The following is a 57671-nucleotide window of genomic DNA, read 5'->3' as shown; positions in this document are numbered from 1 at the left end:
ATATGCGGGTCACATCATCGCTGCCTCACATCGCCATGGTGGAGACCGACCCCGCATCGACACGCAGCCCCGCGCCGGTGATGAAGCTGGCGCGCTCCGAACACAGGAAGGCGACGGCCGCCGCCACCTCGTCCGGCCGGCCGCGCCGGCTCAGGACCATGCCCGGCCGCTCCTCCTTCAGGAAGCTCTCGATCGCCTCGTCGAAGCTTTCGCCGCGCTCCTCGGCGCGCTTGTGCATCATCGCATCGGTCATCGGCGTCGCGACGAAGGCGGGCGAGACGGTGTTCACCAGCACATTGTCGCATCCATAGGCCTTGGACAGACCCTTGGCGAGGCTGAGGATACCCGCCTTGGACGCGCAATAGGCCAGCTCGTCGACATAGGGCTGCACCGCATCCTCAGATGCGAACAGCACGATCCGACCCCATTTCTTGGCACGCATCGCCGGGATCGCCTCGCGGCACATCCGCACCGCGCCCATCAGGTTGATGTCCAGCGTCTCCTGCCAGCCGGCATCGTCCACCTCCAGAAAATCGCCGGTCGCCCCGGTCACGCCAGCTGCATTGACATAGATGTCCGGCTCGCCCAGCCGCTCGCGCACCTCGGCCCAGAGGGCGCGGACGTCGTCGGACTTGGTCACGTCGCCGGTGACCGCGATGATCTCGCCCAGCGGTTGCAGCTCGGCCAGGCTGTCGTCCAGCGTACCGCCCGCCTTGTCGGTGATCGCGACGCGCACGCCCGCCTCCAGCAGGAAGCGCGCCGTCTCCTTGCCCATGCCGGAATCCGCGCCGCTGATGAGGGCGATGCGCTTGGTGATGCCGAGGTCCATAACTGCTCCTTACTGGTGGGGGTCGGGGGAACAACGCGCCGCATGGTCGCGGATCAGCGCGGCCAGTGCCTCGGGCTGTTCATAGGGAATGAGGTGCGCCGCCCCCGCCACGATCTGGAGGACGGCATCCGGATAATGCGGCAGGTTCAGGCGGCGTTGCGCCTCCGCGCCCAGGTCGCCATCCTCCTGTCCGGCGAGGATCAGCGCGGGACAGGCGATCCGGCCGACCCGGTCGCCCCAGTCCTCGCGGCTGCCCTGCTCCAGCCAGCCCCGCCACGCCGCGGGTCGGGAGCGCCGCACATCCGCGATCGCCTGCCCGCGCCACGGTTCGGGCAAAGGCGATGCCGTGTTGGCGTCGACAAAGGCGGCTGCGTCGGCCTCGGTCGGGGCGCCATCGGCGAACCAGCCGATCATCCGCTCGCGGCGGGCCTCGTCCATCGGTTCGGGGGAGGGCGGCGAGGCGGCGACCAGCACCACGCCCCGGATCGCCAGTCCCGAAGCGCCGGCCTGGGCGCGGGCGGCGATCAGCGTCGCGATCTTGCCGCCCATGCTGTGGCCGACCAGCAGCGCATCGGTCACGCCCCGCTCGTGCAGCGTCGCGACGACCTGCGCGACCATCGTCTCGCACCGCCCGTCGCCCGTCGCCTCCGCCGCGCCGAAGCCCGGCAGGTCGAGCGCGATGCCGTCGTGACCGGCTAGCCGATCCCGCACCGGCTGCCAGGACCGGGCACTGGCGCCGAGGGCGTGGAGGAAGATGAGGGTCGGTCGGGTCATGCCGCCTCAGGACGCCGGACCGCGTCGTCCGTTCCGAGCCCTCGCGACAAATTGTTGATAGCGATCAACTTTCCGTGCGTAATCGGCCCTGGGAGTCGCGCAGCATCCAGAAGCGCGACCAGCCCCGCACGCGCGGCAGGATCAGCCAGGACAAGGCCCCGGTCAGCAGGATCGAGGACAGGATTTGCTGCACCGGCCGGGGGGCGTGCGGCAGCAGCCAGCCGACGATCCCGCTCACCAGCAACAGGGTCGGTACCACCCCGACCCAGGTCACCAGCGCCGTCTTCCACTTGCGCGCGGCCGCCTCGCTAGGCAGCATGACATGCGCAATTGGGCCTTGGACGACCTGCCGCAATCCGGTCGAGAAACCGTCCGCCGCGCGCCCATGATCCCCCTGCCCCGCCCAAGCGTCGAGCGCGGCGCGATCCGCGAACTGCACCAGCAGATGATGCATCGCCCCCGCCTGATCGAGCCGCAGCGCCCCCTGGAAATCCGGCCGGGTCGCCGCGTCCGCGATCACCTGCGCAGCCCAGCCGTCATAGCGATCCTCGCGCCCCGGTCGCATCACGCGGCTGAGGACGAGCGTGGCGGGATGGCTGTGCGTCTGGGGCATGGAGTGCGGGACATTCGGGCGAACCGTTGGTTCCACGCGGCAGCCCCGCCGGGCGATCCTATCCCCCGCGCCGCGTCAGCAACCGCGCACGCGTGACCGGCGGGTCCTCGTACAGGTCGCGGATGGCGCGGTGCCGGAAGAGGTTCCACCAGCGTTGCCAGCGATGCTCGGCCGCGTCGTGCAGCATGTGGCACCGCTGGCAGAGCGCCATCAGATTGGCCGGCGCATTGTTGCCGGGATCATGGTCGAGATGCGCGCAGGCGAGCACGACATAGGTCGTGCGCACCCGCGCCAACACAAAGCCGCCGCGCAGCCGGATCGCCCGCCCCCGGCCCGATCGCCAATGGCCCGCCTCGGCATCCCACCAGCGGCCATCGCCCAGATGCGCGACATGGCGACGATGCGGCCGCTTGCACGTCTCGCACCGCGCCCCCGCCCGGTCGAAGCGGATCGCGTCCGACACCTGCCGCCAGTCGATCGGATAGAGCCAGCGATTTTCCGGGCGGATCGGCATGGTTCGGTCATGAATCACCCGGGACCGGAACGAAAGGGAAATCGTCCCCGCGATGTTTCCCGCGGGAAACATTCGATGGACGGGGCTTCGACACGCTCCCCCTGCCCTCCCTGCATCCTCACCCCTTCGCGCATTCGATCGAGGCAGGCGACGATGTTTCCCGCGGGAAACATTCCCCAGCGGGAGCAACACCCCTGCCCTTGCCAAGTTGAATGCAATCCGCCTATTCGTCTCTCGAAAAGCTTCAAAGGGGCAGGTTCGTGGCGGAAGATCATGCAGTGCTGACCCAGATCGGCGATCTGGCGGATGCCGGCGAGCGGATGATCGAACGTCTGCGGCGCAAGGCCTTCCTGCCGGAAAGCCGCAAGGGCCTCCATGTCCGTTTCGGCATCGCCGAGGCGGCGCAGCTGCTCGGCTGTTCGACCAACCGCATCCGCATGGCCGAGGAGGATGGCCGCCTGCCCCCCGCCCCCGCCACGGAAAATGGCCGGCGCGTCGGCTATAGCGTCGAACAGCTACTGCGGATGCGCGAAGTGCTGGGTGCCTCCCCGGCCCGCGCGCCGCTCGACCTGCCGGCGATCATAGCGGTGCAGAATTTCAAGGGCGGCGTCGGCAAGTCGACCGTGACCACGCATCTGGCGCATTATTTCGCGGTGCAGGGTTACCGGGTGCTGGTGGTCGATTGCGACAGCCAGGCGACGACGACAACGCTGTTCGGCTTCAACCCGCATTTCAACATCACGCGCAACGAGACGCTCTATCCGTATCTGTCGATCGATCCGACCCAGGCGGATCTCGGCTATGCGGTGCGGGCGACGCCCTGGCCCAATGTCGACCTGATCCCGTCCAATCTGGAGCTGTTCGACGTCGAATATGAGCTGGCGGCGGCCGGCAGCGATGGCGGGTCGGTGCTGGCGGCGCGGTTCCGCAAGCTGAAGCGCGGCCTGTCCGACCTGGCGCGCGATTATGACGTGGTGCTGCTCGACCCGCCGCCCGCGCTCGGCACGATCAGCCTGGCGGTGATGCAGGCGGCGAACGCGCTGCTGGTGCCGCTGGCGGCCACCACGCCCGATTTCTGCTCGACCGTCCAGTTCCTGTCGATGATGGACCAGGTGCTGCACCAGCTGACCGGCGCGGGGATCGCGGTCGACTATCAGTTCGTGCGGCTGATCTGCTCCAAGTTCGACGGCAATGATCCCAGCCATGCGATGGTGCGAGCGATCATGGAGCAGAGCTTCGGCCCCGCACTGCTGCCCGTGCCGATCCTGGAATCGGCGGAGATCAGCCATGCCGCGATGCGGATGATGACCGTTTACGAACTCGACAAGCCGATCGGCACGCCTAAGACGCACAAGCGCTGCCGCGCCAATCTGGACGAGGCGATGCGCCAGGTCGAACAGCTGGTCCGCCAGAGCTGGGGCCGGGTCGAACCGCTCAGCGAGGAGGCGCTGGTCGATGCCGCAGCCTAGTCTTTCCTACATGATCATGTTCGCTGTATGTTCTGCCAAGGAGGCGAATCATGGCGCGTAAGCAATCCGATTATCTGGCCGCCCTGCTGGCGGAGGACGGCCCGGGCCCCAAGGATAGCGGGCTGATCCGGCTCAACCCCCATGCCGGTCGGGAGGAGGGCCCGGACCGAGCGCAGGAGCGCGTGCAGGACCGGGTGCGCGGCACGACGCTGCTCGGCCGCGAATCCGCCCTGGCCCGGGTCGCCAGCGGCGAGGTGCGGCAGGTCACGCAATTGCTGCTCGACCCGGCGCGGGTGAAGGTGTGGGAGGGCAATGCCCGCAGCTATCGCCACCTGTCGGAGGAAAGCTGTCGCGAGCTGATCGACTCGATCCTGGCGGAGGGCGGGCAGAAGGTGCCGGCCGTGGTCCGCCGGATCGAGGGCGATCCCGACCATGATTATGAGGTGATAGCGGGCACGCGGCGACACTGGTCGATCAGCTGGCTGCGCGCCAATCACTATCCGGACATGCAGTTCCTGGCGCAGGTCGCGCAGCTGGACGACGAGGCGGCGTTCCGGCTCGCCGATCTGGAGAATCGCGCGCGCACCGATGTGTCCGACCTGGAGCGGGCGCGCAATTACCGGGTGGCGCTGGCCAGCCATTACGGCAACCACCAGACGCGGATGGCCGAACGGCTGAAGCTGTCCAAGGGCTGGCTGTCGAAGATGCTCAAGATCGCGACGCTGCCCGACCAGTTGGTCGACGCCTTCGCCTCGCCCGCCGATCTGGCGCTGAAGTCGGCCTATCTGCTGGCGCAGCTGCTCGACGATCCGGACGCGGAGCCGGCGATCCTGGCCACCGCCGAGCGGCTGGCCGGCGAGCAGCAGGCGCTGCGCGGCGATCATCGGCCGCTCATCCCGGCGAGCGAGGTGCTGCGCCGGTTGCAGGAGGCGCCCCGGCTGGCGGCGGGCCTGGTGGCCGCCGAACCGCTTTGCCGGCTGTCGCATCATGGCCGCCCCATCGTGTCGGTCCGCTCCGCCAACCGCCAGGGGGTGACGCTGCGCCTCCATGCCGGGTCCGGCGCGGACATGGACGATATGGTGCGGGCGGTGCGGCAGACGCTGGAGGAGCTGGAAGCGCTGGGCAAGGGGATCAAGCGCTGATGTTTCCCGCGGGAAACATCGTGGCAGATAGACCCGACCGGCCGCGCGGTGGCATGTTTCCCGCGGGAAACATGGGACTCGCGCGGGCGAAGGGCCGCGTCGCATGACCAAGCCGGCGACCAAGGGCACGACCGAGCAGATCGACCTGTTCCTGCCCTATCTGTCCGACCTGCCGCTCCGCGATCAGCGCGAGATGATGGAGCGGCCGTTCTTCAGCCTCGCCAAGTCGAAGCGGGTCAAGCCGATCGATTACCGCTCGCCTGACGGCAAGCTGTGGGTCCATGTCTCCGCCAGTTCGGATTACGGCATGGCGACGATCTGGGACGCGGACATCCTGATCTATTGCGCGTCGATGCTCGCCGACATGGCGCGGCGCGGGATCAACGACGTGCCGCGCACGCTCCACCTGATGCCCTATGACCTGCTGCGCGCGATCGGGCGGCAGCCGACGGGGCGCGCCTATGAACTGCTCGGGCAGGCGCTCGACCGGCTGGTGGCGACCACGGTCAAGACCAATATCCGCGCCGATGCCGGCCTGCCCGCCGGCGGGCGCGGGCGGCGCGAGGCGACGTTCAGCTGGCTCGACGGCTGGACCCAGATGGTCGACGAGAAGACCGAGCGGTCGCGCGGCATGACCATCCAGCTGTCCGCCTGGTTCTGGGAAGGCGTGATGATGACCGGCGGGGTGCTGTCGATCGACCGCGCCTATTTCGACATCACCGGCGGGCGCGAGCGCTGGCTGTACAAGGTCGCGCGCAAACATGCGGGCGGGGCGGGCGAGGCGGGCTTCGCCATCGCGCTGCCGACCCTGTTCGAGAAGTCGGGCGCGGAGGGGCAATATCGCCGCTTCAAGTTCGAGATCGCGCGCATCGTCGAACGCGACGAACTGCCCGGCTATCGGCTGGCGCTGGAGACGGTCGAGGGCCAGCGCGAACCGATGCTGCGGATGCGACGCCGGCCGGGCGGGGAGGGGGCGGCGGTGCCAGCAGCCGCTGCGCCGTCGCCGGCCGCGGTCGCGGTCGCGGCCGCGCCCGACGCGCCGGTGGCCGTGGATGTCGGGGCGCTGGTCCGGCGCAGCGTCACCAGCCTGTCGACCCGCGCCCAGGCCGGCGACCTCACCGATGCGACGCTGGCGACGCTGCGCGCCGAATGTCCCGGCTGGGACTATCAGACGCTCCATGCCGAGTTCCGCACCTGGGTGGAGGGCGATCCGGCACGCACGCCGGTCAGCTACCAGAATGCGTTCATCGGCTATGTCCGGCGCTATCACGCGCGCAACCGGCACCTGCTACGCGGCTGATCCAAGCCTCGGCACGGGCCGGAGGCGGCCTGTCCGTTCCTGATGTATCGGCTGTTCGGATCGGGGCGGCCATGTCCGTGATGCGCGTTCGCGCGATTGAACCTTCCCGTCGCCTGCACGCGCCGAACTGATTCAAACCGTCCGGCGATCGGACCCGATGATCCGGACCATCGACACTTCGGGAACGCCGATTGGCGGGCCGTCGATATATCGGGAACGATGGCACGAACTATCGGGAACGTCGGCATCGATATATCGGGAACGTTTCCACGATATTCCGGGAACGCGGGGGGTCGGGAAAATGGCCGATTCCCAATGAGTCGCGCGGCGGTTCGAGGCCCTTAACCTTCTAACCCTCTATTTAACCCTCTAACCCGGCGAGATATTGGATCTTTGGGAGGACAGAGGAGGAAGAAGTGGCGCATCGCAGAGCTTCTGGCTGATCCAGGTCGCAGCAAACGATAGCGAGCCGCCACGGACGGTGACAGGCCGACGCCCGCCGGCTAGGTCGGGCCGGTGCAGGCCGTCCGCCATCTTCTTGCGCAACGCCAGGTCGCACTGTGGCTGTGCGCGGCGACGCTGATCCTGCGGCTGCTGGTGCCGACCGGCTATATGGTCGGCAGCGACCATGGCCATGTCGGGATCATCGCCTGCCCGGGTGTGACGGCGCCGGTCCAGGCCGCCGCCATGCCGATGATGCATCACGCGGCGGAGAGCCGGCCGACCGAGCATCACCCGTCCGACCATGGCCCGAGCGACGGGCCTTGCGCCTTTGCCGGGCTGTCGGCGGCGATGCTGGGGGCGGTCGATCCGGTGCTGCTCGCCGGGCTGGTCGCCTACATCCTGCGGCTGGGCTTCGTCGCGACCCGCGTTGCGGTCCCGACCGCATTCCGCCATGCGCGGCCGCCCTTGCGCGGACCACCCGCGCTGGCCTGATCGCTGTCGGCGTGTCCAGTAACCGGACGCGCTCGTGATCCCACCGCCGGCCGCGATGCCGGCCGGTCGAAAGCCGTTTCGCATGAATCGTTACTGCCTGCTGGCCGGCGCTGCTGCGTCGTGCCTGTTCCTGCCCGCGCGGGGAAGCGCGCAAGGGGCCGCGCCGCCCCAGGCCGCCGCCACCATCATCGTCACCGGCCAGCGCGATGCCGCGGCCGATACCGGCAGCCGGCTGGGCCTCACAGAGGCCGAAACGCCGGCGACGCTCGAACGGCTGACCCAGGCCGATCTCCAGCAGCGCGGCCTGCGCACCGCGCGCGAGGCGTTCGACGGCGTGGTCGGCGCGATCGCCGGCAATGTGCCGGGCAATCCGGCGGTGCTGTCGCTGCGCGGCTTCGCCGGCAATGCCGTGTCGATCCTGCGCGACGGCGTCCGCGTCTCGACCTCGACCGTCGTGCAGCGCGACACCAACACCTGGCATTACGACCGGATCGAGGTGCTGAAAGGCCCCGCCTCGGTCCTGTACGGGGAGGGGGCGCTGGGCGGCGTCGTCAATCTGGTGACGCGCAAGCCCGTGATCGGCGAACGCCGGCTCGACCTGCTCGCCTCGACCGGCAGCTTCGACACCGTCTATGCGGCAGGGGGCGTCAACATCGCCGCGGCGGCCGACCTCGCGATCCGCGCCGATGCCAGCTATCAACGCTCGGACAGCCTGTACGATGTCGACCGCAATGCCAGCCATTCGGCCGGGCTGACCGCCAGCGCCCTGTGGCGGCCCGATCCGCGCTGGTCGCTGCTGATCGGCGTCGAGCATTTCGAGGATCGCTATGACGCGACCTATCAGGGCCTGCCACTGATCCCCGGCCGCTATGCGCTGGAGCCGAGCCGGGCGGTACGCTCGACCGGGGGGCTGGTCGCCGACCGGGCGCTGCGGCGGGTGAACTATAATCCTTTGGGCGCTTATTCCGGGGCGGATGAGACGACGGTGCGCGCGCGGCTGGACGGGGCGATCGGGGGCGGGTGGCGCGTCGCCATCGACCTGACCGGCTATGCCGCCAAGCGGGCCTTCCTGCTGGCGGATACGCAGGTCTTCACCGCGCCGAGCGCGGCCTTCCCGCGAGGCGGCATCCGGCAGAGCTATCAGGATTTCCGCCACGACCATCGCTTTGGGAACGCGCGCGGGCTGGTCGTGAACGAGGGGCGGGTGCGGGGCCTGCGCAACCGGTTCAGCCTGGGCGTGGAGGGGAATGGCACGCGCTTCCGAAGCCCGCGCCGGCAGGCACCGGTGACGGCGCTGCCGCAGGTCGATCTGCGCGACCCGGCGATCATCGCCATCCCGAACGGGCCGGGCGTGTTCACCACCGGCGACGTCACCTTCGATTCCCGGCTGCACCAGCTGTCGCTGTTCGCCGAGGATGCGCTCAACCTGACGTCGCGCTGGCTGGTGCTGGGCGGCGCGCGCTGGGACCATATCGCGCTGACCCGGACGACGATCCAGAATGCGAGCGGCGCGGCCGAGCGCAATGCGCCGCGCTTCGATCCCGTCTCGTGGCGGCTGGGCACGACCTGGACGGCGCGGCCGGGCGTGACCCTCTATGCGCAATATACGACGGCGGTGTCGCCGGTCTCGTCGATCCTGCTCGCCTCGATCGCCAACAGCCGCTTCCGCCTGACCAGCGGCGCGGCCTGGGAAGCGGGTGCGAAGGCGAGCGGTTGGGGTGGGCGGGGCAGCCTCACCGCCTCGGTCTATCGGATCGAACAGCGCGACATCCTGACCCGCGATCCCGATAATCCCGCGCTGAGCGTGCAGGGCGGTCGCCAGTCGTCGCGCGGGGCCGAACTGTCGGCCAGCGTCCAGCCGGCCGCGCCGCTGCGCCTGTCGGCGGGCCTCGCCTATACCGATGCGCGCTATGACCGCCTGTCGGAGCTGGTCGGCGGGGTGCGGGTCGATCGCAGCGGCAAGCGGCCGATCAACGTGCCGGCGACCACGGTCAATGGATCGGCGCTCTATACGATCGGGCGGGTGACGCTGGGCGGGTTCCTGCGCGGGGCGGGAGCCTTCTACACCGACACGGCGAACAGCATCCGCGTCGCCGGCCACCGGCTGGTCGATGCCAGCCTGTCGGTGCCGGTCGGCGACCATGCGACGCTGACCCTGCGCGGGCGCAACCTGACCGACCGCTTCTATGGCGAATATAGCGGCTATCCGACCACCAACGTCTATATCGGCGCGCCGCGATCGGTCGAAGTCGCACTGGCGGGGACGTGGTGAGGGCCGTGGGGGTAAAGGGCGGGGGGGCGATGCGGCGCTGGGTGCGCCGGCTGCATCTCTGGCTGGGGCTCGGCCTGGGGCTGCTCTTCGCGATGATCGGCCTGACGGGATCGGCTTTGGTCTTCTATACGGGCATCGACGCCGTGCTGCATCCCGAGGTGCGGGCGGGGCAGGGCGGTGCCGCGCCCGGCTGGGACTCGCCCGTCTGGGACCGGGCGCTGGCGACGGGCCGCGCGGGGCGCAACGATCCGACGGGGCGATGGACCTTCGAGGCCACGGGCGAGGGCGGGGCGATCCCGGCGCGCTATTATGCCAGGCCCAACCATCATGGCGATCGCGCGATGCTGTGGTTCTCGCGCGACGGCCGTCGCATCCTGCGCGTCGCGCCCTGGGGCGGCTATGCGATGAGCTGGATCTACGAGCTGCACATGCAGCTGCTGGCGGGCGAGACCGGGCAACAGATCGTCGGCTGGTCGGGCGTGGCGATGCTGGTGCTGCTGGTCAGCGGGCTGGCGGCGTGGTGGCCCAAGGGGACATGGCGCAAGGCGCTGGCCTTCAAGCGCAAGGCCGCGCCGCTGCGCCGGGTGCGCGACTGGCACAAGCTGACCGGGCTGGGCAGCGGGATGCTGTTGCTGGTGCTGGTGGCGACGGGGGTGCTGCTGTCGCTGCCGGTCGTCGTACAGGCGCTGTTCGCGCCCGCGCCGCTGCCCGCGCCGACGTCCGAGCCGGGACCGCCGGTCCGCATCGCGCAGGCGCTGAAGGCGGCGCACCGGGCGCTGCCGGACGGGCGGCTGGTCTTTGTCGATGTGCCCAATGCCCCGGACGGGGCGATCCGGGTGCGGATGCAGGTGCCGGGCGATCCGCAGACGCGCTTCACCGCCAGCTATGTCTGGGTGGACCGGCATTCGGGCCGGGTGCTGGCGGTGCGCGATCTGCGCCGGTCGGGCGCGGGGGCGTGGTGGATGGCCTGGGTGAGGCCGCTGCACGACGGGACGGTCGGCGGGCTGTCGACGCGCATCCTGGCGGTGCTGGTCGGGCTGGCCCCGGCGGTGCTGTTCGCGACCGGGCTGCTCCACTGGCTGCGACGCCGGCGCGCTTCTCGCGCGTCCTAGCCGGGAGGGTTGGAGCGGCCCGGCCGACTGGATCGCGGGATTCGACCATCGGACCGGCGACAGGCGCGGATGGTTGCGCTAACCCATTGTCCAGCCTGATCATCGGGCGGGAGGATGTGCTTGATGTGGCTCGGGAAATTCCTGGTTGGCGCGGCGCTGTCGATGGCCGGGCCGGCGCTGGCGCAGTCTCCAGCGATGCCGGCGGGGGCGAGCGTTTCGGCCGGCACGGCGGAGACGGGTCCGGCCTGGGCGACGGCCAAGCGCCTGCGGCGCGGCGTCAACATCATCGGCTATGACCCCTTGTGGCGCGACCCGGCCAAGGCGCGGTTCCAGCCGCGCCATTTCCGCATCATCCGCGAGGGCGGCTTCGACTTCGTGCGCGTCGTGCTCCAGTCCTTCGCGCATATGGACGCGCGCAACCGGCTCGACCCGCAATGGCTGAAGACGCTGGACGGGGTGGTGAAGGGGGCCACCGATGCGGGGCTGGGCGTCATCCTCGACGAGCATGACTTCAATCTCTGTTCCGAAGCGCCGGACGCCTGCGAGCCGAAGCTGATCGCCTTTTGGGAGCAGATCGGCGCGCGCTATCGCGGTGCGCCGGACACGGTGCTGTTCGAGCTGCTCAACGAACCCCATGCGCCGCTCGACGGGCCGCGCTGGAACGCGATGCTGGCGCGGCTGATCCCGGTGGTGCGCGCGACCAATCCGGAGCGGACGCTGGTGATCGGCCCGACCCGCTGGAACAATCTGGAGGAGCTGCCGGGCCTAAACCTGCCCAAGGCGGACCGCAACATCCTGGTCACCTTCCATTCCTATGAGCCGTTCCGCTTCACCCATCAGGGTGCGCCCTGGGCGGAGGACATGAAAGGTTTGAAGAACGTGCCCTTCACCGCGGCGGACGAGGCGCGTATCCGGGCCGATTACGATAAAGTCGCGGCCTGGTCGAAGGCGAACGACCGGCCCGTGCTGATGGGCGAGTTCGGCGCCTATGAGAAGAGCGGCACGCCGGTCGCGGCGCGGGCGCGCTATACCGCGACGGTGCGGCGCGAGGCGGAGGCGCATGGCTTCCCCTGGGCCTATTGGCAGTTCGACAGCGACTTCATCCTCTATGACATCGACCGGGACCGGTGGGTGGAGCCGATCCGCCAGGCGCTGATCCCGCCGGCGCAGCGACCGACCGGACAGTGACCAAGCGGGCGATGCTGGCGCTGGCCGCGCTGCTGGCCCCGGCGCTGCCGGCGGTCGCGGCGCCGGCGTCGGTGCCCGCCGTGCAGGGAACGTCGCGGTTGCAGGGGCCGTTCGAACTGCGGACGCGCGTCTATCCCGGCATCGTGCGCCGCTACTGGGTCTATGTGCCGGCGGGCTATGATCCGGCGCGGCCGCCCAATCTGCTGCTGTTCCAGGACGGGCAGCGGGCGATCAACCCCGATGGGTCGCTCCGCATCCCGGCGGTGCTGGACGACCTGATCGGCCGGGGCGCGATCCCGCCGACCCTGGGCGTCTTCGTCACGCCCGGCCACCGCGCGGCGCATTATCCGGCCAGCCTGGGGCTGGACAATCCCGACCACCGCGTCGCCGAATATGATGCGCTGTCCGACGATTATGCCCGGCTGACGCTGACCGAGCTGCTGCCGGCGGTGGCCCGGCGCTGGCGGTTCGCGGCGGACCCGCGACGCCGGGCGATCGGCGGCACGTCGAGCGGGGCGATCGCCGCCTGGACCGTGGCGTGGCGGCATCCGGAGGCGTTCGGCAACGTCATCAGCTTCATCGGCAGCTATACGTCGATCGGCCTGCGGCTGGGCGCGGACGGCCGGCCGGTGGCCTATGGCGGCGATGTCTATCCGGGGCTGATCCGCAAGTCGCCGATCCGGCCGCTGCGCGTCTTCCTGCAGGACGGGCGCAACGACCTGGACAATGCGCATGGCAACTGGTTCCTCGCCAACCAGCAGATGCTGAAGGCGCTGCAATGGGCCAATGCGCAGGCGGACGCGACGGGGCGGGGCGGTCCGCGCTACGATGTCGATCATGTCTGGACGGAGGGCGGCCATTCGGATGCGGATGGCGGCGCGGTGCTGCCAGGCGTGCTGCGCTGGCTGTGGCGGGACCAGCCGGCGGGACGTTAGAGCCCGATGATATGATCTTGACCTGTAAACGTCATTGCGAGCGTAGCGAAGCAATCCAGGGCGTCACGCGCGGGGCGGTGGATTGCTTCGCTGCGCTCGCAATGACGGCTGGGTCAGTTCGATGTCATCCTGCTCTAAGCCGCGACTGCCGGGGGGCGGGTGGGACCGTCGATCATCCGGGTCCGGCGGGGGGCGGGGGGTCGAGCAGCGTGGCGATCTCGTCGAGACAGTCGAGGATCCGTGCCAGCGCCGTCTCCGCCGCCAGCCGGGCCGCGCCCTCCGCATAGTCGGCCGGCGACAGCCGGTGCGCCGAGGAGCGCACCATCAGCGCCGCCATGCGCATCGTCTCCGGACAGGGTAGCGGTTGCTCCTGCGGCATAGCCATGCTCACTCTTTCCGGCAGCCCGGCTGCCTGGTGGATCGTGCAACATGATGCGAAAAAGCCGCCGGCATCGCTGCCGGCGGCCTTCCTAGCCCCTGCGGGCGGCAGAGATCAGGCGTAGGTGAAGGAGGTGTTGCGACGACGATAGCGCGACGCGGCGCCGACCATCGCGAAACCGACCAGCATCATCGCCCAGGTCGCCGGCTCCGGCACCGCCGCGACGCTGAAATTGGCGACTTCGAACGCGTCGGTGGCCGGCACGTTGGTGAAGGTGACGCTGTTGATCAGCTCACCGCCCGAGGTCGCGAACTGGACATATTGCGAGAAGGCCTGGTTGCCGTTCGTCACCGCGAAGTTCAGGTCCATCGCCGTGTAGGTGTAGCTGTTCTGATTGGTGGTCAGGATCAGCCGGTTCCAGGTGTCGGGCGAACCCCAGAGGAAGCTGAGATAGCTGGTCGGCGCGGTGAAGGTCAGCGTGGCCGGCTGGCCGGCGAGTGGCCCGGCCGCCAGGAAGTTGCCACCGAACACGGTGCCGGCCGGAATGTCGGCAAAGGGACGATCCGCCGTATAGACCTGGCCGCCGCTCAGCGTGGCGACCGTGCCGCCTTCCAGGCCGGCATTGCTGAGCGTGAGGAAATCCGAGGTGTTGCCGCCGAGGCTGGGCGTGACGGCGGCATGGGCGAGGCTGGGAGCGGCGAGCGTGGCGACGCAAAGTGCGACCTTGAACGATTTCATGAGCAAACCCCTGTAGGTCATTAGATTGATTGACCGTGCGATCGGTCCGCCCATCCAAATCAATCAGCGCGATGTTTGTTCATTTCTTGTTAAGCACCTAAGTCCCGAATTGGTACAAGCTGCCCTGGTGCTTGCTCATGACTTGGGCCGAATGAAGTTAGTGGCCTGCCTCGACCGGTGCCGGGGCCGAGGCCGCCACGTCAGGGTCGCGTGGGTTCATCGTCGATGAGACGGGCGCGTAGGAAGATCACGCCGTCGCTTCCAGCCGGACCGGCGCGCCCGTGAAATCATCGGCGAGGACCTGCTCGATCGGCCGCGCGATCCCGCGGGTCAGTCGCGTCGGCACGTCGACCGTGAAACCCCGCGCGACCAGGCCGTCGATCGCCCAGCGCACGCAATAGTCCGATGCCACGCCGACCACTGTCACCTCGGTCACGCCGCGCGCCTTGAGCGTCGCGAAGAAGGCGTCCCGTGCGATCGTCTCACCCGTGGCGACCGACGTCACCTGGCCATCGGGTTCGGCCCACATGTCGAACACCCCCTTTTCGAGGTGATAGACCGGCAGGGCGGGATCGATCGCGGCTCGATCGAGGACATTTTCCCATCCCGGCGTGCCCGTCTCGCAATGGAGGGGAAAGAGTTCGGCCTCCGCCGAGGACGCATAGATGGCAGCCACATGCGTGTCCGCGGTGAAGAGCACGCCGTCCACGTCTTCGGGACGCAGGCCGGCAAGCCAGGTGTTCATGGGCGGGACGATCGCTTCCGCTCCAGCCACCGGCAGCGCCCCGTCGGCCGCCACGAAATCCCGCTGCATGTCCACCACGATCACGAAACGCTTCATGCCTCATCTCCCCGGCAGTGTTGATCACGGTGTCGATGCGCCGGTGACGATCACGACCTTAGTGCCGTCCCCCGGACCTGTCAGGCATCGACCGCGCCGATCTGCTTGAGCAGGTTGAGATTGTCCATCAGCGCCCAATGCTCGACCAGCCGGTCGTCCTCGACGCGGAACAGGTCCATGACCTCGATATCGGTGCGCGTGCCCGTCGCCGGCCTGCCCTCATATTCCCCCGAATGGGTCGCGACCTGACGCAGGTGGACGAGCACCCGGTCCTCCTGCGCCACGACGTTGAGGATCGGATAGGCGATGTCCGAAAAGCCGCCATGCAGCACCTCGGCCAGCTTCCTGATCCCCGCCGGTCCCTCGACCGCGAAGTCCAGCCCGGGATCGTGGCGGACGAAACCGGGTGCGATATGCGCATCCCACCATTGCGTATCGCGGTCGCGAAAGGCGGGGAAATAGGCAAGCGCCAGGGCGGTGTTGGATTCGATCGACATGGATGGTTCCCGAGGCCTTGGGGGAGGGGGGCGGACATGCGGGCCCGCCCCGCGATCGTCACGACAGCGGCGGTTGCCCGTTCGACGCGGTCAGCCCGCCATCGACCGGCAGGTTCACGCCCGTCACGAAATGGGCGTCGTCGCTGGCCAGGAACGCGATCGCGCCGGCGATATCGGCAGGCTCGGCACCGCGCCCCAGCGGAATACGCTCCTCGAACTTGGCGATGAGGTCGGGCTGCTCCTTCATCCCGGCGGTCAGCGCGGTATAGGTAAGCGAGGGATTGACCGCGTTGACGCGGACGCCGTTGCGGGCCTCGTCCATCGCCAAGGCGCGGGTGAAATTGCTCACCGCGCCCTTCGCCGCGCAATAGAAGCTGTGGTTCCAGTCGCCACCCAGTCCCGACACCGACGAAATATTGACGATGCAGCCCTTCGACTGCCGCAGATGGGCGATCGCCGCGCGGCTCATATGGACGACACCGTAGAGGTCGGTCTCGATCACCTTGGTGAATTCGGCGAAGTCGCCCTCGTCGACCTTGCCAAGATGATCGACGCCGGCGTTGTTGACCAGCACGTCGATCCGCCCGAAACGGTCGACCGCCGCCTGGACCAGGGCCTCGCAGGCCGCCCGGTCGGACACGTCGGTTTCGCGACATTCGACCATGCCACCCAGTTCGCCCGCCAAGCTGTCGAGCGCCCCCTTGTCGATGTCGCCCAGGACCAGCGTCGCGCCTTCCTCGGCGAAGCGGCGCGCGGCGCCCTCACCGATGCCGGAGGCGGCACCGGTGATGACGACGACCTTCTCGGAGAAGCGCGCCATCATGCCATCCCCGCCTGGCCGCCGACTTCCTCGACCGCCGCCTTGGGCCGGGCGAATTCGGATTCCTCGGTGCCGCGCGGGGCGATCAGGATGGCGATGGTCTTGCCTTCGAACTTCATGATTGTCCTCTCAAGATCAATGGCATGGGTGTTGGGGGTCAGGCCGGAATGTCCTGGATGCGGGCGGTGTTGGCCGCGGCGATGCCGGTCTCGCGGTGGCGGAAGTCGCTGAGCGCCCGGTAGACCTGCATGCGGGCGCGCATCACGCCGCCAAGCGGGCGATGCGCCTCCAGGCTGTGGGCCGGGCGGAACGTCATCACCTCGTCGAAATAATGGACGCGGTCGGGACCATAGGCGGCCTGTCGCGGCAATCGGATCGTCGCGATGGTGCGATACGGGCTTTCGCTGGTCGGCCAGTCGACGGAGGTGTCCTCGATGGGCTGTGTCCCGGCATCGGTCCACAATTGCGCCCGAAGCTCGAACACCGCATCGTCACCGGCGAAATATTCGACCGTGGCATGGCGGAAGCCATCCTCGTCCTGATGCGGATCGAGCTGCCAGTCGGCGAGCGCCTTTTGCGCGGGCGCCACGGGAAAGGCCCCGATCTTGGCGACATGGTCGCCGAAGCGGACCGGGCACTGGCTGAAATACTCCTCGACCAGCGGGTGGCTGAAGGGATGACCGTAAAAGTCGAGCGTCGGGCTCGGACCCGCGCCAACGGCGTTCAGCACTTTGTTGATGTTCCGGGCGACGGACGCGGCTGCGCTCTTCACCCCCTCGGGCATGGGAACCGTCAGGCCGATCTTCTTGGCTTGCGAGAGGAAGCCGGAGGCGGTCCCGGCCGGGAAGGTCGTGCCGCTGGCGAGGACGAAGTCCTGGGTCGGCGCGTCATGGCCCGGCAGCTTGGCGCCCTCGACGCCGAAGATCTTGATCGACATGCCGCGATGGGTCGAGACCCGGTCACCGAGCTTCTCACCCGGTCCCTGCGCGAAGCGGACCGCGACATCGAACGTGCCCGGCACCGCGAACAGTCCCTGGGCCAGTTCGGGCGGCAGGTCAGGCGCGACGGTCAGCTGGCCGATCACGCAGGCCGTGCTCTTGGCGTGGCTGGCCCGGACCGCGTGCCCGTCGCGCTTCTCGACCGTCTGGCTTTCCTGGGTCATGCCCTGGATGATGCCGTCGATGCTCTGCTGTTCATCGGGCTCGGGGGTTTCAATGTCGTCGCGATAACGTAGATACGCCACGGGAGCTCTCCTATTCGTCTGGAAGCGAAGCGGGAGGGCGATGGTCGCCCTCCCGGTCGGTCAGCGCGCCAGCGCCGTCTTCAGGCGCGCGACGGCAAGGTCGTTCGCCTGCTTCGCGCCGTTCACGACCTTGGCCATGCCGAAGAACTCATGGGTCACGCCGGGAAAGGTCTTCTGCTCGACCTTGTCGCCGGCCGCGCGCATCGCCGTTGCCAGCGTCTCGCCATCCGAGCGCAGCGGATCGATCTGCGCGTTGATGATCGTCGTGGGGGGCAGGCCGCGCAGGTTCGCCGCGACCAGGTTCAGCCGAGGGTCCTGCGCATCCGCCTTGCTGGTCTGGTAATAGTAACCGAACCAGGGCAGCATCGCGGTGTTGAGCGGCTTGGCATTGGCCGAGTCCCGGCGCGACGGCAGCGTCATGCTGCTGTTGGCGATCGGATAGACCGAGACGATGTGGCGCGGCAGCGTCAGGCCGTTGTCGCGGGCATAGATGGCGGTCGCGACCGCGAGGTTGCCGCCGGCGCTTTCCCCGACCGTGGCGATCCGCGCCGGGTCGCCGCCCCAGCTCGCCGCATTCTGCAGCGTCCAGCGATAGGCCGCGGCCGCATCGTCATGCTGGGCCGGGAACTTGAACTCGGGGGCATGGCGATATTCCACCGAGACGACGATGGCGTTCAGCGCCTTGGCCATCGCGCGCGGCGCCGCGTCATAGGTCGCGACATCGGCGATCACCCAGCCGCCGCCATGATAATAGACGATGACCGGCATCGGCTTGCCGCCGGCGGGTGCGTTCGCCGGCTTGTAGATGCGGGCGAACTGCTTGGGATCGGCGCCGTAGGGCATGTCCCGGGTGGCCACCGCGGCGTCCGGTTCCGTGGGCAGGCCCTGCTTGGCCATCGCCGCCTTCGCGCCATCGGCGGCCGAGGGCTGCATCCGCGCCTCGGCCGGGGTCAGCGTCTCGATCGGCTTGCCGCCGAGCGATGCGAGCGCGTCGAGCACCGCCTGCATGTCGGGTGCGGCCTTGGCGGGCTGTACGGCGGTCGCGGGCGGCGAAGGCGGGGGCGGCGCGGTGACGGAGCGCGGCGACTGCGCGACGGCGGGGGAGGCGGCGACGATGAGGGCGGCCGCGAGCGGGCCGAAGCGATAGATGCTGCGCAAGTTACTCTCCTGTTGAGTCATGGAGGCAACCCACCAGCGGCAACGACTGTTTCGGTACGGAACTAGACGGAGCGGACGGGGGTGACAGATGTCCCGTCCCGATCATAGGTTGACCAAATGGACGCCCAGCTCTTCCACCTATCGGACCAGAACGCGTCGCTTTACGAACAGCGGGAAGAGAATGGGCTGCTGCGCCTGCTGTCCGGCCGGGAACGGGCGGTGCTGGAGCCGCATCTCGAACGCGTTTCCTTCCGCAACGGCGACATCATCGCGCGTGCCGGCGACCCTGCCGAGACCATCTGCTTTCCCCTGACCGGCATTGCGGCCGTGCTTGACTCGCTGGAAGACGATCGACGCTATGCGGTCGCCCTGGTGGGGAGCGAGGGCTTTATCGGCTGGCCGGTGCTGCTCGGCAACGACCGCTGGCCGCATGATGTCGTCATGCGCGCCGAGAACGGCGTCGCGATGCGGTTGCGGACCGAGCATCTGCAGGCGGCGATCGACGCCCAGCCGAATATCCGCACGCTCCTGTTGCGCTTCACCGGGATCCTGATGAGCCAGATGGCGCGAACGATCGTGTCGTCGCTCGCCCATTCGATCGAACGGCGGATGGCGCGCTGGATCCTCCTCTACCACGACCGCGTCCGGGCGGACGAGATCTGCATGACGCATGAGGAGTTCCGGTTGATGCTCGGTGTCCGCCGCAGCAGCGTCACCGATGCGCTGCACAGGCTGGAGGAAAGCCAGGCGATCCGCTCCACCAGGGGGCGTCTGGTCGTCCGCGATCGCGATGCGCTGCTGGCGCTGGCCGGCGATACCTATGGCTATGCCGAAGAAGAGTATCGGCGCATCCTCTCTTCCCCCGGTGCGGCTTGACCGCCGCGCCGGGGCTATGCCCGTGTTCCGCAACCGTGCCGCCCATGCGCATCGGTAGAAGCGGGATAATCTATAAGATGATGTCAGGACGAGGTGATCGATGCCGCCTATGACGGACTTTTCCGAGACGTTCGCACGACTGGCCGGCACGGGCGGGAACGAAGAGACCGTGACGCTGGGCGGGATGAACATCCGAATGGTGCGGGTGCCCGGCGGGGGACCGGGGAGATGGGATAGCCACAGCCATACGGCCGAGACCGTCATCGTCTGGAGCGGCGATTTCCTGGTCGAGTTCCGGGACCATAATGTCTCGCTGACATCGGGCCAATGCTGCGTCGTGCCGGTCGGTGCCGAGCATCGGGGCACATCGCGGGGTGGGGCGAACGTCGTTCTGATCACGCACGTTCATTAACAAGCCCGAGGCTGGGCGACGATCCGGGCGCTCGCGGGTCCCGACAGGAGGAGGGCGAGGGCTGCGGAGGTTCGTAGCCGCCTCGGTGCATCATTCCATTGCCGCCAGGATAGGGCAATCCGCTTATCCGGCTCGCATCCTTCGGCTTTCCTCCCGATCGGGGGGATTTTTGCGGCAAGGAACGGGCCGTATGGCGGGGTAATGACCGACCCGATCCTCTACAGCTTTCGTCGTTGTCCCTTCGCGATGCGCGCGCGGTTGGCGCTGGACGTCAGCGGTGTGCGCCACGCGCTTCGGGAGGTCAGGCTGTCCGACAAGCCTGCCGCCCTGCTCGCCGCGTCGCCCAAGGCCACGGTGCCGGTGCTCGTGACGGCGGAGGGCGGGGTGATCGAGGAAAGCCTCGCGATCATGCGGTGGGCGCTGCGCATCCGCGACCCGGAAGACTGGCTCGCGCGCGACGATCCCGCGCTGATCGCGGCAAACGACGATGTGTTCAAACACCATCTCGACCGCTATAAATATCCCGATCGCCACGGTTCGGACCCCGTCCGGCATCGCGATTGCGGCTTCGCGTTCCTCAAGGATCTGGAGACGCGGATCGAGGGGGGCGGTCAGCTCTGCGGCGCGAAGGCGGGACTGACGGATGCCGCGCTCATGCCGTTCGTCCGGCAGTTCGCCCAGGTCGATCGGGGGTGGTTCGACGCCTTGCCCCTGCCACGGCTGCAATCATGGCTGGCGAGCCATCTTGCCTCGGATCGCTTCGCGCGGATCATGCACAAGGTTTCGCCCTGGTCTCCGGGGGAGATGGCGATCGTCGTCGACGGGCTGACGCACGTGGATCGGCGATGCGATCCCGGCTGATCAATGCGAACTTGCGGCCGGAAGCAACGGAGCGAGGCCCCTCGCACGCTGTCACGGCTTGCAGTCCAATAGATAGCCATCTATCTAAATGGCGTGAACGATCTTCCGGCTCTCCAGCGTCAGTTCTCCGCCTGCCTCGTGCCGATGGCGCGGGGATATCGGCGGCATCTCAATCGCGGGCTTGCGGGCCTGTCGCTGTCGCATACCGCCGCGCTGGCAGTGATGCTGGTCGGACGGGCGGGGCAGGGGATGCGCCAGGGTGGGTTGGCGGACCGGCTCGGGGTGGAGGCGCCATCGGTGGTGCCGCTGCTCGACCAGCTCGAACGGAGCGGGCTGGTCGAACGCCGCGTGGACGTCACCGACAAGCGCGTGCGCCTGCTCCATCTGACCGATGACGGCCGGGCCGTCGCGGCGCAGGTCGAGGAACGGACCGCCGCGATCCGCGCGGAGCTGTTCGCCGGCATCGACGCGGACGACCTGATCGCCGCGACCCGCGTGCTCGACCGGCTGCACGCCGCGTTCGACGCGGTCGGCGAGGCCGAGTGACCGCCATGCCCCGGATCGGCCTGCGCGAGACGATCTTCTCCGTCAATTGCTTCGCAGCGGCGATGCTTGCCTTGTTCGTCTCCTTCTCGCTGGGGCTGGAGCGGCCCTTCTGGGCGATGGCGACCGTCTACATCACCAGCCAGCCGATGAGCGGCGCGGTGCGGTCGAAGGCGGTGTTCCGGCTGGCCGGCACCGCGATCGGCGGGCTGGTCACGGTGCTGCTGGTGCCGACCTTGGTCAACGCGCCGGTGCTGCTGAGCCTCGCCCTCGCTTCATGGGTGGCGGGGTGCCAGTTCGTGTCGCTGCTCGACCGGACGCCGCGTTCCTATCTGTTCATGCTGGCCGGCTATACGGCCGCGCTGATCGGCTTCCCCTCGGTGACCCATCCGGAGGCCATCTTCGACACTGCGGTGCTGCGGGTGCAGGAGATCGGCATCGGCGTGCTGTGCGCGGCGGTGATCCATTCGGTGATCTTTCCGCGCAGCGTCGTCGGCGTGTACGGCACGCGCGCCAAGGCCGTACTGGCGACCGCGGAACATTGGATCGCCGATATCCTTGCCGAGGAACCTGCCACCCGGACCGCGCCGGAGCGGCGCCGGCTGGCGGCGGACGTCACCGATCTGCATGTGACCGCCACGCACATCCCGTTCGACACGGCCCGTATTCGCCCGACCCGGGCGTTGCTGACCGGCTTGCAGGACCGGCTCGTCCAGCTCATCCCCCTGGTCTCCGCGGTCGAGGATCGCTTGCGCGGCCTGGCCGCGATCGGTCCGCTGCCGCCGGAGGTTTCGCAAGCGGTGGCGCAGGTACGCGGCTGGGTGGTCGATCCGACAGCGTCGCCGGGTGCGGATGGCATCGTTCAGGAGGGGCGTGTCTCCGACCAGCCGGATGCGGGCAAGCCGGATATCGCCCCGCCGACACAGGCGCGGGACTGGCCCGGGCTGCTGGCGCTCAACCTGATCGCGCGGTTGGGCGAGCTGGTCGACGCGCTGGCCGAGACGCGCGCGCTGGTCGCTGCCGTGGCCGATCCCGAGGCGCCGCGTGCGCCCGTCGCCGGGGTGACCGCGCGGCCGCTCCACCGCGACTACGGCCTTGCCCTGCTGTCGGCGACGGCGACGCTGCTGACGGTGCTGGGCTGCTGCCTGTTCTGGGTCGTCACCGGCTGGCCCGAAGGCGCGGTCGCGGCGATGATCGCGGCGGTGGTCTGCTGCTTCTTTGCGACGCTCGACGATCCGGTGCCCGCGCAGCGTGGCTTCCTGATCTGGACGGTCGCGTCGCTGCCGCTCGCTGCCGTGTATCTGTTCGCGATCCTGCCGATGATCGACGGCTTCGCGATGCTGTGCCTGGCGCTGGCCCCGGCGCTGCTCGCCCTTGGCGCGGTGATGGCGATCCCGAGCTGGTACGGGCGGATGATACCGATGCTGATCGGCTTTGCCGGCGGACTGGCGCTGACCAACGTCTATACCGTCGATGCGGCCGGCTTCTTCAACAGCAGCGTCGCGCAGGTGATCGGCGTCGCCGCGGCGATGACGATGACGCGGCTGGTGCGCAGTATCGGCGCGGGCACCGCGATCCGCCGCCTGCGCCGGGCCGGCTGGCGGGATCTCGCCCTGCTCGCCGAGCGGCCATCGCGATTGCCGACCTGGCGCAGCCGGATGCTCGACCGTGTCGGCCTGCTCGCCGGCCGGATCGGCGAGGTGGAGGACGAGGAGCGCGATGCCGCCGCAACGGCGCTGCGCGAGTTGCGCATGGGCCTCAGCCTCGCGCAGATCGCGCCCGATCCGCAACATGCGGCGCTGCGGAGCGCGCTCGGCGCCTGGTTCGGGCAATTGGCGAACGGTCGCGAACCGGCCCCGCCGCCCGCCCTGCTCGACGATATCGACCGCGCGATCGCGAGCGATCTGGCTCGGGATGCCGATCCGCAACGGCTGGCGGCCCTGGTCGGGTTACGCCGCAATGTCTTTCCGGCCGCGCCGGCCTGGATCGAACGGGGGATGGCCGCATGACCGGCGATATCGATCTGGGCGGCGTGTTCGTCCATCCGTTGCTTATCGCGGCCTTCCTCGCCTTCGTCGCCGCGGAGCTGATCGGCTGGGCGCTGGCCAAGGCGCGGCTCTACCGCTTCGTCTGGCATCGCGGCCTGTTCGACGTGGCGCTCACCATCATCCTGTGGGCCGGAATCGCCGGCCTGATCACCGGCGGCAATCCCGCCGCGGCATTCTTCGGCTAAAAGGCTTATGACCCTGCAACCCTCCCTTCGCCTGGCGACGCGCATCGTCGTGACGCTGATCGTCGTGGCCCTGGCGCTGTTCGCCGCCCGCCGCCTCTGGGCGCATTACGAGACGGACCCCTGGACCCGCGACGGCCGCGTGCGCGCCGATATCGTCCAGGTCGCACCCGACGTCTCGGGCCTGGTTACGCAGGTGTTCGTCCACGACAACCAGACGGTCGTCGTCGGCACGCCGCTGTTCCGCGTCGACACGCCGCGCTATCGGCTGGCGGTGTCGCAGGCGGCCGCGACGGTCGCGTCGCAGATGGCCCAGCTGGCGCAGGCGCGGCGCGAGGCGCAGCGCAACCGCGCGCTGGGCGACCTCGTCGCGGGGGAGGTGCGCGAACAGGGGGATGCCAAGGTCGCGCAACTCGTCGCCCTGCTGGATCAGGCGCGCGTCGCACTCGCCACGGCCCGGCTCAATCTCGCGCGGACCGAGGTGCGGGCGAGCGTCGCCGGTACGGTCAGCAACTTCGAGCTGCGCCCCGGCGACTATGCCACCGCAGGCCATCCGGAGTTCGCGATCATCGACCGGGGATCGCTGCACATCATCGGCTATTTCGAGGAAACGAAGCTGCCCCGCATCCATGTCGGCGATCCCGTCCAGGTGCGGTTGATGGGGGAAGACCGCGTCATCGCCGGTCACGTCCAGAGCATCGCCGGGGGGATCGAGGATCGCGATCGCAGCGCCGGCGCGAACCTGCTCGCCAACGTCAATCCGACATTCAGCTGGGTCCGCCTGGCGCAACGCATCCCGGTGCGGATCGCGATCGACCATATGCCCGCCGGCGAGACACTGGTCGTCGGTCGCACCGCCACGGTCGAGGTACTTCCGCGCGCCACGGGAGCACACGCATGACCCTGCGTCGTTCCGCCGCTCTGATCGGCACCAGTCTGCTCGCGGCCTGTTCGACGGTCGGCCCGGACTATCACCGCCCCGCAACGGCGGTGATCGACCGGCCGAGCGCCACCGCGCCCTTCGCCGGGGGCAACGAGGCGGCCTTCGCCGCGCTTCAGCCCGTCCCGGACCGATGGTGGCGGCTGTATCAGGATCCGACGCTCGACCGTCTGGTGACGCAGGCGCTCGCGGCCAACACCGATCTGCGCGTGGCTGCCGCCAATATCGCGCGGGCGCAGGCATCGGTGGATATTGCGGAGGAAGGACGCCGCCCGCAGGCGACCCTGCAGGCCGCCCCCGGCTATGGTCAGCGATCGACGGAGGAGGAACTGCTTCCCGGTGCCCCGCTGCCGCGCAACTTCGTCTATTCGGCAACCGCCGGCATTGCCTATCAGGTCGATCTCGTCGGCCAGGTCCGCCGCGCGATCGAGGCGGCGGATGCCGACCTCGCCGCGACTCGGGCCGCCTATGACGGCGTCCGCGTCACCGTCGCGGCCGACACGACCCGCGCCTATCTCGATGCCTGTTCGGCAGGGCGGGAGATCGGCGTGGCGCAGCGCGCGCTGACGCTGCAATCGCGGACGACGGCGTTGACCCGGCGGCTCGTCCGTGGCGGTCGCGGCATCTCGCTCGACGCCACGCGATCGGCGACGCAGGAGGCGCAGGTGCGGGCGACGATGCCGGGCCTGCGGGCGGCGCGGCAACTCGCCCTCTATCGGCTGGCGACGCTCACCGGTCGCCCGCCGGCCGAGTTCGACCGCGATGTCGCCGCCTGTGCCGCCGAGCCGCGGCTTACGCGACCGATCCCGATCGGCGATGGCGCGTCGCTCCTACGCCGTCGTCCCGATGTGCGCCGCGCCGAACTGGAACTGCGCGCCGCGACGGCGCGGATCGGGGTCGCCACCGGCGATCTCTATCCTCATGTCTCGCTGGGCGCATCGCTCGGATCGGTGGGCCTCGCCGAGCGGGCGCTGTCGGGCGATACGTATAAATTCTCGCTGGGGCCGCTGATCAGCTGGCAATTCCCCAATCGTGGGCGGGTTCGCGCGCGGATCGCGGCCGCGAATGCGGAAAGCGATGCCGCGTTCGCGCGGTTCGATGGGACGGTGTTGAACGCTCTGCGCGAGACGGAAAGCGCGCTGACCGTCTATGCCCGCGACCTCGACCGTACGGCCGCGCTGCGCGACGCGGATGCCCAGGCCGCCAAGGCGGCGCGCGACGCGGAGACCTTGTTCCGCGCCGGGCGGACCGGTTTCCTCCCGGTCCTCGACGCGCAACGCACGGCGATCACCGCTGAACAGGCGCTTGCCGCTGCGGAGAGCCGGCTATCGGCTGACCAGGTGCAGCTATTCCTCGCGCTGGGTGGCGGCTGGCAGGTCTGAGATCGGTCGCGACGCGCCGGCCTTGCCCTCGCCGTCTGCGACGAAGCGAGGGTCTGATCATTCCCTGGTTTGACGGCCACCGATGACAGGCTCTGCGTAGCCAGGAGGTGTTCTGATGGCGAGCACAACGAAGCGTCGTTTCACGGACGAGTTCAAGCGCGAGGCCGTGTCGCTGAATTTGAGATAGAGTAGGAGATTGACGGTCGATGCGGCGTGTGAAACGCATCGGCAAATAGCGCTCGATAAGAAATGTTATGTTAAGGTATAACCCATTTTTTTGGATATCCGATGCGGTGCTTCGATAAGGCGGTCGAGCCGACCTACTTCCAGTCGAGGCATCGCCGTTTCGTTCAGCCCGGTCGCATCAGCGCTGGGGCATCGGCGCGCTGTCCGTCGGACTTGCACGCTCACGCTTCCCGTCAGCCGGTGCGGGCGCGGACCTAGGCCTGCGGGATCGTCGCTTGTCCACCGCCGTCCGGCTGCTCCCATGGCCGGACGCAGGTGCGGATCGTCTCGGCGAGGCGGCGATAGGTCGCCTCTCGCGGTGACGAGGTCCGCCAGACCATCGTCAAGTCGCGCACGGGCGCCCGCGTGGCCAGGGGCCGCGCCACGATCAGCGTCTCGCGCAACACGTCCGACCGGACATAGAGGGCGGGGAGAAGCGATAATCCCATGCCGGTCGTGACCATGAGACGCAGCGTGTCGAGCGTCGTCCCCGCGAAATCATCCGCCTCGATCGCGCCGAATTCGGCGCATAGCGAGGTTATCTGATCGTGCAGCCGAGGCGTGCGGTCCATCAGCAGGATCGTTTCCCCGGCCAAGGCCTCGGGCGGAACGATGTCATGGACGGCGAGCGGATGCTCGCGGGGCATGACCAGGTGCAGCGGCTCCCGGATCAGCAGCGCAGAGCTGAAATCGGGCTGGTTCGGGGCATGGGGTAGCAACAGCACGTCATGGGTGCCGTCGGACAATCTGCCCGGCAGATGCTCCAGCCGATCCTCCCGCACGACGATGCGGAGCTGCGGGAACGCCTCGCGCAATGCCGGCATCGCCAGCGACAGCACATAGCCGCCGATCGTCTGGAGAACGCCCATCTGCAAGGTGCCCTGGAGCGCATCGGGATCGTCCCGGCGGGCGATTTCCCGAATATCCTCGATCTCCGCCAGGATGAAACGGGCGCGGCGCGCGATCTCGGCCCCGACCGGCGTCAGCACCACGCGCGCGCGGGTCCGCTCCACCAATTGCGTGTTCAGCCGGCCTTCCAGTTCCTTCAGCTGCATGCTGAGGGTGGGCTGGGTCACGCGGCACTGATCCGCGGCACGACTGAAGCTGAGCGTGTCCGCGACCGCCACGAGATAGCGGAGTTGCTGGAGGCGAGGCATCCGCAAGCTTATAGCGGCCATCTATAAGCGGCAATGCATCTTCCGATTGTCCTCGCGCTACCGTGGCCGCTAAGACAGTGGACCGACGTACCCCGCGATGCCGGCCGGCCCGGCCGTCATGCTCGATCACGTTCCTCCATCAACCTGCATGGCACGCTCGACGGCGTGAAAGCGAAAGGCGGGGCTTTGCATGGCCGACCAGACCCATGACGATGCCGCCAAGGCTCGCTTCGCCGTCCTGCGCAGCGAGGCGGCCGGTGGCTTGCTTCTCATGGGAGCGGCGCTCTTCGCGATGATCGCGGCCAACCTGCCCGGCCCGCATCTGTATCATGACCTGCTGCACAGGGCGGTCGGCCCGACGCTGTCGGATCGGCTGGGGCCGATGACGCCGCATCTCTGGATCAACGACGGCCTCATGGCCCTGTTCTTCCTGCTGGTCGGCCTGGAGCTGAAGCGCGAGTTTCTGGAAGGTCGGCTTTCGCGCTGGTCCGAGCGGACCCTGCCTACGGTCGCGGCTGCGGCCGGCATGGCGGCTCCGGCCCTGGTCTATCTGCTGGTGGCCGGGTCCGACCCGATGCTGCGCGGCGGATGGGCGATCCCGGCCGCGACCGATATCGCCTTTGCGCTCGGCGTCCTGGCGCTGCTCGGCGACCGGGTGCCGCCATCGCTGAAGCTGTTCCTGATGTCCGTCGCGATCGTCGACGACCTCGGCGCGGTCGCGATCATCGCCCTGTTCTACACCGCGTCGATCGACCTCCCGGCGATCCTGGCGGCAATGGGCCTGTTCGGGGCGATGCACCTCCTGCGTCGGCGCGGGGTCGACAGGCTGGCCCCCTATCTCCTTCTCGCGGTGCTGCTCTGGTATGCCGTGCTGCTGTCCGGGGTTCATGCGACGATTGCCGGTGTCCTCGCCGCGACCGCCATCCCCCTGCGGTCCCGCGGTGCCGGCGCCAGCGCCCCACTGCACCGTCTGGAACATGCGTTGGCCCCGCTGGTCGGGCTGTTGATCGTACCGTTGTTCGGCTTCGCCAATGCCGGCGTGTCGCTGACCGGGATCGGAGTGTCGGCGGTTATCGCCCCGCTGCCGCTCGGCGTCGCGGCCGGGCTGTTCCTCGGCAAACAGCTCGGCATTTTCGGCGCGCTTCGATTGGGCACGCGATGGCAGCTCTTTGCGAGCCCGGCGGGGGCCAGTCCCATGCAGACCTATGGTGTCATCCTGCTTTGCGGGATCGGTTTCACCATGAGCCTGTTCATCGGGGCCCTCGCCTTCCCGGCCGCGCCCCGGCTCGTCGAGGATGCGAAGATCGGCATCCTGTTGGGTTCGACGCTGTCGGCCCTGACCGGCTATGCCGTCCTGCGCCTCGCCCCGCCTGGTCCGGCCGGTGCAGATCGCTAGACGAGCCTGTGCCGGCCATGCCAGGATCGGGGCTCGTCATGATCGAGGCCGGGTTCCTTTGATGATTCAAGCAAGGCTGACGAGCCAAGTCTCCGTCTACCCAGATATGCTTGCCATCGACATCCGTCTCGACAACCAGCGTCCGGGTGCCGGCTGCATCCATCTCGCAGGGCGTCGACTCGCCTGTCGATCGGACCGACCAATCCCGCATGGCGAAGAAGCATCTTTCTTTACCGGCGCTCACCCTATTATGAGGCTGAATCGGCCACAATGGATGACGCGTCAGGACATGCCGCCCAGCGGATTGGAACTCGTCTACCTGGAAAACCGTGACCGCCTCGTCCGATTTCTGCGGGCGCGCGGTGCGGGGGATGCCGCCGAAGATCTGGTCCATGACCTGTGGGTGACCATCTCCACCCGTTCCGATGGCCCGATCGCCAATCCGGTCGCCTATCTCCACCGCGCCGCGGACCGCCTGATGATCGACCGCTACCGCTCGCTTAGTCAGGCCGAGAAACGCGAGCAGGCCTGGGAGGCGGATCGGCACGACGAGAATGTCGTGATGCCGACGCCAGAGCGCGAAGTCGGCGCACGCCAGGAGGCGGCACGGGTCGTTGCAGCTTTGGACGCATTGGGTGAGCGCAAGGCGGGGGTCTTCCGCCGGGTTCGCATCGACGGCGTCGAGCAGCGCGCCGTGGCGGTGGAATTCGGCGTCAGCCTCAGTACCGTCGAAGCCGACCTGCGCGAGGCCGCCCGTGCGCTCACCACGCTGAAGGATGCCATTCGATGAGCGCATCCGGCGGGAACGGCGCTTACGAGCCGATCGATGCCGAGGCGCTCGACTGGGCGCTGCGCATGGCCGAACCGACGGCGGATTGGGATGAATTTCTGGCATGGCTGGAGGCGGACCCGAGACGGTCGACCCGCTATGACCATGCGGTCTCCTCGCTGGAGGCCGCGACCGAGATGGTACGCAGACAGGCGCCACCCCCCGCTACCACTTACGAAACGTCTTCGTCGCGACCGACGCGACGTCACTGGATAGGCGGTGCCATGGCGGCTGCGCTGATCGGTGTGATCGGTCTTGGCGTCTGGCATGAGCGCGACCGCAGCTACATGGTCGCCACGACGGCAGGCGAGCAGCGCGTCATCCGCCTCGCCGACGGCAGCAATATCGTGATGGCGGGCGGGTCGCGGGTCCAACTCGACCCTGCCCACCCGCGCAGCGCCACGGTTCTTACTGGCCAGGCGCTGTTCCGCGTCCGCCACGATGCGGCCGATCCATTCCGCGTACGGGCCGGCGACCTTGACCTCACCGACCTCGGCACCGTGTTCGACGTGCGTCTGCTCGGCGATCAAACGCATGTCGTGGTGGCGGAGGGCGCGGTATTGGTCGACCCGCAGGGCGCCAAGCTGCGGCTCGAACCGGGTCAGTCGGTGACCGAGGTCGACGGGCAGTTGCGGCGCGGCCGGCAGGATGCGACGGAGGTCGGTGCCTGGCGCGAAGGCCATCTTGCCTATGACGATGCGGCGTTACGCGACGTGGCGGCCGACCTGTCGCGGCAGCTTGGCCTGCGGATCACCACCACCCCGGCGGTCGCCGCGCGCACCTTCAACGGCACGCTGGAGATGCGGGGGCTTCGCGACGATCCCGTCGCTCTGGGTGTCCTGCTGGGTGTCGAGGTGCGGCGCAACGGTAGCGATTGGATATTGGACGAGCGCCGTTGAGCATCATCCCGCGAAGGCTCTCCACGGTTGCAGCGTTCGCCATAACCCCGGCAGCAGCGGCGCAGACCTTGCCCGTCGACCTGCCGGCCGGCACGGTCGGCCAGCAGGTGACCGCGCTCGGCCGTCAGGCACGGACCAGCATCGTCGTACCCGATGCCGGCTTGTGGGCCCGACCCCTCCCCGCCCTGCATGGCCGGATGACGGTGGAGGCGGCGCTGGGACGCATCGCCGCCCGTGCTCGCGCGACCGTCCAGCCCGTAGGCGGGGTCGGTTGGCGGCTGAACGCTGCCGCAACCCCGCCCCGGCGGCCGCGACGCCAGCCGGTGCGCATCGCCCCGTCGCCGGCAGAGACGGCCCCTGGTCCCGACATCCTCGTCGTCGCCAGCAAACGCGACACCAGCCGCGACCAGTTCGCCGGCCAGGTCGCGCGTGTGCCGGGCATCGAACTGGAACGCGGTGGTACTGGCGGCACGGAGCGGCTCGTCCAGCGGCTTACCAGCGTCACCTCCACCTATCTCGGCGCCGGCCGCAACAAGCTGTTCATCCGCGGCATCGCCGATTCCAGCTTCACCGGTCCGACCCAGGCGACCGTCGGCCAATATTATGGCGACCTGCGCCTCAGCTACAATGCGCCGGACCCGGACCTGCGGCTCGCCGATCTTGCCGCTGTAGAGGTGCTGGAGGGACCGCAGGGCACGCTCTATGGCGCCGGCTCGCTTGGCGGCATCATCCGCCTGGTGCCTAACCCGGTCGACCTTTCCGTCACCAGCGGCTCGGTGGCCGTAGGAAGCTCGGCGACCGAGCACGGTCAGCCGGGCCTGGATACGCAAGCCGTGCTCAACGCGCCCATCGTCACGGATCGGCTCGCCGTGCGACTGGTCGCCAATGCGGCCTCGGAGGGAGGCTATATCGACAAGCCGTTGCTCGGTCGCACCGATGTCAACCAGACCCGCATCTGGGGCGGGCGAGCGACCGCGCATCTTGCACTGGGACCGGACTGGAATGCCGAGCTCGTCGGCATCGGCCAGCGTATCCGCGGCGCGGACAGCCAATATGCCGACCGTAGCGGTCCGCCGCTCTCCCGCCTCGCCGCGGTGACCGAGGGTTTCCGCTCGGATTACGGCCAGGTGCAGGCCATTCTCTCCGGCACGATCGGTGACGTCCATCTGCGCTCCACCAGCGGCATCACCTCGCATGATCTGCTGGAGCGCTATGATGCGACCCGGGCCGGCGGCCCCCGGCGGGTGTTCGTGCAGATCAACCAGACGCGCATGGAGGCGAATGAAACGCGCATCTGGCGGAGTGGGGCAGACGGCTCGGGCTGGCTGGGCGGGATCAGCTACCTCCACAATCGCACCTTGCTGCGCCGCCTGATCGGCGCCCCCGATCGGCCCCTGCCGGCGACCGGGGTGATCAACGGCGTGACCGAATGGACCGCCTATGGCGAGGGCAGTATCCGCCTCCTTCCCGGCCTGCTCGCCACGGCCGGATTGCGTGCCACCCGGTCCACGCTGAAGGGGCGCGGCGCGGACGTGTCCCCGATCGTCGCTGCGGAGCGCGACGACGCGACCGCGCGCCGGTCGCAGACGATCGTTCTTCCCGCGGCCTCGCTGCTCGTCGACCTCGCGACCGGGTCGAAGCTGTTCGTGCGCTACCAGCAGGGGTTTCGGCCCGGTGGCCTCGCGATCGAATCCGACTTCGTTCGCGAGTTCCGCAACGACCGGGTCGCCACGATCGAGGCGGGCATCCGCCACAGCGCGCGCCGCATCGAACTGAGCGCAACGATCGCGCGGGCGGCATGGCGCGACATCCAGGCGGATTTCATCGATGGCTCCGGTCTGCCCAGCACTGCCAATATCGGCAATGGCCGCCTCTGGACGGTCGAGCTGGCGGGCGGCGTTCGGCCGCTGCCGGGGCTGCGGATCGAGGGCGGCGCGACCTATAATGATGGTCAGATCGAAGAGCCCTCCAAGGCGTTGATCGCGCTGGCCTTGCCACCCCATCCCCCGCCGGGCGTCAGCGCTCGCGCCCTAGCGCTCGCGCGTCTCGAACAGATTCCGAACATCGCGCGCTTCACTGGCCGGATCGGCGCGATCTATACCCGCAGTCTCGGCGACGCCGAGCTGACCCTGGATGGCTGGGCGCGCTATATCGGCTCGTCGCGCCTGGGCGTGGGGCCAGTGCTCGGCCAGCGCCAGGGCGACTATCTCGATACCGAAATCACCGCACGGCTGGATTTCACCCGCTTCGGCGTCAGCACCGGCGTGAGCAACCTTACCAACACCCGCGGCAACCGCTTCGCGCTCGGCACCCCCTTCGCCACCGGCCGCGACCAGGTCACTCCGCTGCGCCCGCGTACGATCCGGATCGGATTGAATACGCGGTTCTGACATGCCGTTCCACAGGGGTGGAAACCCAAGTGCGCTAACCTCACGATCCCAGCGTCGTCGCCATAAGACACTGACGACCGCTTCATTATTCTCCCTGAAATCGACGCATCCCGCCAAGGCTGGGCCGCCACGCCTCCGTCTGAGGAAGGATGCACGGCCACTGCCCCCCTTTCGCCGATCCGAATGCCGCCCCCGTCCTGCTCGACGTGACGCGCTTGATCGAATTGCGCTGGACCGGCCGGCAGCCGAACGGGATCGACCGGGTCTGCCTTGCCTATGTGCGGCATTTCGCCGGCATCGCCCGCGCCGTGGTGCAGCATCGCGGCGTCATCCGGGTCATCGGGGCCGGTGCGTCGCGACACCTGTTCAATCTCCTCGTCCAGGGCGGACCCTCCACCCGCCCGCGCATCGCCGCGCACCTGGCCGCCGCCCTGGCGGCCCCCTTGCGCCCGCAGCCGGGCAGCCTCTACCTCAATGTCACCCATACCGATTTCGACCTTCCCGCCCATGGGGAGTGGATCGCACGGCATGGATTGCGCCCGATCTATCTGGTGCACGACCTCATCCCCGTCCTGCATCCCGAACACTGCCGCCCCCATGCCGTCGCCCGGCATACCGGCCGCGTGACGGCGGCCCTGACGCAGGGATCGGGGATCGTCGTCGGCAGTCACGCAGTGGCGCGCGACCTGCACGATCACGCCGCCCGCCATCGTCTCCCCGTACCGCCGGTCGTGGTGGCTCCGCTGGCCGGAGCGGATCTGAAGCCGGACAGCGCCCAGGCGACCGGCGGTGACGACTATTTCCTCTGCGTCGGCACGATCGAGAGTCGCAAGAACCACCGGCTGCTGCTGCGCGTCTGGCAGCAGCTTCATGCCCGTCTGGGAGCGGCGACCCCGCGCCTGGTGATCGTCGGTCGCTGGGGATGGGGATCAGAGGATTTCCGCTCTGCACTGGACGCATCGGGCATGACGGACGGCCTCATCCGCATCCTCGACGATTGCGACGATGCGACACTCGCGTCGCTGATGGCCGGTGCCCGCACGATGCTGATGCCCTCGCTGGCGGAAGGCTTCGGGTTGCCGATGGCCGAGGCACTGACGCTCGGCATACCGGTGATCGCCAGCGACCTGCCCTGTTTTCGCGAAGTCGGCCAGGGTATCCCCTGCCTGCTCGATCCCCATGATGCCGATGCCTGGGCAGATCGCATCGAAGCGTTCGATCCCGCCAGGGGCCAGAGGCAGCGGCGCATCGATGCGCTGCACGGCTATTGCCCGCCGCGCTGGGAGGAGCATTTCGCCACGATCACGCCTTGGTTGGCGGCAATCAGCGGCACGCCGCCCATCGATTCGGCGCGCCGTCGCCGCAGCCTCAACGTGGAAGTCTGATCCGTGTCGTTCCGCCTACCGCGCCCCTCGCCCCTGTTCCTCACGCTGGTCATCGTCCCGACCTTCGTCGCATTCCTCTATTTCGCCTTCTTCGCCAGCAACGTGTACGTGTCGGAGGCGCGCTTCGTGGTGCGTAGCCCGAGCAGGGCGGCGCCCACCTCGCTCGGCCAGGTGCTCAGCGGCAGCGGCCTCGCCGGCGCCAGCGAAGAGAGCAATGCCGTCGTCGAATATCTCGAGTCGCGCAGCGCCCTGGCGGATGCCGATCGGAACGGCCTTCTGACCCGCGCCTACACGGCGGGCTCGGTCTTCGTGTTTGACCGGTTCGGCGGTCTCCTGCCCCGCAATCGCGAGCGGTTTTTCGACTATTATCTCGGCAAGGTCGAGGTGGAGCCCGATCCGACGACGCAGGTCCTTCATCTGAGCGTCAGCGCCTTCGATCCGGTTCAGGCGCGCGCGATCAACGAGCGGCTGCTTCAGCAGTCGGAAGCGCTGGTCAATCGCCTCTCCAGCCGCGCACGCACCGACGCGGTCGCGGTCGCCGAGGATGACGCACGCACCGCGCAGCGCCGTGCCCGGGATGCGGCGGTCGCGCTCGCCAGCTATCGCAACCGCGCCGGCATCGTCGACCCCGAGAAGGAGGCCGAGTCCCGTCTCCAGGGCATCGCCAAGCTGGAAGACGACCTCGTCACCGTCCGCACCCAGCTCCAGCAGATGGAACAGTTCACGCCGGCCGCGCCGCAAATCCCCTATCTGCGGAGCCAGGTCGCGACCCTGCAGCGCGAGATCGCAGGCCGCCGATCGGGGGTCGCCGGCGGGCGCAATTCGCTGTCGGCAGCGGGCGCGCGCTATCAGGTGCTCCTGCTCGACAGCGAGCTTGCCGGCAAGCAACTCGCCGCGGCGCTGATGTCGTTGCAGGATGCGCATGCCGAGGCGCGGCGCAAGCGCGCCTATGTCGAGCGGATCTCGTCACCCAGCCTGCCCGATTATCCCATCCGCCCGCGTCGCCTGGGCGGCGTGCTGGCGGTGCTGGTGCTCGGGCTGCTCGCCTGGGGCATCGCCTCCGTGCTGTTCGCCGGCATCCGCGAGCATCGCGAGGGATGACCACTTCCGCCGGCCCGTCGCTCCGCCACAGCCTGCGGGTGCAGGGGCGCGTCCTCTGGGCGCTGCTGCTGCGTGAGATGCTGACCCGCTACGGGCGCCACAATATCGGCTTCCTCTGGCTGTTCGTCGAACCGATGCTGTTCACGCTCGGCGTCGCGGCCCTGTGGACGGCGGCCAAGGCCTATCATGGCAGCAACCTGCCGATCGTGGCCTTTGCGCTGACCGGCTATTCCAGCGTGCTCTTGTGGCGCAACATGCCGGGCCGCTGCATCGGCGCGCTGTGGAGCAACCTGTCGCTGCTCTACCACCGCAACATCCGCGTGCTCGACATCTATGTCGCGCGCGTAGCGCTGGAATTCGGCGGTGCTACCATGTCGTTCGCCGGATTGAGCGTGCTGTTCATCACGCTCGGCTGGATCGACCCGCCGCGCAACATCCTGGAAGTGGTCGGCGGCTGGCTGCTGATCGCCTGGTTCGGCTCGGTGCTGGCGATCACCCTCGGCGCGCTCAGCCACCAGAGCGAACTGGTCGACAAGCTGTGGCACCCGGCCTCGTACCTGATCTTCCCGCTGTCGGGATCGGCCTTTCTGGTCGACGCGCTGCCGGCCGCCGCGCAGAAATACGTGCTCTACATCCCGATGGTCCACGGCACCGAGATCGTGCGCGAGGGCTATTTCGGCAATCGCATCCATGCCCATTACGATCTGGGCTACGTCATTCCCTTCTGCCTCGTGCTGACCTTTATCGCCCTGGGCACCACGCAATGGGTCGCGCGGCGGGTGGTGCCGGAATGATCCGGCTGAACAACGTCCGCAAGGTCTACCACACCCGTTCGGGCGACAATGTCGTGCTCGACGGGGTCGGCTTCGACCTGCATCGGGGCGAGCATCTCGGCGTGCTGGGCCGGAACGGTGCGGGCAAGTCGACGATGGTCCGCCTGATCAGCGGTGCCGAGCGGCCGACCTCGGGCACGGTCGAGCGGCACATGTCGGTGTCCTGGCCGCTGGCCTTTGGCGGGGCGTTCCAGCCGACGCTGTCGGGTATCGACAATATCCGCTTCATCAGCCGGATCTATGCGCAGGATTTCCAGCGCAACCTCGCCTTCGTGGCGGACTTCTCCGAACTCGGCACCTATCTGCGCGAGCCGGTGCGCAGCTATTCGTCGGGCATGCGGGCGCGGCTCGCCTTCGCGATTTCGATGATCATCGAATTCGACTGTTTCCTGATCGACGAGATCGGCGCGGTCGGCGACGCGCGCTTCCACGATCGTTGCAATCACGAACTCTTTGGCAAGCGCGGCGACCGGGCGATGGTGCTCATTTCGCATGATCCGGGATATCTGCGCGACCATTGCAACCGCTTCGCCCTGCTCCACGGCGGCAAGCTGTCGCTGTTCGACGATTTCGACCTCGCCTATGACCGGTTTCGTGAGGTGATCGGCCTTTCCGCGCCGCCCGCCATCGACCGCACCGCCGCCCCGGATCGCGCCGCGCTGGTGGAAGTCGCGCAGCATCGCGCGCTGGGTGACGAACGTTTCCGCATGGCGGTGCGCGAGGGCGACTGGAGCCGCGACGCCGGCCATTGGGCCGTCGCGGAGGAACGCTACACCGCCGCGCTCGCGCTCCATCCCTATCAGCGGTCCTATTGGGTGCAGCTCGGCCATGTCGCCAAGGAAGGCGGCCATTTCGCACGCGCCGAACTCGCCTATCGCACCGCCTGCGCGATGGGTGAGCCGGCCGCCGATGTCGTCGAGCATCTTCGCTTCGTGATCGCGCAGGCCGGCGACGATCCCGACCGCTGGCCGATCCATCCCTATCGGAAAGGCGATGCGGCCATCCAGACGCCGGGCCGCCCCGATGTGGAGGCGCTGGCGTGGCTGCTCTGGCACGGTGTGATGCCCGACGACGCGGAGGCGCTGGCGCTGCTCCGGCGCCATGGCAGCTGCGATGCGCTGGCCGCCGCGATGATCGCCGACCCTCGCTTCCATATGCCGCAGGACGAGGTCGTCGCATCGACCGACCATTCGCATGGTGAGGCGATCGGTGTCCTTGCCTTCGCGCATCTCCCGCCCGCCGAAGCGGCCGACATGGTCGCCCGCATGGCCGACGAGCCGGCCTGGCCGCTGGCGCGCGCCGCTGGCGCCTTTGGCGACTGGCCCCAAACCCGAGAAGCGTTGCACCAATGAAGCATGTCCTGATCGACGGATATAATCTGGGGCTGGAGAAGGGGACGGGCGTCGCCACCTATGCCCGCAATCTCAGCCATGAGGTCGGGCAACTCGGCCATCGCACGTCCGTACTCTACGGCGACCGCCTTCCGTCGCCGCGCAATCCGCTGCTACGCGAGATCGCCTTCTTCGACGGTGATGGCGGTTCGCGTCGCCGCCCGCTGCGCGATATCGCCGGCATCGTCTCGCCCCGCCCCTCGCTGGCGGAGGAGATTGAGGTCAGCGGACGGGTCATCACACGCCAGTTCGCCGCGCGTTTGCCCCATCATGATACGCTCTACAATGCGCCCAACCTGTTCCGTCGCGCCAATGGCCGCTTCAACACCTGGGGGCTGAGCACGCCGGTCCGCCTGCCGGCCGCGCCGGACCTGGCGCACTGGACCTATCCGCTTCCCCTGCATGTCCCCGGCGCGGCGAACCTCTACACGCTGCACGACCTGGTGCCGCTGCGGCTGCCCTACACCACGCTCGACAACAAGCGGCGCTATCTCGGCCTGATCCGGCGGCTGGTGAAGACCGCCGACCATATCGTCACCGTCTCCGAATGTTCGCGCCGCGACATCATCGACCTGACCGGCATCGCACCCGACCGCGTCACCAACACCTATCAGTCGGTCGACATTCCGGTCCGGCTCCGCGACCTTCCCGAAGAACAGGTCGCCCGGGAGGTGGAGGGCGCGATCGGCGCGGCGTACAAGGGCTATTTCCTGTTCTGGGGCTCCATCGAGCCCAAGAAGAATGTCGGTCGCATCGTCGAGGCCTATCTGGCCAGCGGGCTCACCACCCCGCTCGTCATCGTCGGCGCCCGTGCATGGCGGGCGGAGAACGAACTGCGCCTGCTCGACGCCTTCACCAACGGCAAGCCCGCAAAGGGCGATGTTCGGCGCGGCCGGATCATCGTCCTGCCCTATGCCCCCTTCAGCCTGCTCGTCAGCTTGATCCGCGGCGCCAAGGCGGCCGTCTTCCCGTCGCTCTATGAGGGGTTCGGCCTGCCGGTGCTGGAGGCGATGATGCTCGGTACGCCGGTCCTCTGCTCCAACACCTCCTCGCTGCCCGAGGTCGCCGGCGACGCCGCGATCGCGGTCGACCCCTATGACACCGCGACGATCACCGCGGGCCTGCGTGCGCTCGATGCGGATGCGGGACTGCGGGACGACCTCAGCCGCCGTGGCCTGGCGCAGGCCGCGCTCTTTTCCCCCGACCGTTACCGTGCCCGGCTCGCCGCGCTTTATCAAAGGTTCCTGTGATGCCTGCCCCGTCGCTGCGGCTTGCCGCCCTTCTGTCCACCGCGCTGCTCGCCGGCTGCTCCACGATGAGCGCCTCGGGGCCCAGCGTCGGCGCGATCAAGCGCGCGGACCGCGCCCCCGCTGCCGAACGCGGCATAACGGTCCTGCCGCTGGACGAAGCCGCAGGCCACCGCACCGCCAGCTATGCCCGGTCGCAGCGCTTCGCCGATATCTTCGGCATGGCCCCTGCCGCCGGTACCCTGATCGGGACGGGCGACGTACTCGACATCGCGATCTGGGAAGCGCCGCCAGCGGTGCTGTTCGGCGCCACGGCCCCCGGCGCCAGCATCGGCAATTCCCTCGCGCAGAGTGCCGGCATACCGCAGCAGGTGGTCGGCGAGGACGGCACCGTCACCATCCCCTTTGTCGGGACCGTCATGGTCCGTGGCCGCACCCCGCAGGATGTCGGCCGCATGATCGTCGCCCGGCTCGCCGGCCGCGCCCACAGCCCACAGGCGATCGTCCGCCTCGCGCAGAACGACAGCCGGGCGATGACCGTGATGGGCGAGGTCGGCGCAACCCGCCGCCTGCCGCTCACGCCGCGCGGCGAACGGCTGCTCGATGTCCTCGCCGCAGCCGGCGGATCACGCCAGCCGGTCGCCAAGACCACCATCCAGCTCACGCGCGGCACCCGCACGGCCGCCATGCCGCTCGACGCCATCGTCCGCGACCCCGCGCAGAACGTCACCGTCCAACCCGGCGACATCGTCACCGCGATCTTCCAACCCTATAGCTTCATCGCCCTGGGGGCGGTCGGCCAGAATGCGGAGGTCCCGTTCGAGGGCGGCGGCATTTCTCTGGCCCAGGCTCTCGGCCGTGTCGGCGGCCTGCGCGACGACCGTGCCAATGTTCGCGGGGTCTTCGTCTTCCGCCTCGAACATCCCGAAGCGCTGCCGCAGGACGTCGCCACCACGGCGCGCCGCACCGCCGATGGACTGGTCCCCGTGGTCTACCGCCTCGACCTGGGCCAGGCGACCTCGTTGTTCGCCGCGCAGGACTTCGCGATCCGCGACAAGGATGTGCTCTACGTCTCGAACGCGCCGATCGCGGACCTTCAGAAGTTCCTCAGCATCGTCTCCAGCGCCGCCTTCTCGGTGACCGGCATCAACAACGCCTTGCCATGATCGCGCGCGGCCGTTCCACGCCCACGATCTGCATCGACTGCCGCTATATCGGACCACGCCCCAGCGGCATCGCGGAGGTGGTGCGGCGGCTGATCGACCATCTGCCGGCGCTCGCACCGGATTGGCGGTTCCTGCTGCTGCGTCATCCGGCGCATGGCGGGCCGTTGAGCGATGCCGCCAACGTCATCGAACAGGTGGTGCGGCAGGCCGCCAACGGACCGGCGACGCTGTGGTGGTTGCCCGAGGTCGCCGATCTCTCTCGCGTGGACCTGTTTCACGCAACCTTCAACATCATGCCCGCCGGGCTGACGATGCCGTGCGTCGTGACCATCCACGACATCATGCGCCTGACCCGGCCGTCCTGGTGCCGCACCGGCCTGCGCGGGGTGGTGGAGCGCCACTTCTATGGTCACGGCTTGAAGCGCGCGATCCGCCACGCCGATGCCATCGCGGCGATCAGCGCCGCCACCGCGAGAGAGATCGCGCACTATCATCCGCCCGCCGCGGCGCGGACGAGCGTCACCGCGTCCGGCGTGGCGCCGCACTTCCGCCCCCTGCCGCCCGATCCCGCCGTCCTGGCCGGCCTGGGCCTGACGCCCGGCAAGCCCTTTGTCCTGACGATCGGACAGGATGCGCCGTACAAGAATCATGAAGGCGCGCTGCGTGGCTTTGCCGCCGCCTTCCCCGGCGATGCCCCGATCGAGCTGGTCTTCGTGCAACGCCAGGGGGCGGGCCGGGCCAAGCTGAACGTGCTGGCCAAGGCGCTGGGCGTGGCGGATCGGATCCGCTTTCTGCCGACCGTGGACGACGCGCAATTGATAACGCTTTACGGTGCAGCGCAGGTCCTGCTCCACCCGTCCCTTTGCGAAGGGTTCGGCAATCCCGTGGCGGAGGCGATGGCCTGTGGCTGCCCGGTCGTCACCAGCAATGTTTCTTCCATGCCCGAAGTGGCCGGGGGCGCGGCCGTGCTCGCCGATCCATGCGACATCGCTTCGATCGCCAGCGGATTGCTGGCGGTCGTACAATCGCCCGCCCGGGCGGCGGTCATGCGCAACGCCGGTCTGGCCCGCGCAGCCGAACTCGACTGGCGGGACTTCGCACTGGCCAATCTCGCCATCTATCGCCGATTGCTCGTCGATCGGTCTTTCTGACCAAGGTTTTCGACGCTTCGCTCCGTCAACGGAGCAATGCATCTGGCGGGAACGATTACCTTGTCTCACATTTTCCTGGTTTTCGAGAACGCAGCGACGGTCGAATGCAATGTCGCGGGGCTCCCCGCCGGTGCACGCGCCGTACATGCCCTCACCGCGCTGGCGCGGGAGGACGGGATTGATGGCTGCACGCTGGTTGCGGATCGGGGATGGACGGCAAGCGGCGACCTGATCCTGGAATGCGAACGACTGGCCCCTGGTCTGCCGGTCCGGTTCGCGCAGACGCCACCCGCCAGCGATGCGATGGCGATCAGCGGCGAAGCGTTCGTGGCGGCCCTCGCCCGGCGCCATGGCGCGGCTTCGCGCGACGACGTGCTGTTCGCCCTGGTCGATGCCCGCCTTCGGCCGGCAAGGCCGCAGGACGCCTTGCGCCGTGCCAGCCGCGATATCCTGACGGCTACCGGCAAGGGCGGCGATGGCATCGTCTCGCGGTATCTCAACCGACCGATCTCGCGCGCGATCAGCGGGCAGTTGCTGAAGATTCGCGGGTTCGAACCGTCGCATGCCAGCATCGGCACGGCCCTTCTCGGCCTCTGCATGGCGCTGGCACTGGTATTTGGCGGACAGGCGGGCCTGATCGCGGGAGCCGTGCTGTTCCAGGCGGCGTCGATCTTCGACGGGGTCGATGGCGAGATGGCACGCGCGACCTATCGCACGTCGAAATTCGGCGCCGCGCTCGACAGCGCCATAGATGCCGGAACCAACCTCGCTTTCCTGCTGGGGGTGACCATCAACGTCGCGCTCGCCGGCGATACATTGGGCGCGGCCGCCGGCGGGATCGCGCTGGTGACGCTCGCCGCAGGTCTTGCCCTGATCGGTCGCCGCGCCCGTGCGACACGCCAGCCCCTGAACTTCGACGTGGTGAAAGGCCATTTCCGTCAGAGGGACCACAACATCGTCATGGATTGCCTGATCCACCTCACCATGCGCGACTTCTATGCGCTCGCCTGCGCGCTTCTCATCCTCGCGGGCCTGACGCACTTCGTTCTGGTGGCTTTCGCAACCGTGGCGCTCGGCTGGTTCGCCGTGACGACGTTCGTGCTCGCCCGGAGCGCGCGCAAGCCCGATGCGGCCAAAATGCCCGGCACACGCAGTGACTATACGGACGCGCAACCGTCGCGGTCCTCCCGCCCCCTGCAACCGGCCGATAGCCGCTTCATCTAGCCGTTCGGTCCATCCCGGGACCAATGGTCAGGTCTAGCGTATGCACCGGGCCATCAAGGGAGCAAGCCGGCATGGATGGGACCATGTCGAAACCGCGCAAGCCCGTCGCGCGTGCCGCGCGTGGGATGAACCAGTTGCAGACCTTTGATAAAAAACGAAAGTTCGTCCCCATCGACAAAGGGATGTGAGCCCGTTCCGTGCGACGAGACGTTGAGGTGGTTCAGTCGCTTTTCCGATCCTGGCGGAGCTCCTGCTCATACGGAGACGAAACATGCGCGCATTATGCTGGCACGGTAAGGGCGATGTTCGCGTCGACACTGTCGCGGATCCCGAGATTCAACACCCGCGCGATGCGATCATCAAGGTTACCGCCTGCGCGATCTGCGGGTCGGACCTCCACCTGCTCGACGGCTACCAGCCCACCATGGAGGCCGGTGACATCCTCGGTCACGAGAATATGGGTGAGGTCGTCGCGCTTGGTTCGGAAGTGACCAACCTCACGATCGGCGATCGCGTGGTGGTGCCGTTCACGATCAGTTGCGGCGATTGCTGGTTCTGTCGCAAGGGTCTGTTCGCCGCCTGCGACCGGACGAACCCCAATGCCGAGATGGCCGTCAAGGCGATGGGCCACTCCCCCGCCGGCCTGTTCGGCTTCAGCCACATGCTGGGCGGCTATTGCGGCGGCCAGGCGGAGTATTTGCGGGTACCGATGGCCGATATCGGCCCGATCAAGATCCCCGACAATGTCACCGACGACCAGGCGCTGTTCCTTTCGGACATCTTCCCGACCGGCTACATGGCCGCCGAGAACGCACAGATCGAACCGGGCGACACCGTCGCCATCTGGGGCTGCGGCCCGGTCGGCCAGTTCGCCATCCGCTCCGCGCTGATGATGGGTGCGGGGCGCGTGATCGCGATCGACGAGGTGCCCGAGCGGCTCGCCATGGCGGAAGCCGGCGGTGCGGAGACGATCAACTTCGCCGAGACGGACGTCTATGACGAACTGCAGGCACGGACCAAGGGACGCGGCCCGGACAGCTGCATCGATGCGGTCGGCTGCGAGGCGGCCGGACACGGCGCGGCCGATGCCGTCATGGACAAGGTCAAGGCAAGCGTGATGCTCGCCACCGATCGCGTCCACGTCCTGCGCCAGGCGATCATGAGCTGCCGCAAGGGCGGCACCGTCTCGGTCCCCGGCGTCTATGTCGGCATGGGGGACAAGCTGCCGATCGGTGCGGCCATGAACAAGGGGCTGACCATCAAGCTCGGCCAGACCCATGTGCAGCGCTACACCAAGCCGCTGCTGGACAAGATCGTGGCCGGGCAGATCGACCCCAGCTTCGTCATCACGCATCCGGCCAGCCTCGAGGACGCACCGGAAATGTACGCCAAATTCCGCGACAAGGAGGACGGCGTCATTAAGGTGGTGATGCGCCCGCACGGTTGAGCCGCGAAACCCATGCCTTGCGTCCGGCCCCCCACAGGGGTCGGACGTCTCTACGATCCATAGCCGGCCATTCGCCCACGCTATTGTGTTTCTCGACTCCAGACGCGCATTCGTCTGCACACCTAATGCTTCGGTCCATCATCGTTCGATGAGACCATCGGCGCTTCGCTACTCTTCGCGGAGCGTCCGCCCGCTGTGGCACGTTGAAGCCTTCGGGCCAGACAAGGTGCTGAGATGGAAGCTGAAATATCCAGTGGGTCGACGATGTTCGGTATCCGGCAACGAAGCGCCTCCGGCGTCAGCCGGATCGGTGAACCGCAGACGCGCATCGACGGGCCGGAAAAGGTCTGCGGCCTGGTCGAGTATCCCGGCGACGTATCGCTACCCGGCATGGCCCATGCGGCCCTGGCGGTCAGTGCCATCGCCCGCGGCCGCGTCACGTCGATCAGGCGCGACGAAGCGGAGACCATGCCCGGCATGCTGCTGATCCTGACCCATGAGGATGTCGGCGACGCCATCGGACCCGTCGGCCATCTAATGGAAGGCGGCTATACGAACAGCAGCTGGCGTCCGCTCGCATCGCCCGAGATCCGCTACGCCGGCCAGATCGTCGCGATGGTCGTGGCGGAGACGGCCGAGGTCGCGGTGGCGGCCGCAGCCGCTCTCCGCATCGGCTATGCCGGGCAATCACCCGTCGCGTCCCTCGCCGACTCGCGCTGCACGACCGAGCCGCTTGCGGAGATCAGCGCCGAGCATCATGATCGCCGCAAGGGCGATCTCGATGCCGCCCTCGCCCGCGCAGCGGTCCGGGTGGACGCCCGTTATTCGACGCCGATCCAGCACCACAATCCGATCGAACTGCCGAGCACGACCTGCCAATGGGATGGTGACCGCCTGACGGTGTATGAACCGACCCGTTATCTCGGCGCGGCACAGCACGGGCTTGCCGCACAGCTCGGCATCGCTCCCGATCATGTCCGCATCGTCTCCCGCTTCATCGGCGGGCATTTCGGCTCCAAGCTCGCCCTGTCGCAGCACATGGCGATCTGCGCCCTCGCCGCGCGCCGGCTCGACCGGCCGGTCCGGCTCGAGGTCAGCCGCCGCGATCAATTCACGGTCGCCAACCACCGCACGGAAACGCGCCACCGCATCCGCCTGGGTGCGACGGCCGATGGCCGGTTGCTGGGCCTGGGGCATGAGGCGGCGACCGTCAGCTCGCGCTTCGACGATTTCGCGATGGAAGGGACGGATGTGTCCACCGCGCTATATGCGGCCGAGGCGGTCGCGGCCGAAGAGCGGCTGGGACGGGTCGATCGCAACACGCCGGGTCCCATGCGGGCACCGCCCGAGGTGCCCTTCCTGTTCGCCCTGGAAAGCGCGATGGACGAGCTGGCCCATGCGCTGGAGATGGACCCCGTTGAACTGCGACGCCGCAACGATACGGCGACCGATCCGGTCACGGGCAAGCCCTTCACGACGCGCCCGCTGATGCGCTGCTTCGATGCGGCAGCCGCCGCGTTCGGCTGGTCCGAGCGGGCGCCCCGGCCACGGGCCACGCTGCGCGACGGCTGGTGGATCGGCTATGGCTGCGCGGCCGCGGCCCGGCCTGTCAAGATCGGCCCGGCGTCGATCCGGGTCATGCAGGATGGCGAAGGAAATGTCCGCGTCGAAACCGCGCATCACGAGATCGGCAACGGCCTGTACACGCTATTGGCGACGATCGCCTCCGAGCGGCTGAACGTCCCCCTGGACCGCGTCACGGTCGTGCTCGGCGATACCGCATTGCCCCCGGCCGGCATATCGGGGGGCTCCGCCACGACCACCAGCCTGGCAAACGCGCTAGCCGAGGCCTGTGCGGCGCTGCTCCGCAAGCCGGAGGGCCGGCGCGAGGTCCGTCACGACTATCTGCCGGCGGGCGCGAAGCCCGATGCGCTGGAGGCGCTGCGGGCCGGGCATATCAAGCTGCTGACGCTGCCGGAGGACGGGCTGGCCTGGACCTTCGGTGCGCATATGGTCGAGGTCCGCGTCCATGCCCTGACCGGCGAGGTGCGTGTGCCGCGCCATGTCGGCGCCTTCGCAGCGGGGCGCGTGCTCAATCCGACGACCGCCCGCAGCCAGTATCTCGGCGGCATGGCCTGGGGCCTGAGTTCGGCGCTGCTGGAGAAGACCGAGCTGGACCCGCGCACCGGCATCTACATGAACCGTGATCTCGCCGAGTATCTCGTCCCGACCTCCGCCGACATTGCCGAACAGACGGTCGTCATGGTGGACGATGACGATGCCGCGGTGAATGCCGAAGGGATCAAGGGGCTGGGCGAGATCGGCATCATCGGTGTCGCCGCGGCCGTGGCCAATGCCGTCTTCCACGCGACCGGAGTGCGCCTGCGCGACCTGCCGATCAGGGTCGAGGCGCTGTTGGACTGATCGCCGGGTCGGACGACCGGCCCCGGAAGCGATTACTCGCGTCGGCTTCCCTTCCCTCCGACGGCGGACGTTCCAGAAGGTCAGCGAGTGAGGGATAGCCGATTGCGAACGGCGAGCGAAATCCGGACCTTATGACGGCCGGCATAGCCCATCGATCAGATGGGCATTGAATCCCGTCCGCTCTGGTGTATCCATGGCGCACCAGCAAAAGGGTTGATCATGAAGAAGATTTTCGCAGCGGCCATCGTCACCGGCCTGCTCTCGCTTGCAGCCTGCAATTCCACCCCGCGCGAGCAGGCGGCCGACAACATCGAATCCAACACGGAAGCGGTGGCTGACAATCTGGAGGACGCGGCCGACAACACCAGCAACGCGGCCGCAGAAGCACGTCTCGAGAATGCCGCCGACGCCGTTCGTGCCACCGGCCAGAACCAGGCTGACGACATGCGCACGAATGACCCGGACACCAACCTTTCCAATGGCATCTAAACGCCAAGGCGTTTAGAACCTGGACAGACTGCTCCCAAGCAGTTCGAATGGGAAGGGCATCCGAGGTCACTCGGATGCCCTTCTCGCATCCAGGCCGGATCACGCACTACACAGACGATATATCGGGATGATGTACGTCAATCCATGCAGGGCAGCCGGACGAGGAATGTAGATCCTTGCCCAACGGTGCTTTCCTTTAGGCAAATCCCCCCGCCGTGCAGCGCAACGAGCTGGCGGACAAGCGCCAGTCCGATGCCCAGTCCCTCCGTTGGCCCATGGCCGCGCTCCACCTGCGCGAACAGATCGAAGACCTGCGACTGCATGTCCGGCGGGATACCGACCCCGGTATCGGCAACCTCGATCGCGACCTCGGCGCCGGTGCGGTGCACCGTCAGGGCGATCGCACCGCCCGGTTCGGTATATCTGGCGGCATTGGCCAAGAGATTGCTCAGGATCTGGGCGATGCGCGCATGGTCGGCATCGAGCCAGATCGGCCCCTCCGGCACATCGACCGTCAGGCGGTGCTCGCGGGCCTCGATCTGCGGCCGGGTGATTTCCACCGCGAGCGCAACGGCATCGGCCAGCAGCATCCGCTCGGTGCGAAGTACGATCTTCCCCTGGTCGATCCGGGCGACGTCGAGCAGGTCCTCGATCAGCCGGGTCATGTGCGTGACCTGGCGCTCCATCTGTCCACGTACCTGCTCGAACACCTCATCGGAGCGGCTGCGGCCGATCAGATGCACCCCCGCCCCCAGCGCCGCGATCGGATTGCGCAATTCATGCCCGACCATGCCGAGAAACGCGTTCTTGCGCCGGTCGGCGAGCTGAAGGCTGCGCGTCATCTGCGCGAGTTCATCCCGCTGCACCATGATCTGGCGCCGCTGCTCGTACAGGTTGAAGAAGACATCGCTCTTCGACCGCAGGACGGCCGCGTCGATCGGTTTCTGGAGGAAATCCACCGCACCCGCCTCATAGCCGCGAAAGCGGCGTTGCGCGTCCGCGCTGCCGGCGGTGAGGAAGATGATCGGCACATGGCGCGTGCGCTCGTTGCCGCGCAGGAACTCGGCAAGCTCGAACCCGTCCATGCCCGGCATCTGCACGTCGAGCAGCGCCAGGGCGACCTCATGGACCAGCAGCAGCTCGAGCGCCTCGTCACCGGAGTGCGCCTTCAGACACTCCAGCCCCTCACGTCGCAACAGCGCCTCTAGCGCCAGCAGATTTTCGTCGAGATCGTCGACGAGCAGGAACTTCACGGGTGCAGGCATTCGGCTCAAGCCAATCGTAGGAGGTACGGGGCGATGGCGTCGATCGCCAAACGGGTAGCATCGGGGCAAAGCGCGAGCCCGGCCGCGGGCATGGTATGCACCTGCGCGGTGTCCGGGTCTTCGACAATCGCAGTGCCGCCGGCACGCGCCACGGCGCGAAGCCCCCGGGCACCGTCATCATTGGCCCCGGTCAGCAAGATGCCGATGAGCCGGCGTCGCATCGCATCGGCTGCGGTTTCCAGCAGCAGGTCGATCGACGGCCGGCTATGGTTGACCGGGTCGTCGGCCGACAGCGCCATACCGCCACCGGCCTCCACGAGCAGGTGGTAATTGGCCGGTGCGACATAGATGGTGCCGGGGGCGGGCAATTGCTTATCCTCGGCTTCGCACACCTGCATCGCGCATCGTGCCTGGAACAGCGCCACCAGCCCATGGTCGCGATCGGGCGGCACATGGAGGACGATCAGGATGGGCCGGGGGAATTCCGCCGGCAGGGCGGGCAGCAGCGTGAGCAGCGCCTGGACGCCGCCCGCCGAAGCGCCGATGACGACCATCCCGCTCACCGCTCCCGCCGCTGGTAGATCTTCTCTTCCCGACTGAAGGCGGCAAAGCCGGCCGCATGGGCGGAGAAGCGCAGGCTTTCCTTATGGCCGAGCCCCAGGAACCCCCGCCGGACCAGCGACTCCTCGAAGAGGCCGACCGCCCGCTCCTGCAGATCGCGGTCGAAGTAGATCAGCACGTTGCGACAGGAGATCAGGTGCATTTCGCCGAATGCCGAGTCCGTGGCCAGGCTGTGGTCCGAGAAGACGACATTGGCGCGAAGGCTGCTGTCGAAGATCGCCCGGTCGTAATCGGCGACATAATAGTCCGACAACGAGGTGCGCGCACCGGATTTCTGATGGTTCTCGGTGAATTTGCGAATCTGGTCGAGCGGATAGATGCCGGCCTCGGCGGCTTTGAGGGCCTTGGGGTTGATGTCGGTCGCGTAGAACAGGGTACGCTGCTCCAGCCCCTCCTCGCGGAACAGGATACTGAGCGAATATACCTCCTCGCCATTGCTGCATCCCGCGACCCAGACCTTGAGCGAGGGATAGGTCCGCAGATGCGGGATCACGCGCTCGCGCAGCGCCCGGAAATAGCTCGGATCGCGGAACATCTCGCTGACCTGGACGGTCAGGTAGTTGAGCAGCTTCGCCAGCATGGCCGGGTCGCGCAGCAATTGCTCCTGAAGCGCGGAAAAGCTGGACATGCCCAGCCGTTCGCGCGCCTGGACCAGCCGTCGCTTGATCGAGGCTCGGGCATAATGACGAAAATCATAGTGATAGCGCCGATACAATGCCTCGAGCAGAAGCTCGATCTCGATGTCGTCGATATCGGATGCGGCAAGGTCGTCGTTCATCGCGGCATCCAGACGCGTACCAGCGACAACAGCTTGTCCACGTCGATCGGCTTGGCCATGTAGTCGCTTGCCCCTGCCTCGATGCAGCGTTCCTGATCGTCCGGCATCGCCTTGGCGGTCAGCATGATGATCGGTAGTTTGGCCCAACGCGGGTCCTTGCGGATCTCGCGGGTGGCGGTGAGGCCGTCCATCACCGGCATCATCACGTCCATCAATGCGAGATCGATCGCGGGTTCGCCGTTTGCCGCAGCCTTGGCCAGCGCATCCAGCGCTTCCTGGCCGTTGCGGGCGATCCGGACGATCACGCCGCGCGGCTCCAGGACGCTGGTCAGTGAATAGACGTTGCGGACATCATCCTCGACGATCAGCACATGCCGCCCCTCCAGCACCGCATCGCGACGCCGGGCCGCCTGGATCATCTCCTGCTGTTCGCTCGGCAGCTCGGACACGATCTGATGCAGGAACAGCGACACCTCATCGAGCAGTCGCTCGGGCGACTTGGCGCCCTTGATGATGATCGAGCTCGAATAGCGGCGCAGCTTCTGCTCGTCATCGGCGCTGAGATCGTGACCGGTATAGACGATCACCGGCGGGAAGCTGTGTGCGCCATCCTCCTGGCTGAGCGTCTCCAGCAGCGAATAGCCCGACGCATCCGGCAGCGACAGGTCGAGCACCATGCAGTCGAAGGTCTGGGCGCGCAGCATGTCCAGGCACTCGGCCGCGGTGCTGACGCCGACCGTCTCGACATCGTCCTTCTGGAGAAGGCGCGCGACCGCCTCGCGCTGGACGGTATCGTCCTCGACGATCAGCACGCGGCGCATCCGGCTCGCGCTGCGTTCCTGCAGGTTCTTCAGCACCTCGGCGAGCAGCTCGCGCTTGATCGGCTTGATGTGATATCCGACCGCTCCCAGGGATAGGGCCGTCTGGCTCTGGTCGGCCGCCGAGATGACGTGGATCGGGATATGCCGGGTAGCGTCTTCCTGCTTCAGCCGGTCGAGCACGATCAGTCCCGACTGGTCGGGCAAGCCGAGATCGAGCACCACGGCACTGGGGCGGTAGGTCTGGGCGAGGTGAACCGCTTCATCGGCGGTGCCGGCGACCAGGCACTGGAAGCCCAGTTCCCGCGACAGATCGCAGACGATCGAGGCGAAGACCGGATCGTCCTCGATCACCAGCAACTGGCGACCGCCGGGGATCAGCGAGTCACGGTCATCCTCCACCGCCCAGTTGGCCGCCGCCGTCGACCGGCGCGGTGCCCGGTCGGCGGTGACGGGCGCGGGCTGTGCCGGCGACGTCGCCGGATGGGTTTGCGCGGCCGACGTCACAGGTTGCACGCGGGCTGTCACGGCGGCCGGATCATAGTGCGTGGGGAGCGAGAGCGTGAAGATGCTGCCCTCCCCGGGGTTGCTCTCCAGCGTGATGCCGCCACCGAGCAGCCGGGCGAGTTCGCGCGAGATCGACAGGCCCAACCCGGTTCCACCATAGCGGCGGCTGATCGTGCCGTCGGCCTGGTGGAACGCCTCGAAGATCATACGCTGCTTCTCGGGCGAAATGCCGATGCCGGTATCACGGACGACGAATGCGACCCGATCTCCGTCGGCACGGACGTCCAGCCGCACCGATCCCTTTTCGGTGAACTTGAGCGCGTTCGAAAGCAGGTTCTTGAGAATTTGCTCCAGCCGCATCCGATCGGTCTCGACGCTGCGCGGGGCGCCCTCATCCAGCACGATCGCGAGATCGAGCCCGCGCTGCTTGGCCAGCGGCTGAAAGACCTGGCCCAGGTCGTTGCCGATCCTGACCAGGCTGACCGGCTCGGGGCGGATATCGACATGACCGGCCTCGATCTTCGACAGGTCGAGGATGTCGTTGATCAGCGTGAGCAGGTCGTTGCCGGACGCCTCGATCGTGCGCGCGAACTTCACCTGTTCGGCGGTGAGGGTGCCGTGGCTGTCGTCGCCCAGCAACTTGGCGAGGATCAGCAGCGAATTGAGCGGCGTCCGCAGCTCGTGGCTCATATTGGCCAGGAAGTCGCTCTTATACTGGCTGGCCTGTTCCAGCTCGCGGGTCTTCGCGAGGAGCGTCGCGCTGCCGCGTTCCAGTTCGTCGCGCTGATTCTCCAGGGCCTGTGCCTGTTCCTCCAGCTGGCTGTTGGTCTGTTCGAGCTCGACCTGCTGCTGTTCCAGCATCGCCTGGGATTCGCGCAGCGACCGGCCCTGCTCCTCCAGTTCCTCGTTGTTGACCTGCAACTCCTCGCTCTGCGTCTGCAGCTCGGCGGCCTGGCGTCGGGTTTGCTCCAACGCATCCTGCAATCGGCTGCGGAAGCTGGCCGATCGCAGCGCGACCCCGATCACGGGCGATGCCCGCTCCAGCAACTCCACCACCATCTCATCGATCGTCTCGAAGAAGCCGAGCTCCAGCACCGCATTCACGACATCGTCCGCCCTGGCAGGTACGATCAGCAGGTGACGCGGCTTGTCGCTGCCAAGGGCGGAGCCGATCTTCAGATACCGATCGGGAACGTCGTCGAGCTGGATCGGCGCGCCCTCGGCGGCCACCCGGCCGAGCAGCCCGTCGCGAAGGCCGAATCTCGCCGGCATATCGGCATTATCTGGAACGCCCAGCGTGGCGACACGGTGGAACTCGCCCGCCTCTCCCTTGAACAGCGCGCCGGCCTCAAAGCGCAGCCGGTCGGCCAGATACCCCAGCACCGCGTCGGCGATCTCCTCGACCGACCGGTCGCCGCGCACGGCGGCGGAGATGCCAAGCAGGCCGTCCTGCAGCCAATCCTCCCTGGCGCGCGCGCGCTGGTTGCGGCGGACCAGGATGAAGATCAGCAGGGTAAGCGCCGCCCCGATCATGCTGGAAACCAGGCCGCCGGCGATCGCCATCCGCGACGCGGTGGCCATCTCGGCGAGACGCTCCTTGCGAAGGCGGTTTTCTTCCTGCGCCATCGCGGCAAGATGCGTGCGGATCGCATCCATACTGATCTTGCCGCGATCCGTACCGACGATGGCCAATGCGCCCGTCAGGCCCCGCGTCCGGCGCGCGTTGATCGTGTCCTGCAATTCCTCCAGCTTGGCGCGGACATGACGGCGGAGTTCCGTGACATTGTCCTGCTGCACGTCATTGTCCTGGACCAGGTCCTGCAGGCGATCGAGGCTGGCCCCGAGCGTCCGGGTCGCGTTGGTATAGGGCTCGAGATAGCTGCTGACGCCGGTGAGCAGATAGCCGCGTTGACCGGTTTCCGCGTCCTGCACACTGGATAGCAGCTCGTCGACCGCGATCATCACCGTGTGGCTGTGCCGGATGGCGGCATCATCCTCCCTGAGGGTGCGTATGTTGTGATAGGCCAGTGCCCCGCTGATCAGGAAGAACGCCAGGCCGACGACCAGCCCTATCGTCGTCCAGGCGGAACGGCCACCGGAGCTATCGAACGAATTCCGGCGCTTCATGCACGTCTGTCCCCGCTGAACCTCGGCCATCGCATACCGTGCCTCCAAGAGAGAGCAAGAACCTAGGTTTCGACCTCGACCCGCTACCTGGGCCTCCACGCGGAATATTGCCGATGCCCAGAATAGCGGACGCGTTGGCGCGGACGGAATTGCCCAGCTTGACCCGATGGTAGCGCTATCGCTATCGTCATGAAAATAAAGACAAAATGGGAGAGTGCGATGATTCGCAAGACTGTCTGGGCTACCCGACACCCCTTGCTTGGCCAGCGAGCGACCCGGCTAACCGCCACAGTCCTCGCCTGTGCAGCGATAGCGGTATCACCGGCACACGCCCAGACCCCGAGCAATACGACCCGCGGTCCGGTCAGCGACCGGATGGTCCCCATTCCCACGCCCGCGCAGCCGGGGGCGATCACGCTGGATATCGGCCGCCTGCCAGGCGCGACGGCGCCGGAAGCCTGGCACAGCCAATATGGCAGCGTCTTCGCGCGCAATGTCGTGGTCGCGACGCTCACGCCGTTCCTGCCCGATCCGGCCAGGGCGAGCGGCACCGCGGTTATCGTCGCGCCCGGCGGTGGATTTCGCACCCTTTCGATGCAGAACGAGGGCTGGGACGTCGCCAAGGCGCTGGCGGCGCGCGGGGTAGCCGCCTTCGTGCTCAAATACCGCCTCAACCAGACGCCGCAGGACATGGCGGCCTTCGACCAGTCGATGAAGGCGATGGTCGCGCGCGGTCCGGGCGATCGGCCGTCGGCCGACCGGGCCGCCGCCAGCCTCGCGCCGCAGGTCGCCGATGCGCGCGCCGCCTTCGCCCTGGTCCGTGCGCGCGCCAGGGACTGGCATGTCGACCCGAGCCGGATCGGCATGATCGGCTTTTCCGCCGGCGCGATGCTGACGATGACGACCGCCCTGTCCGGCACCGATGCACGCCCCGCCTTTATCGGCAACGTCTATGGTCCCCTGGGCGCGGTGACGGTGCCGGCGGACGCCCCGCCGCTGTTCGCCGCCATCGCGGCGGACGATCCGCTGTTCGGCAAGGCGAATTTCGCCTTGATCGACAGCTGGCGCACGGCCGGGCGGCCGGTGGAATTCCATCTCTACGAACAGGGCGGCCATGGCTTCGGCATGTATCCGAAGGCGACGACATCGACCGGCTGGTTCGATGCCTTTGCCCGCTGGATGACGATGCACGGCTGGATGCGCGCGCAATAGGATCGCGCGTCCTCCTCCCTACCCCCTCTCCTTCCTTTCCCGTTTTCCGGAGACGTCCTGTGCTCAAGCCTTTGCCCGCTTTGTCGGCCAGCGTCGCCCTTTGCGCGCTCGCGATCGGCTTGCCCGGTTTCCCGATCGCGTCACGGGCGGACGCCCAGGCACTCAGCGTGTCGCCCGCGGAAACGCTGGAGGGGCGCGGCCTGAGCGTCATCATCGACCAGAACCAGTTCAGCCCGATCTTCTTCGACGAGAAGAATGCCGGCATCCAGATCGTCCTGCATGGCGAGCGGATCGCCACGGACGGCGCGGTGCGGCTCGACAAGACGCCCGAGCAATGGGCCCCGGTCCCGGCCTTTCTGGGGCGCAGCGTCGACCGGGCCACCAACACGGTGGTCGTGCGATCCGCCTATAAGGCGCAGGACCTGGGCTATCGCGTGCGCGTGACGCCGGAGGGCGACGGGGCCTTTCGCATCGCGGTTGACCTCGACCGTCCGCTGCCCGCCGCCATGGCGGGCAAGGCCGGCTTCAACCTCGACTTCCTGCCCAGCAGCTATTTCGGCAAGACCTATCTGATGGATGCCGCCGGCGGCCTGTTCCCGCGCCATCCGACGGGTCCGATGGCGAAGGACGGATCGGGCGATCCGCTGCCACTGGCATCGGGCGGGCATAGCCTGACCCTGGCGCCCGAGGACCCGATGACCCGCGTCTCCATCACCTCCGACACCGGCCCGCTGTCGCTCTTCGACGCGCGCGCGCGGGCCCAGAATGGCTGGTTCGTTGTCCGGTCGGAGATCGCGGCGGGCGCAAAGGACGATGCGGTCGTCTGGCATGTTCGCCCCAATCTGGTGAAGGACTGGGTCCGCCAGCCGGTCGTCTCCTTCAACCAGGCGGGCTATACGCCGGGCCGGGCCAAGGTCGCGCTGATCGAGCTCGATCCGAACTTCCCCGCCCCGCGCGAGGCGGAACTCGTCCGCCTGGGCAGCGATGGCGAACAGGTCGTGCTGCGCGCCGCCACCAGCCCGCGCGGACGCTATACGCGCTATGACTATGCCGCGTTCGACTTCTCGTCGGTGCGCGCGCCGGGCGTCTATGCGATCCGCTATGCCGGGCGCACCACCAACCCGTTCCGCATCGCCGCCGATGCCTATGCCCGGATCTGGCAGACCTCGCTCGACACGTTCATCGCCGAACAGATGGACCATATGGGCATCCGCGAACAATATCGCGTCTGGTCCGCGCCCTCGCACCTCGACGATGCGCGCCAGGCACCGCCCAATCATGTCCATTTCGACGGCTATCGCATGGGCGCGAACCTGGACTCCCCGTTCAAGCCCGGCGAGCACATCCCGGGGCTGGCGGTCGGCGGGTTCCAGGATGCCGGCGACTATGACATCCAGACGCCCGAAAACGCGCAGGTCGTCCGCGACCTGGTCTGGGCGCGCGAACTCTATGGTCTCGACTGGGACGAGACGAGCATCGACGAGACCGCGCGGGCGGTCGAGATCCGCAAGCCCGACGGCGTCGAGGACGCGGTCCAGCAGATCCGCCACGGCACGTTGCAATTGCTCGCCCAGTACAGGGTCTTCGGCCATGCCATCGTCGGCATCGTCGACCCGGCCCTTCGCCAATATGCCCATCTGGGGGATGCCGGCTCGCAGACCGATGGCCGCCGGTTCGACGCCGCATTGAAGCCCGGTGAGGTCCGCGACGACGCGTCGGGCACGGCCGACGACCGCTGGGCCTTCACCACCGACCTGCCGGCCAACAATCTGGCGGTGGCCGGCGCGCTGGCGGCGGCTTCGCGCGCCTTGCGGCCGAGCGATCCCGCCATGGCGGACGAGGCGTTGGCGGCCGCGAAAACGCTATGGGCGCGGCAACAGACCGGCAAGGTCCAGTCTGGCGACGGTCGGGACGACAGCGCCTCGCCCCGCTCGGCGGAGGTCGCCAACGTCGTCGCCACGGTCGAACTGCTGCTGACGACCAAGGACTGCGTCTATGCCGACAGGCTGCGCCGCCTGCAGCCGGCGATCGCTCGGACCTTCGCCTTCACCGCCGGGCCAGCGGTGCGCGCCCTCCCGCTCATGGACGCCCGGTACCGCGCCGCCATCGCCGGCGCCGTGCGCACGTTCAAGGCCCAGACCGACCGCGATCTTGCGAGCAATCCGTTCGGCGTGCCGATCACCGAGGGGAGCTGGGCGGGTTCGAACCAGGTCGTCAGCTTCGGCGCGACCATGCACCTGCTGCACGGCGCCTTTCCGGCGATCATCGGCAACGACTATACGCTCAACGCCATCGACTATGTGCTGGGCCGCCATCCGGCGAACAACCTGTCGCTGGTGTCGACGGTCGGCACCGCATCGAAGCTGATCGGCTATGGCCATAATCGTGCCGACTACAGCTTCATCCCGGGCGGGCTGGTACCCGGCGTACTGATCGTGAAGCCCGATCTTCCCGAAGCCAAGACCGACTGGCCGTTCCTGTGGTTCGAGAATGAATATACCGTCAGCACCACCTCGGCCTATATCCTCGCCGCGCGGGCAGCCGAGGCAAGCGCGGCGGAGGCGCGGTGACCATAGGCGGCCATCCAGGACGGATTTGGTCGCTCGGCTATACGCAGGGAAGTTCTTCGCGCGCGTAGCCGGAAGGGCTCCGTCGATCCGCGTGCGAAGAACGTTTGATCTATCGACCAACGGCCGAAGCAACGCATCCGGTTTCGCGCAATTGGCAGATCGAGGACGATGCCCGAAGCCTGCTGTCGGCCCCCGCCTTTCGACGGGCGCCGACAGCCGCGTTCAGAAGCGCGCCGGCTGAGCGTAGCGGCTACGCTCTTCGTGCACCTGATCGGTGGTATAGGCGGGGGCATCCGGGTCGAACGAGTTCCAGCCGCTCTCGCGATAGCTGGCGCCGCGCGTCGCTGCGGTCACCGAACCATGGCGGTCGAGCACGGCCTCGGCTTCGCCGACCAGTTCGTCCGGCACCTTGGCGCTGACGAGCGAACCGCCGCGCCGAACACCCTCGGCATAGACATGGGCGTCGTTCTCGTCATGCCCGGCATCCTTCAGCGCACCGACGATGGTGCCCGTCGCCGCGCCGCCCGCTGCGCCGATGCCGGCGCCAGCAGCCGTTGCCGCCAGCCAGCCGGCCGCGACGATCGGCCCGAGACCGGGTATGGCCAGAAGCCCGAGCCCTGCGAGCAAGCCGCCCGCCCCGCCCAGCATCGCGCCGGTCGACACGCCACGGCTGACATCGCCGTCGTCGTTGACGCCGTCATGATCGCGCGTACCATGATCGTCATGATGCCCATCGGCATTGCTGGCAACGATGCTCAGATCGCCATGCGCGATGCCGAGCTGTTCCAAGTCGCGCACCGCGGCGGTGGCATCGGTATAATTATCGAACAGTCGAGTGATGGTCTGTGACATATATTCTCTCCTAATGAAGTCGATCAGCGCGCGGTGATGTTGCCCTTATAGTCCAGCATCACCGTCATCCGCTTGCCGCCCTTCGTCGCCGCACCCTGCCAGAGGCCGTTCTGCTTGGTCAGCTTGGAAGCGACCTTGTAGCCTGCTTTCGCAAAGCGACCGC

General features: G+C 68.0%; 49 protein-coding genes and 1 pseudogene. 33 read left to right on the top strand and 17 right to left on the bottom strand.

Annotated features, from left to right (window positions below; translation table 11 throughout):
- Positions 1 to 25 precede the first annotated feature (25 nt).
- From QE452_RS18510 to QE452_RS18495, 4 genes are all read right to left on the bottom strand, one after another.
- On the bottom strand, positions 26 to 829 hold the full coding sequence (locus QE452_RS18510) for an SDR family oxidoreductase (RefSeq protein WP_309660310.1): 804 nt from the start codon (positions 827 to 829) through the stop codon (positions 26 to 28).
- Positions 830 to 838: 9 nt separating this feature from the next.
- Positions 839 to 1603 carry an alpha/beta fold hydrolase gene (locus QE452_RS18505; RefSeq protein ID WP_309660311.1) on the bottom strand — a complete coding sequence of 255 codons (765 nt, stop codon included), beginning with the start codon at positions 1601 to 1603 and terminating at the stop codon, positions 839 to 841.
- A gap of 64 nt (positions 1604 to 1667) precedes the next feature.
- Complete coding sequence (locus QE452_RS18500; protein WP_309660312.1) at positions 1668 to 2216, bottom strand: hypothetical protein; 549 nt, start codon at positions 2214 to 2216, stop codon at positions 1668 to 1670.
- A 58-nt stretch (positions 2217 to 2274) separates the two neighbouring features.
- On the bottom strand, positions 2275 to 2730 hold the full coding sequence (locus tag QE452_RS18495) for a hypothetical protein (RefSeq protein WP_309660313.1): 456 nt from the start codon (positions 2728 to 2730) through the stop codon (positions 2275 to 2277).
- A gap of 320 nt (positions 2731 to 3050) precedes the next feature.
- On the opposite strand from QE452_RS18495, the gene QE452_RS18490 reads away from it, so the two are divergent.
- The 8 genes from QE452_RS18490 to QE452_RS18455 all read left to right on the top strand — a co-directional run bounded on the left by QE452_RS18490 (position 3051) and on the right by QE452_RS18455 (position 13084).
- Positions 3051 to 4199: an AAA family ATPase gene (locus tag QE452_RS18490; RefSeq protein WP_309660371.1), complete on the top strand. Its 1149-nt coding sequence runs from the start codon at positions 3051 to 3053 to the stop codon at positions 4197 to 4199.
- A 50-nt stretch (positions 4200 to 4249) separates the two neighbouring features.
- Positions 4250 to 5341 (top strand): ParB/RepB/Spo0J family partition protein, encoded by a 1092-nt coding sequence (locus QE452_RS18485; RefSeq protein WP_309660314.1) that lies wholly within the window; start codon positions 4250 to 4252, stop codon positions 5339 to 5341.
- 103 nt (positions 5342 to 5444) lie between these two features.
- Entirely contained in the window at positions 5445 to 6641 is a 1197-nt protein-coding gene (locus QE452_RS18480; protein ID WP_309660315.1) for a replication initiator protein A, read from the top strand.
- Positions 6642 to 7157: 516 nt separating this feature from the next.
- On the top strand, positions 7158 to 7577 hold the full coding sequence (locus tag QE452_RS18475; protein WP_309660316.1) for a hypothetical protein: 420 nt from the start codon (positions 7158 to 7160) through the stop codon (positions 7575 to 7577).
- A gap of 82 nt (positions 7578 to 7659) precedes the next feature.
- Complete coding sequence (locus QE452_RS18470; protein ID WP_309660317.1) at positions 7660 to 9849, top strand: TonB-dependent receptor; 2190 nt, start codon at positions 7660 to 7662, stop codon at positions 9847 to 9849.
- Positions 9850 to 9878: 29 nt separating this feature from the next.
- Entirely contained in the window at positions 9879 to 10961 is a 1083-nt protein-coding gene (locus tag QE452_RS18465) for a PepSY-associated TM helix domain-containing protein (protein WP_309660318.1), read from the top strand.
- 123 nt (positions 10962 to 11084) lie between these two features.
- Positions 11085 to 12149 carry a glycoside hydrolase family 5 protein gene (locus tag QE452_RS18460; protein ID WP_309730678.1) on the top strand — a complete coding sequence of 355 codons (1065 nt, stop codon included), beginning with the start codon at positions 11085 to 11087 and terminating at the stop codon, positions 12147 to 12149.
- Entirely contained in the window at positions 12146 to 13084 is a 939-nt protein-coding gene (locus QE452_RS18455; RefSeq protein ID WP_309660320.1) for an alpha/beta hydrolase-fold protein, read from the top strand. Before QE452_RS18460 ends, QE452_RS18455 begins: the two co-directional genes overlap by 4 nt.
- Positions 13085 to 13256: 172 nt before the next feature.
- Here QE452_RS18455 and QE452_RS18450 read toward each other — a convergent pair whose 3' ends face one another.
- The 7 genes and pseudogenes from QE452_RS18450 to QE452_RS18420 form a co-directional block, all read right to left on the bottom strand.
- A complete protein-coding gene (locus QE452_RS18450) occupies positions 13257 to 13469 on the bottom strand; it encodes a hypothetical protein (RefSeq protein ID WP_309660321.1) in 213 nt (70 codons plus the stop codon).
- Positions 13470 to 13577: 108 nt separating this feature from the next.
- Positions 13578 to 13715: pseudogene (locus QE452_RS19145) on the bottom strand (PEPxxWA-CTERM sorting domain-containing protein); the annotation flags it as partial.
- Between the two features lie 733 nt (positions 13716 to 14448).
- Positions 14449 to 15042, bottom strand: coding sequence for an isochorismatase family protein (locus QE452_RS18440; RefSeq protein WP_309660323.1), 594 nt, complete (start codon positions 15040 to 15042; stop codon positions 14449 to 14451).
- Positions 15043 to 15122: 80 nt separating this feature from the next.
- Positions 15123 to 15539 carry an ester cyclase gene (locus QE452_RS18435; RefSeq protein WP_309660324.1) on the bottom strand — a complete coding sequence of 139 codons (417 nt, stop codon included), beginning with the start codon at positions 15537 to 15539 and terminating at the stop codon, positions 15123 to 15125.
- Positions 15540 to 15597: 58 nt separating this feature from the next.
- Positions 15598 to 16359 carry an SDR family oxidoreductase gene (locus QE452_RS18430; RefSeq protein WP_309660325.1) on the bottom strand — a complete coding sequence of 254 codons (762 nt, stop codon included), beginning with the start codon at positions 16357 to 16359 and terminating at the stop codon, positions 15598 to 15600.
- A 157-nt stretch (positions 16360 to 16516) separates the two neighbouring features.
- Complete coding sequence (locus QE452_RS18425) at positions 16517 to 17602, bottom strand: catalase family protein (protein ID WP_309660326.1); 1086 nt, start codon at positions 17600 to 17602, stop codon at positions 16517 to 16519.
- Between the two features lie 60 nt (positions 17603 to 17662).
- Positions 17663 to 18760, bottom strand: coding sequence for an alpha/beta hydrolase (locus QE452_RS18420; RefSeq protein WP_309660327.1), 1098 nt, complete (start codon positions 18758 to 18760; stop codon positions 17663 to 17665).
- A 117-nt stretch (positions 18761 to 18877) separates the two neighbouring features.
- Between QE452_RS18420 and QE452_RS18415 the strand changes: the two genes are divergently transcribed.
- The 8 genes from QE452_RS18415 to QE452_RS18380 all read left to right on the top strand — a co-directional run bounded on the left by QE452_RS18415 (position 18878) and on the right by QE452_RS18380 (position 26004).
- Entirely contained in the window at positions 18878 to 19636 is a 759-nt protein-coding gene (locus QE452_RS18415; RefSeq protein ID WP_309660328.1) for a Crp/Fnr family transcriptional regulator, read from the top strand.
- Positions 19637 to 19745: 109 nt separating this feature from the next.
- On the top strand, positions 19746 to 20048 hold the full coding sequence (locus QE452_RS18410) for a cupin domain-containing protein (RefSeq protein WP_309660329.1): 303 nt from the start codon (positions 19746 to 19748) through the stop codon (positions 20046 to 20048).
- A gap of 201 nt (positions 20049 to 20249) precedes the next feature.
- Positions 20250 to 20909 (top strand): glutathione S-transferase, encoded by a 660-nt coding sequence (locus tag QE452_RS18405; RefSeq protein ID WP_309660330.1) that lies wholly within the window; start codon positions 20250 to 20252, stop codon positions 20907 to 20909.
- Positions 20910 to 21002: 93 nt separating this feature from the next.
- Complete coding sequence (locus QE452_RS18400; protein ID WP_309660331.1) at positions 21003 to 21455, top strand: MarR family transcriptional regulator; 453 nt, start codon at positions 21003 to 21005, stop codon at positions 21453 to 21455.
- A 5-nt stretch (positions 21456 to 21460) separates the two neighbouring features.
- A complete protein-coding gene (locus tag QE452_RS18395) occupies positions 21461 to 23461 on the top strand; it encodes an FUSC family protein (RefSeq protein WP_309660372.1) in 2001 nt (666 codons plus the stop codon).
- Positions 23458 to 23685, top strand: coding sequence for a DUF1656 domain-containing protein (locus tag QE452_RS18390; protein ID WP_309660332.1), 228 nt, complete (start codon positions 23458 to 23460; stop codon positions 23683 to 23685). The genes QE452_RS18395 and QE452_RS18390 overlap by 4 nt, the downstream gene beginning before the upstream one ends.
- Before the next feature lie 7 nt (positions 23686 to 23692).
- Positions 23693 to 24583 (top strand): HlyD family secretion protein, encoded by an 891-nt coding sequence (locus tag QE452_RS18385; RefSeq protein WP_309660333.1) that lies wholly within the window; start codon positions 23693 to 23695, stop codon positions 24581 to 24583.
- Positions 24580 to 26004 carry an efflux transporter outer membrane subunit gene (locus QE452_RS18380; RefSeq protein WP_309730675.1) on the top strand — a complete coding sequence of 475 codons (1425 nt, stop codon included), beginning with the start codon at positions 24580 to 24582 and terminating at the stop codon, positions 26002 to 26004. Before QE452_RS18385 ends, QE452_RS18380 begins: the two co-directional genes overlap by 4 nt.
- Before the next feature lie 440 nt (positions 26005 to 26444).
- Here QE452_RS18380 and QE452_RS18375 read toward each other — a convergent pair whose 3' ends face one another.
- A complete protein-coding gene (locus QE452_RS18375) occupies positions 26445 to 27386 on the bottom strand; it encodes a hydrogen peroxide-inducible genes activator (RefSeq protein ID WP_309730672.1) in 942 nt (313 codons plus the stop codon).
- Between the two features lie 190 nt (positions 27387 to 27576).
- Here QE452_RS18375 and nhaA point away from each other — a divergent pair, with 190 nt between their 5' ends.
- The 15 genes from nhaA (at position 27577) to QE452_RS18300 (ending at position 46758) form a co-directional block, all read left to right on the top strand.
- The gene (gene nhaA / locus QE452_RS18370; protein ID WP_309660336.1) at positions 27577 to 28782 is read left to right on the top strand and encodes a Na+/H+ antiporter NhaA; all 1206 of its coding nucleotides are present in this window, start codon (positions 27577 to 27579) and stop codon (positions 28780 to 28782) included.
- Positions 28783 to 29056: 274 nt separating this feature from the next.
- Entirely contained in the window at positions 29057 to 29572 is a 516-nt protein-coding gene (locus QE452_RS18365) for an RNA polymerase sigma factor (protein ID WP_309660337.1), read from the top strand.
- On the top strand, positions 29569 to 30510 hold the full coding sequence (locus QE452_RS18360; RefSeq protein WP_309660338.1) for a FecR domain-containing protein: 942 nt from the start codon (positions 29569 to 29571) through the stop codon (positions 30508 to 30510). The genes QE452_RS18365 and QE452_RS18360 overlap by 4 nt, the downstream gene beginning before the upstream one ends.
- Positions 30511 to 30578: 68 nt before the next feature.
- A complete protein-coding gene (locus QE452_RS18355; protein WP_309660339.1) occupies positions 30579 to 32900 on the top strand; it encodes a TonB-dependent receptor in 2322 nt (773 codons plus the stop codon).
- Between the two features lie 149 nt (positions 32901 to 33049).
- Positions 33050 to 34285, top strand: coding sequence for a glycosyltransferase family 1 protein (locus QE452_RS18350; RefSeq protein WP_309660340.1), 1236 nt, complete (start codon positions 33050 to 33052; stop codon positions 34283 to 34285).
- A 3-nt stretch (positions 34286 to 34288) separates the two neighbouring features.
- Complete coding sequence (locus QE452_RS18345; protein WP_309660341.1) at positions 34289 to 35386, top strand: hypothetical protein; 1098 nt, start codon at positions 34289 to 34291, stop codon at positions 35384 to 35386.
- Entirely contained in the window at positions 35383 to 36180 is a 798-nt protein-coding gene (locus tag QE452_RS18340; RefSeq protein ID WP_309660342.1) for an ABC transporter permease, read from the top strand. The genes QE452_RS18345 and QE452_RS18340 overlap by 4 nt, the downstream gene beginning before the upstream one ends.
- Positions 36177 to 37571, top strand: coding sequence for an ABC transporter ATP-binding protein (locus QE452_RS18335; protein ID WP_309660343.1), 1395 nt, complete (start codon positions 36177 to 36179; stop codon positions 37569 to 37571). The genes QE452_RS18340 and QE452_RS18335 overlap by 4 nt, the downstream gene beginning before the upstream one ends.
- Positions 37568 to 38860 (top strand): glycosyltransferase family 1 protein, encoded by a 1293-nt coding sequence (locus QE452_RS18330; protein ID WP_309660344.1) that lies wholly within the window; start codon positions 37568 to 37570, stop codon positions 38858 to 38860. Before QE452_RS18335 ends, QE452_RS18330 begins: the two co-directional genes overlap by 4 nt.
- A complete protein-coding gene (locus tag QE452_RS18325) occupies positions 38860 to 40023 on the top strand; it encodes a polysaccharide biosynthesis/export family protein (protein WP_309660345.1) in 1164 nt (387 codons plus the stop codon). Before QE452_RS18330 ends, QE452_RS18325 begins: the two co-directional genes overlap by 1 nt.
- The gene (locus QE452_RS18320) at positions 40020 to 41174 is read left to right on the top strand and encodes a glycosyltransferase family 1 protein (protein ID WP_309660346.1); all 1155 of its coding nucleotides are present in this window, start codon (positions 40020 to 40022) and stop codon (positions 41172 to 41174) included. The genes QE452_RS18325 and QE452_RS18320 overlap by 4 nt, the downstream gene beginning before the upstream one ends.
- Positions 41175 to 41210: 36 nt before the next feature.
- A complete protein-coding gene (locus tag QE452_RS18315; RefSeq protein ID WP_309660347.1) occupies positions 41211 to 42398 on the top strand; it encodes a CDP-alcohol phosphatidyltransferase family protein in 1188 nt (395 codons plus the stop codon).
- A gap of 271 nt (positions 42399 to 42669) precedes the next feature.
- On the top strand, positions 42670 to 43845 hold the full coding sequence (locus tag QE452_RS18310; RefSeq protein WP_309660348.1) for a zinc-dependent alcohol dehydrogenase: 1176 nt from the start codon (positions 42670 to 42672) through the stop codon (positions 43843 to 43845).
- 264 nt (positions 43846 to 44109) lie between these two features.
- Positions 44110 to 46269: a xanthine dehydrogenase family protein molybdopterin-binding subunit gene (locus QE452_RS18305; protein WP_309730667.1), complete on the top strand. Its 2160-nt coding sequence runs from the start codon at positions 44110 to 44112 to the stop codon at positions 46267 to 46269.
- Between the two features lie 219 nt (positions 46270 to 46488).
- The gene (locus tag QE452_RS18300) at positions 46489 to 46758 is read left to right on the top strand and encodes a hypothetical protein (RefSeq protein ID WP_309660350.1); all 270 of its coding nucleotides are present in this window, start codon (positions 46489 to 46491) and stop codon (positions 46756 to 46758) included.
- A gap of 137 nt (positions 46759 to 46895) precedes the next feature.
- Here QE452_RS18300 and QE452_RS18295 read toward each other — a convergent pair whose 3' ends face one another.
- From QE452_RS18295 to QE452_RS18280, 4 genes are read right to left on the bottom strand one after another with little or no spacing between them, the layout of a single operon-like run.
- On the bottom strand, positions 46896 to 48011 hold the full coding sequence (locus QE452_RS18295) for a hybrid sensor histidine kinase/response regulator (RefSeq protein WP_309660351.1): 1116 nt from the start codon (positions 48009 to 48011) through the stop codon (positions 46896 to 46898).
- 17 nt (positions 48012 to 48028) lie between these two features.
- Positions 48029 to 48577 carry a chemotaxis protein CheB gene (locus QE452_RS18290; RefSeq protein ID WP_309660352.1) on the bottom strand — a complete coding sequence of 183 codons (549 nt, stop codon included), beginning with the start codon at positions 48575 to 48577 and terminating at the stop codon, positions 48029 to 48031.
- Positions 48578 to 48582: 5 nt separating this feature from the next.
- The gene (locus QE452_RS18285) at positions 48583 to 49422 is read right to left on the bottom strand and encodes a protein-glutamate O-methyltransferase CheR (RefSeq protein ID WP_309660353.1); all 840 of its coding nucleotides are present in this window, start codon (positions 49420 to 49422) and stop codon (positions 48583 to 48585) included.
- Positions 49419 to 52874, bottom strand: coding sequence for a response regulator (locus tag QE452_RS18280; protein WP_309660354.1), 3456 nt, complete (start codon positions 52872 to 52874; stop codon positions 49419 to 49421). The genes QE452_RS18285 and QE452_RS18280 overlap by 4 nt, the downstream gene beginning before the upstream one ends.
- Positions 52875 to 53093: 219 nt before the next feature.
- On the opposite strand from QE452_RS18280, the gene QE452_RS18275 reads away from it, so the two are divergent.
- On the top strand, positions 53094 to 54086 hold the full coding sequence (locus QE452_RS18275; RefSeq protein ID WP_309660355.1) for an alpha/beta hydrolase: 993 nt from the start codon (positions 53094 to 53096) through the stop codon (positions 54084 to 54086).
- 59 nt (positions 54087 to 54145) lie between these two features.
- Positions 54146 to 56656 (top strand): glycoside hydrolase family 9 protein, encoded by a 2511-nt coding sequence (locus QE452_RS18270; protein WP_309660356.1) that lies wholly within the window; start codon positions 54146 to 54148, stop codon positions 56654 to 56656.
- Positions 56657 to 56878: 222 nt separating this feature from the next.
- Here QE452_RS18270 and QE452_RS18265 read toward each other — a convergent pair whose 3' ends face one another.
- On the bottom strand, positions 56879 to 57508 hold the full coding sequence (locus QE452_RS18265) for a hypothetical protein (RefSeq protein WP_309660357.1): 630 nt from the start codon (positions 57506 to 57508) through the stop codon (positions 56879 to 56881).
- Positions 57509 to 57671 lie beyond the last annotated feature (163 nt).

Source organism: Sphingomonas sp. SORGH_AS_0438 (assembly GCF_031453475.1).
Classification (GTDB): domain Bacteria; phylum Pseudomonadota; class Alphaproteobacteria; order Sphingomonadales; family Sphingomonadaceae; genus Sphingomonas.
This window is presented reverse-complemented; position numbering and strand designations above follow the sequence as displayed.

Coding starts and splice junctions, on each gene's coding strand:
- QE452_RS18510 (WP_309660310.1), bottom strand. CDS start 829: ATGGACCTCGGCATCACCAAGCGCATCGCCCTCATCAGCGGCGCGGAT.
- QE452_RS18505 (WP_309660311.1), bottom strand. CDS start 1,603: ATGACCCGACCGACCCTCATCTTCCTCCACGCCCTCGGCGCCAGTGCC.
- QE452_RS18500 (WP_309660312.1), bottom strand. CDS start 2,216: ATGCCCCAGACGCACAGCCATCCCGCCACGCTCGTCCTCAGCCGCGTG.
- QE452_RS18495 (WP_309660313.1), bottom strand. CDS start 2,730: ATGCCGATCCGCCCGGAAAATCGCTGGCTCTATCCGATCGACTGGCGG.
- QE452_RS18490 (WP_309660371.1), top strand. CDS start 3,051: ATGATCGAACGTCTGCGGCGCAAGGCCTTCCTGCCGGAAAGCCGCAAG.
- QE452_RS18485 (WP_309660314.1), top strand. CDS start 4,250: ATGGCGCGTAAGCAATCCGATTATCTGGCCGCCCTGCTGGCGGAGGAC.
- QE452_RS18480 (WP_309660315.1), top strand. CDS start 5,445: ATGACCAAGCCGGCGACCAAGGGCACGACCGAGCAGATCGACCTGTTC.
- QE452_RS18470 (WP_309660317.1), top strand. CDS start 7,660: ATGAATCGTTACTGCCTGCTGGCCGGCGCTGCTGCGTCGTGCCTGTTC.
- QE452_RS18465 (WP_309660318.1), top strand. CDS start 9,879: ATGCGGCGCTGGGTGCGCCGGCTGCATCTCTGGCTGGGGCTCGGCCTG.
- QE452_RS18460 (WP_309730678.1), top strand. CDS start 11,085: ATGTGGCTCGGGAAATTCCTGGTTGGCGCGGCGCTGTCGATGGCCGGG.
- QE452_RS18450 (WP_309660321.1), bottom strand. CDS start 13,469: ATGGCTATGCCGCAGGAGCAACCGCTACCCTGTCCGGAGACGATGCGC.
- QE452_RS18440 (WP_309660323.1), bottom strand. CDS start 15,042: ATGAAGCGTTTCGTGATCGTGGTGGACATGCAGCGGGATTTCGTGGCG.
- QE452_RS18435 (WP_309660324.1), bottom strand. CDS start 15,539: ATGTCGATCGAATCCAACACCGCCCTGGCGCTTGCCTATTTCCCCGCC.
- QE452_RS18430 (WP_309660325.1), bottom strand. CDS start 16,359: ATGGCGCGCTTCTCCGAGAAGGTCGTCGTCATCACCGGTGCCGCCTCC.
- QE452_RS18415 (WP_309660328.1), top strand. CDS start 18,878: ATGGACGCCCAGCTCTTCCACCTATCGGACCAGAACGCGTCGCTTTAC.
- QE452_RS18410 (WP_309660329.1), top strand. CDS start 19,746: ATGACGGACTTTTCCGAGACGTTCGCACGACTGGCCGGCACGGGCGGG.
- QE452_RS18405 (WP_309660330.1), top strand. CDS start 20,250: ATGACCGACCCGATCCTCTACAGCTTTCGTCGTTGTCCCTTCGCGATG.
- QE452_RS18395 (WP_309660372.1), top strand. CDS start 21,461: ATGCCCCGGATCGGCCTGCGCGAGACGATCTTCTCCGTCAATTGCTTC.
- QE452_RS18390 (WP_309660332.1), top strand. CDS start 23,458: ATGACCGGCGATATCGATCTGGGCGGCGTGTTCGTCCATCCGTTGCTT.
- QE452_RS18385 (WP_309660333.1), top strand. CDS start 23,693: ATGACCCTGCAACCCTCCCTTCGCCTGGCGACGCGCATCGTCGTGACG.
- QE452_RS18380 (WP_309730675.1), top strand. CDS start 24,580: ATGACCCTGCGTCGTTCCGCCGCTCTGATCGGCACCAGTCTGCTCGCG.
- QE452_RS18375 (WP_309730672.1), bottom strand. CDS start 27,386: ATGCCTCGCCTCCAGCAACTCCGCTATCTCGTGGCGGTCGCGGACACG.
- nhaA (WP_309660336.1), top strand. CDS start 27,577: ATGGCCGACCAGACCCATGACGATGCCGCCAAGGCTCGCTTCGCCGTC.
- QE452_RS18365 (WP_309660337.1), top strand. CDS start 29,057: ATGACGCGTCAGGACATGCCGCCCAGCGGATTGGAACTCGTCTACCTG.
- QE452_RS18360 (WP_309660338.1), top strand. CDS start 29,569: ATGAGCGCATCCGGCGGGAACGGCGCTTACGAGCCGATCGATGCCGAG.
- QE452_RS18350 (WP_309660340.1), top strand. CDS start 33,050: ATGCACGGCCACTGCCCCCCTTTCGCCGATCCGAATGCCGCCCCCGTC.
- QE452_RS18340 (WP_309660342.1), top strand. CDS start 35,383: ATGACCACTTCCGCCGGCCCGTCGCTCCGCCACAGCCTGCGGGTGCAG.
- QE452_RS18335 (WP_309660343.1), top strand. CDS start 36,177: ATGATCCGGCTGAACAACGTCCGCAAGGTCTACCACACCCGTTCGGGC.
- QE452_RS18330 (WP_309660344.1), top strand. CDS start 37,568: ATGAAGCATGTCCTGATCGACGGATATAATCTGGGGCTGGAGAAGGGG.
- QE452_RS18325 (WP_309660345.1), top strand. CDS start 38,860: ATGCCTGCCCCGTCGCTGCGGCTTGCCGCCCTTCTGTCCACCGCGCTG.
- QE452_RS18320 (WP_309660346.1), top strand. CDS start 40,020: ATGATCGCGCGCGGCCGTTCCACGCCCACGATCTGCATCGACTGCCGC.
- QE452_RS18315 (WP_309660347.1), top strand. CDS start 41,211: ATGCATCTGGCGGGAACGATTACCTTGTCTCACATTTTCCTGGTTTTC.
- QE452_RS18310 (WP_309660348.1), top strand. CDS start 42,670: ATGCGCGCATTATGCTGGCACGGTAAGGGCGATGTTCGCGTCGACACT.
- QE452_RS18305 (WP_309730667.1), top strand. CDS start 44,110: ATGTTCGGTATCCGGCAACGAAGCGCCTCCGGCGTCAGCCGGATCGGT.
- QE452_RS18300 (WP_309660350.1), top strand. CDS start 46,489: ATGAAGAAGATTTTCGCAGCGGCCATCGTCACCGGCCTGCTCTCGCTT.
- QE452_RS18290 (WP_309660352.1), bottom strand. CDS start 48,577: ATGGTCGTCATCGGCGCTTCGGCGGGCGGCGTCCAGGCGCTGCTCACG.
- QE452_RS18285 (WP_309660353.1), bottom strand. CDS start 49,422: ATGAACGACGACCTTGCCGCATCCGATATCGACGACATCGAGATCGAG.
- QE452_RS18280 (WP_309660354.1), bottom strand. CDS start 52,874: ATGAAGCGCCGGAATTCGTTCGATAGCTCCGGTGGCCGTTCCGCCTGG.
- QE452_RS18275 (WP_309660355.1), top strand. CDS start 53,094: ATGATTCGCAAGACTGTCTGGGCTACCCGACACCCCTTGCTTGGCCAG.
- QE452_RS18265 (WP_309660357.1), bottom strand. CDS start 57,508: ATGTCACAGACCATCACTCGACTGTTCGATAATTATACCGATGCCACC.